Genomic DNA, 57,245 nt, shown 5'->3' on the forward strand with positions numbered 1-57,245 from the left:
AAGCCGTACTCCTCCCGGACCGCCGCCGCGTAGGCCGCGTACGCGTCCGGGGCCGCCGCCAGGATCGCCAGGTCCGCGTCGCACAGGACCTCGCCGTTGTGGTCGTCCTCGTCCGGGTCGTGCGTCACCGTGAGCAGGACCAGGCGGCTCACCTCGTCGATCTGCTGATCCGTCAGGCCCGCTTCCGACAGGGCCCGTTCGGCCAGGCGCGCGGAGCGCTCCTCGTTCGTCGAGCGCTCGGGGAGGTACACCGCGTCGTGGAACCAGGCCGCGAGGCGGACCAGGGCCGGGTCGTCGGCGTGGTCCTCCAGTACGTCGATGTGGTCCAGGACCGCCTTGAGGTGCGTCGTCGTGTGGTAGCGGCGCTGTGGCTCCGACCAGCGGGCCAGGAGGTCGTCCGCGTAGGCGTCCGGGGTGGTGGGTGTGGCTGTCGCGTGCTGCGCCGTGGCGAGTGTCTCAGCCCAGGCTTTCCTCAGGTCGTCCCGCATGCGGCGACCCTAGACCCTGCCGGTGAACCTCGTCGGCAGGCCCCGTCGGCACTCCCTAATCCGGGGGTGGCCCGTACGGTCCTGAATCCGGGGGTGGCCCGTACGGTCCTGATCGTTTCTGTACGCCGGCCTCCTCGTCGTACTCGCCCAGAAGGATCACGCCGAGCGCCGAGGTCACGATGACCTTGGCCGCTCGCAGGACGTTTCCGAGGCGGTGGGGGTGGTGGGTCTCCGTGACTGCGGTGGCACCGTGAGTGAACGTCATGGTCGTCATGTCCCCATGGTGGAATACGGGCATTCCGTGCACATCGGTCCGGAGGTGTAGGTTGCGGCGGCGGGCGTGCGTCCTGGGGGTGACTCCGTCCCCTAGGGCCCTCACGGCTCCCCGGAAAACGGGAAATAAATGTGTTGGTCGCGTGTTGAGGCGGGAGTAAGGTGGTCCGCCTTGCCCGCCTCCCTCCGTGGAGCGCCGCCGCCCGGACGGAAACCGGTCGGCTGCCGTGTGTAACCGACCCCCCCCGGAGCCCGGAGGCATCGCCCGTGTCCCTCGACGACCCGCTCTCCCGCGAGCGCGCCCACCTCACGTCGTCCCGTTCCGCCCTGCGCGCCATGCGCGAGGACGTGGAGTCCCTCAACATCGCCGACGTCACCGCGAACTGGGTGAACGCCGCCGTTCTGCAGCGCCAGATCGACGACCGGATCAAGGCCCTGGCCGACCTGTCGCACACCCCCTTGTTCTTCGGGCGGCTCGACTACCTGCACGCCCCCGGCGCCGACCAGGCCGAAGGGGCCGGCGGGGAGCGGTTCTACATCGGGCGGCGGCATGTTCATGACGCGGCCGGCGATCCGATGGTCATCGACTGGCGCGCCCCCGTCTCGCAGCCCTTCTACCGCGCCTCGAAGAAGGACCCGATGGACGTCGGGCTGCGCCGGCGGTTCGGGTACACGGGCGGGGACCTCACCGCGTACGAGGACGAGCGGCTGTCCGATCCCGCCGAGGCCGAGGTCGTGAGCGCGCTGCTCCAGGCCGAGATCGAGCGCCCCCGCGTCGGGCCCATGCGCGACATCGTTGCCACCATCCAGCCCGAGCAGGACGAGATCGTGCGGAGCGGGCTCTCGGGGTCCGTGTGCGTCCAGGGAGGGCCCGGTACCGGAAAGACCGCCGTCGGCCTCCACCGTGTCGCCTATCTGCTGTACGCCCACCGCGAGCGGCTCGCCCGCACAGGGACCCTGGTCATCGGGCCGAACCGGTCCTTCCTCCACTACATCGAGCAAGTGCTGCCCGCGCTGGGTGAGCTGGAGGTCAAGCAGGCCACCGTCGACGACCTCGTCGCCCATGTGGAGGTGCGGGGCGCCGACGGCGCGGACACCGCCGTGGTCAAGGGCGACGCGCGGATGGCCGAGGTCCTGCGGCGGGCCGTGCGGTCGCACATCACGCTGCCCGTGGAGCCCCTCGTGGTCGTGCGCGGGTCCCGGCGGTGGCGGGTGCCCGCGTACGAACTGGAGGAGATCGTGCGGGAGTTGATGGCGCGCGACATGCGCTACGGCGCCGCCCGAGACGCGCTTCCGCAGCGCATCGCCCACGCCGTCCTCGTACAGATGGAGCGGTCGGGAGAGGCGCCCGACGACCGTGTGCAGGACGCCGTGGCCAGGAACGCGGCCGTCAAGGCCGCCGTGAAGGTCCTCTGGCCCGCCGTCGATCCCGCGAAGCTCGTGCTGCGGCTGCTGTCCGACGCCGAGTTCCTCGCCGAGCACGCGGAGGGTGTCCTCAGCGAGGACGAGCAGAAGTGCGTGCTGTGGGAGCGGCCGGCGCGCAGTGTGCGGGCCGCCAAGTGGTCCTCCGCCGACGCCGTGCTGATCGACGAGGTCACCGATCTCGTCGCCCGTACGCACTCCCTCGGGCATGTGGTGCTCGACGAGGCGCAGGACCTCTCGCCGATGCAGTACCGGGCCGTCGGGCGGCGCTGCACCACCGGGTCCGCCACCGTCCTCGGCGACCTCGCGCAGGGCACGACGCCCTGGGCCACGCGCAGCTGGGCCGAGGCGCTGCGGCATCTGGGCAAGGAGGAGGCCGTGGTCGAGGAGCTGACCGTCGGATTCCGCGTGCCGCGCGACGTCATCGCGTACGCGTCCCGGCTGCTGCCCCACATCGCGCCCGGACTCGCGCCCGTCTCGTCCGTCCGTGAGAACCCCGGCGCCTTCGAGGTCCGGGAGGCTGCGCGCGGGACCGACGACGTGGTCGCCGCGTGTACCGAGGCGCTGGAGCGGGAGGGGTCCGTGGGTCTCATCGCCGCCGACGCCCGCCTCCCCGCACTGGCCGCAGCCCTCGCGGACGCCGGGATCACCTACCTGGGCCCCGGCGAGGAGACCACCGCCGAGACCCGCCTCACCCTCGTACCGGCCTCGCTCGCCAAGGGCCTCGAATACGACTACGTGGTCCTCGACGAGCCCGCCGCCGTCGTCGACGGCGAACCCGACGAGCGGACCGGACTGCGGCGTTTGTACGTGGCGCTGACCCGGGCCGTCTCCGGTCTGGTCGTGGTCCACGCCGCGGAGCTGCCGGAGCAGCTGGCGGTGTGACGGCCGCCTAGGGGGTGTCGACCGCCTCGCGCCACGTGCGGACCGCCTCCGTCGACACCGGGGCCGTCCAGCCCCGGGGGCGGGCCGCGCCGCCGATGTGGAAGGCGTCGATGCCCGCCGCCTTCAGGCGCGGCAGGTGGTCGAGGCGGAGGCCGCCGCCGACCAGGATCTGCTGCTCGTAACCAGGTTCGCCCGAGCGGGCCGCCTCCGCCGCCAGGACGTCGAGCCCGGCGTCCACGCCGTCCGGTGAACCGGCCGTCAGGTAAGTGTCGAGGCCCGGCGCGTGCGCGAGGTGCTTGCGCAGGCCGGCGCGGTCCGCGGTCCGGTCGATCGCGCGGTGGAACGTCCAGCGGCAGCCGTCCAGCTCGGCCGTGATCCGTTCGACCGCCGCGAGGTCGGGGCCGCCCGCCGGGTCGAGGAAGCCGAGCACGAACTCGTCGGCCCCCTCCGCGCGCAGCCCGCGCGCGGTCTCGGCCAGCGCGTCCAGATCGCCCGCGGCGAATCCGTCCGCGAGCCGGATCATGACCCGCAGCGAGATGCCGACGGCCGCGCGGATCCGGCCGAACGTCTCGCGCGACGGGGTGAGCCCGTCCGCCGCCATGTCGGTGACCAGCTCAAGGCGGTCGGCGCCGCCCGCCTGGGCCGCGACGGCGTCCTCGGCGCCGAGCGCGATCACCTCCAGGACTGCACGCTTGCTCATGGGACCCCTTTGTCGGTTGCGAAGGCGGGTGCGGATGCGGTGGCGCCGGGCTCCAGGGCCTGTCGTCACAACAGGTCCTAGAGGTCTAGTCCAATAGGCCAGACTACGCGCAGACGGCCCGCGCCGACAGACGATCAGTGGCCGTGCCCCTCCGAATGATCACCCGCGCTCCGCCCGGCGTGCACCGTGAATTCCGCCGTGCGCACGGTGCCGTTGTGCTTGAAGTCCAGGAAGAGGCGGTACGTCCCGTTGCTGGGCGCCGTCGCCGTGAACGAGACCTCCGGCCCCGGCCCGCCCTTGTTCGGGTGGACGTGGAGATACGCGAGGTCGCCGGAGCGCAGGGCGACCAGATGCCCGTACGAGCCGAGGTAGGGCTGGAGGTCGGTGACCGGCCTGCCGTTCTTCGCGACGCTCAGGGTCAGCTCGCTCGCCGAGCCCGCGGCGAGGTCCCCGCCCAGCCGCACCTCGTAGCCGTCGCCGGCGTCGGCGGTGCGCGAGGCTGCCGGGAGGTCTCGGGGTGCGTACTTTCCGGCGACCGACAGGTCCGCCCCGAGGGTGAGGCCCTCCTTCTCCGCCTGCGGGGCGAAGTCGGCGAAGACCCGGTATCCGCCCGCCTTCGGCAGCTCGACCGGCGTCTTCCAGGTGCCGTCCGCCGCGCGGGCCGGGTGCAGATGGCGGTAGACCGTGAGGTCCCGCGAGGCCACGATCAGGTGCAGCTGCTTGCCGTGCTCCGTCCGGTACGCGGTGACCTTGCGGCCCGTGTCGTCCTTCGTGATCGCGAAACTCAGCTCGGTGCGCTCTCCGGCGGCGGCGATGCGCCGGGTCCGCAGGTCGAGCGTGTAGCCGCGCTCGGAGATCTGCAGCCCGCCGGGGGCGGCGGCCGCGGTGTCCGATGCGCCGTGGCCGGCGTGCCCGTCCGGCGCCTCCTGCGTACGTCCTTTCTCCGCATGCCCTCCCTCCGCATGCCCTGCCGTCTTCTGTTCGCCTGCGGCTATGGGGTCGACGCCCCTGCCCACCCCGTACGCGGTGCCGAAGGTCGCGGCGACGGCGGCTGCGAAGGCGGTGATCTTCAGTCCGGTCTTCATGACGGCTCCTGGTGTGCGGACGGTGCGGACGGTGTCGGTGTCCGGTGGCTGATAGCCCGACCATACCCCTGGGGGGTATGAAGTCAAGCGGTGGGAGCGCTTGCGTCAGATACCCCCCATGGGTATAGATTGGATCTCGTAAGCGATACCCACCCCAGGTACCGGAGTCGGACCGCAACCGAGGAGGCCTCATGTCGGTGCACCCAGCCGCCACCGCGCCCTCCGCCGCCCCGGCGGCAGAGGTGGAACTCGCCATCGGCGGCATGACCTGCGCCTCGTGCGCCGCCCGGATCGAGAAGAAGCTGAACCGTATGGACGGCGTGGCGGCGACCGTCAACTACGCGACGGAGAAGGCGAAGGTCACCTTCGCCGACGGGGTGGCCGTGGCCGACCTGATCGCGACGGTCGAGGCCACCGGGTACACGGCCCAGGAACCGCCCGCGACCGACGAGGAGAAGGCCGAGGAGGCGGAATCGCAGGCGTCGGCCGACTCACTCGCGCCGCTCCGGCAGCGACTGATCACCGCCGTGGTGCTGGCCGTGCCCGTCGTGGCGATGGCGATGGTCCCCGCCTTCCAGTTCGAGTACTGGCAGTGGCTGTCGCTCACGCTGACGGCACCCGTCGTGACGTACGCGGCCTGGCCCTTCCACAAGGCCGCCTTCACGAACGCGCGGCACGGCGCCGCGACGATGGACACGCTCATCTCCGTCGGGACGTCGGCCGCGTTCCTCTGGTCGGTGTGGGCGCTCTTCTTCGGAACCGCCGGCATGCCCGGCATGACGCACGCCTTCGAGCTGACCATCGCCCGCAGCGACGGCGCCGGGAACATCTACCTGGAGGCCGCCGCCGGAGTCACCGCCTTCATCCTCGCCGGGCGCTACTTCGAGGCCAGGTCCAAGCGGAAGGCCGGCGCGGCGCTCAAGGCGTTGCTCGAACTCGGGGCCAAGAACGTCACGCTCGTGCGCGAGGAAGGACGTGAAGAGACCGTCCCCGTAGCCGAGTTGAAGGTCGGCGACCGGTTCCTCGTACGGCCCGGCGAGAAGATCGCCACCGACGGCGCAGTGGTCGAGGGCGCTTCCGCCGTCGACGCCTCGATGCTGACCGGCGAGTCCGTCCCCGTGGAGGTCGCAGTCGGGGACGCCGTCACCGGCGCGACGCTGAACGTCGGCGGACGCCTCGTCGTCGAGGCCACCCGAGTCGGCGCGGACACCCAACTCGCCCGTATGGCACGTCTCGTGGAGGACGCGCAGAACGGCAAGGCCGCCGCGCAGCGCCTCGCCGACCGGATCTCCGCCGTGTTCGTGCCGGTCGTCATCGGGCTCGCGCTGGCCACGCTCGGGTTCTGGCTCGGCAACGGCGCCGGGATCACGGCCGCCTTCACCGCGGCCGTCGCCGTCCTCATCATCGCCTGCCCCTGCGCCCTGGGCCTCGCCACACCGACGGCGCTGATGGTCGGCACGGGGCGCGGCGCGCAGCTCGGCATCCTCATCAAGGGCCCGGAGGTCCTGGAGACCACGCGGGCGGTCGACACGATCGTCCTGGACAAGACCGGAACGGTCACGACCGGCCGGATGACGCTGCTCGCCACACACGTGGCGGACGGCACGGACGCAGGTGAAGTCCTGCGTGTCGCGGGGGCGTTGGAGCACTCCTCGGAGCACCCGATCGCGCAGGCCATCGCGGACGGGGCCCGCGAGAAGGTGGGCGAGCTCGGCGCCGTCGAGGACTTCGCGAACCTTCCCGGGCTCGGCGTGCAGGGCATCGTGGACGGCCACGCCGTACTCGTCGGCCGCGAAAAGCTCCTCGCCGAGTGGGAGATCCGTCTGCCGGTGGAGCTGGAGCGCGCCAAGGCGGAGGCCGAGGCGGCGGGGCGCACGGCCGTCGCGGTGGCCTGGGACGGGGAGGCCAGGGCGGTCCTCGAAGTCGCGGACGCGGTGAAGGAGACCAGCGCGGAAGCGGTACGGCGACTGCGGGGCCTCGGCCTGACACCCATCCTCCTCACCGGCGACAACGAAGCCGTGGCGCGTTCGGTGGCCGCCGAGGTCGGCATCGACGAGGTGATCGCGGAGGTCATGCCGCAGGACAAGGTCGACGTGGTGAAGAGGCTTCAGGGCGAAGGGCGTTCCGTGGCCATGGTCGGTGACGGCGTCAACGACGCGGCGGCCCTGGCGCAGGCCGACCTCGGGCTCGCGATGGGCACGGGCACGGACGCGGCGATCGAGGCCGGCGACCTGACGCTGGTCCGGGGCGACCTGAGGGCGGCGGCCGACGCGATCCGCCTGTCCCGGCGGACGCTGGGGACGATCCGCACCAACCTGTTCTGGGCGTTCGCCTACAACGTCGGCGCGCTGCCGCTGGCCGCGGCGGGCCTGCTGAACCCGATGATCGCGGGCGCGGCGATGGCGTTCTCGTCGGTGTTCGTCGTGGGCAACAGCCTGCGCCTGAGGAACTTCAGGCCGCAGTCGTAGGAATGAGCAACAGGGCCCGTCCACACACCGTGGACGGGCCCTGCTTGCTGATGGTCAGCTGCCCTGCTCGCCCGCGAGGAGCTCGTCGGCGTCGACGATCCGGTACGCGTAGCCCTGCTCGGCGAGGAAGCGCTGGCGGTGGGCCGCGAAGTCCTGGTCGATGGTGTCGCGGGCGACGACGGAGTAGAAGCGGGCCTCGTGCCCGTCGGCCTTCGGGCGCAGGACCCGGCCGAGGCGCTGTGCCTCCTCCTGCCGGGACCCGAAGGTGCCGGACACCTGGATCGCGACCGTGGCCTCGGGCAGGTCGATCGAGAAGTTGGCGACCTTGGACACGACGAGGACGGAGATCTCGCCGTTGCGGAACGCGTCGAACAGCTTCTCGCGCTGGGCGTTGCTGGTCTCGCCCTTGATGACGGGGGCGTCCAGATGCTCGCCCAGCTCGTCGAGCTGGTCGATGTACTGCCCGATGACGAGGGTCTGCTCACCCTGGTGCTTGCGCACGAGGGCCTCCGTCACCTTCCGCTTGGTCGCGGTGGTGGCGCAGAAGCGGTACTTCTCCTCGGCCTCCGCGGTCGCGTAGGCGAGCCGCTCGCTGTCGGTCAGATTGACGCGTACCTCGACACAGTCGGCGGGCGCGATGTAACCCTGGGCCTCGATCTCCTTCCACGGAGCGTCGAAGCGCTTGGGGCCGATCAGCGAGAAGACGTCCGACTCGCGCCCGTCCTCACGCACCAGCGTCGCGGTGAGGCCGAGGCGCCGCCGGGCCTGGAGGTCGGCGGTGAACTTGAAGACGGGAGCGGGCAGCAGATGCACCTCGTCATAGATCACGAGCCCCCAGTCGCGGGAGTCGAAGAGCTCCAGATGCGGATAGATGCCCTTCCGCTTCGTGGTCAGCACCTGATACGTGGCGATGGTGACGGGCCGGATCTCCTTCTTCGTCCCGCTGTACTCGCCGATCTCGTCCTCGGTCAGGCTCGTCCGCTTGACCAGCTCGTGCTTCCACTGCCGGGCGGAGACCGTGTTGGTGACGAGGATGAGCGTCGTCGCCTTGGCCTCGGCCATCGCGCCGGCGCCCACCAGCGTCTTACCGGCGCCACAGGGCAGCACGACCACGCCGGACCCGCCGTGCCAGAAGCCCTCGACGGCCTGCTTCTGGTAGGGGCGCAGCGCCCAGCCGTCCTCCGCGAGTTCGATCTGGTGCGCCTCGCCGTCCACGTAACCGGCGAGGTCCTCGGCGGGCCACCCCAGCTTGAGGAGCGTCTGCTTGATCTGGCCGCGCTCCGAGGGGTGCACGGCGACGGTGTCCGCGTCGATGCGGGCGCCGACCAGCGGGGCCACGCGCTTGGAACGGAGGATCTCCTCGAGCACCGGCCGGTCCGTGGTGGTCAGGACGAGGCCGTGCGCCGGGTGCTTGGACAGCGTGAGACGCCCGTACCGGTCCATGGTCTCGGCGATGTCGACCAGGAGCGCGTGCGGGACGGGGTAGCGGCTGTACTCGACGAGGGCGTCCACGACCTGCTCGGCGTCGTGGCCGGCGGCCCGCGCGTTCCACAGCCCGAGCGGCGTCAGCCGGTAGGTGTGGATGTGCTCCGGGGCGCGCTCCAGCTCGGCGAAGGGCGCGATGGCGCGACGGCAGGCGTCGGCCTGGTCGTGGTCGACCTCCAGGAGCAGCGTCTTGTCACTCTGGACGATGAGCGGTCCGTTCACGTGTATCCCTTCCACCGCGCTCCGCGAGGCGCGGGGCCAAACGTCCAGTGTGCCGCATGACGCGTACGAACCGCGTACGGTCGGCGGCCGACGGGACGTGGGGGCACGGACCCCGGCGTCAGGCCTCGGCCTCCAGCTCGGCCACCCCGGTCACCCGGTGCAGCGGATACGTCCGCACCTCGTCCGCCGTGTGGTCGTACGCGGTGACGAACCCGCCCTCGACCCGGATCGGGGCGATCACGCGCTGGCTGGCGGAGCCCTCCGCGTTCACATAGCCGATCCACACGGCCTCACCCGTCAGGACGGCCGCCTGCATCGTGGCCAGCGTGTCCGCCGCGCTGGTACGGGGAAGCGCCCCGCTCTGCTCGCCCGGCGCGTGCTTGCGCGGTGTCGTGGAGGCGAGGTCACCCGCGCGGATCGCGCGCACGGCGGCGGTCAGGAGCGTGCCGTCCGGGACGGGCGGCCCCTCCGGGACGGGCTCGGGGGCGCTGCGCGGCGGAGTGCGGCGGGCGTGGGCGCGGGTGATCAGCACATCGCCCTCGGGACTCTCCGCGGCGGGCGCGAACCCCATCTGCCGCAGGCCCTCCAGGAGCGCCGCGGGGTCGGCCTGCGCGGCGAGGACGGTCGGCGCGAGCCGCCGCAGGCGCAGGGCGGCGGAGCGCTTGTCGGCGAGGATCTCGCCCAGGAGTACGTCGTCGTCGCAGCGCACGTACGCGGAGGCGGCGCCGATGCGCAGATGCCCGTGCTTACGGGCCACGTCGTCGATGAGGTACGCGAGGGGCTGCGGGACGGGCGTACGGGAGTGCGTGTTCAGGAAGTCGTGCAGGTCGGAGGCGGTGCGGCCGGAGTCGAGTGCGCGCCGTACGGACCCGGGCGTGAACCGGTAGACGGTCGCGCCGCCCTTGGACTCCACGTCGGCGAGGACGGAGAGCGCCTCGGCGAGGGGCCGTTCCAGGGGCCCGGGGGCGACCGCGGTCAGGTCGGCCTGAAGAAGGACATGGTCCAGCGGCTCGGGCAGCAGCGGAGCGAGCAGAGCGACGGCGGCCGCCTCCGCAGCAGTCGTCACACCGCCCTCAAGAAGTGCCCGCCCGTGCTCGGACAGGGCACCCCGACCCGTGAAGCCGAGCAGTTCCGCCTCCGTGAGGGTCCACCGGGCGATGCGGGCGCGCAGGTCGTCGGGGTCACCGGCCTCGTCGGAGGAGGCGGCGGCGCCGCGCAGGGGCCGCTCCCAGCGGAGCCGGGCGAGGAGGGTCTCGGGGTCGGGGGAGGCGCCTTCGGGCAGCTCGGAGAGGAGCGCGAGCACGCGGCGGCGGACCTCCGGAGCGGCGGAGCGGTCGAGGTGCGGCCCGAGCACGGAGAGGGTGCGCCCGGCCGCGGAGACGGCGACGGCGCCGTCGCGCCCGCCGACCAGGCCGGAGGTGCGGGTGGCGGGGAGCCAGGCGGCGACGAGCCGCGCCCAGCGGTCGGCGGCGGGCTGCTCCAGCCAGTCGTCGTAGGCGGGCGTCGCGGCGTACTGCTCGTCGGCCTCGCCGTCGGACGCGATGAGCCCGGCGGCGTAGGCGAGTTCGACCCAGAACGCGGCGAGGGGCTCGGTGGTGTCGAGGGCGGCGGCGGTGCGCTTGAGGTCGCGCACGCTGAGCCCCCCGGCGCGGAGAACGGCGGGCCCGCCCTCGTCCCAGTCCTTGAGCAACTCCTCGACGGTGGCGAGCGCGGTGTAGGCCTGCCCGGCGCCGGTCGCGTTCACGACGGTGGGGCGGTGGGTGGCGGCGGGTTCGACGGCGGGGGGTACGGGTTCCAGGGCGCGGTGGGCGCGTCCGCCGCGCAGGTGGAGGGCGGCCTCGCGGGGCAGCACGACGGTCCCGGGCGCCGTCGGCAGGAGGAGTCCGCGGTCGAGGAGCCAGCGCAGATGGGCGGCGGGCTCGGCGGTGACCTGGCCGTAGGGCGGGCCCCAGACGAGCCGGGAGAGGACCTCGACGGCGTCCGCGGGCGCCTCGTCGAGGAGGGCCGACATGCGCGGCCGGTCGGTGAAGAGCGCGGTCAGCGAGGCGACGGCGGAGACCGGGTCGTGCGTGGAGGCGAGGCCCGCGGCCGTCACGATCTCCTGGACACGGCCGGGGGACATGCCCGAGGTGGCCTCGGCGACGGTGGGGCCGAGGCCGGTGGGGGAGGGCCGCTGTGGCGCGGGGGCGAGCAGCTCACGGGCGGTGCGCACGAGGCGGAGCCGGTCGTCGGGCCCCCAGAGCAGGGCCTGTTCGCGCAGGGCGGCGACGGCGTGCGGCAGAGCGGCGGAGACCGTACGGGCGTCCACGCCCGCGTCGTCCCCCTCGTCCCCGGCGAGCAGAGCGAGGAGGGTGCCGTATGTGGTGGGGTCCGGGGCGACGGCCAGCGCCTCCGCGGTCTGGAGCGTGAAGCGGTCCAGGTGCTCGAGCGCACGGATCACGGACGCGCGGGTGCCCGCACGGGTGGCGAGCTGCGTGAGGTCGCCGGGAACAGGGTTGAGCAGATCGGGGCGGGCGCGCAGGAGTGCGCCGAGGGAGGCGTCGTCGCGGGCGCGCAACGCCTCGGCGAGGGACCGGGGGGCCGTACTCCCCGCCCCGCTCCCGTCCTCGGCGGCGCGGTCCGGCTCGTGAGTGCTCATCCGGGCCACGGTAGCGCCTGACCGGCCCGCCGGGCGGTGGCCCCGCTGGGCCCGGAAGAGGCCCCCGGTGCCGCGCCGGGCACGGTAACGTCGTAAAACGGGTGAACGAACCGTCAACACCACCACCCCGGAGGGCACTTCGTGGGGATCGAGAGCGATCAGCTCGTCTTCGACTATCTGAGCCGGGTCGGCGACCTGGCCCAGCAGCGTCAGCTGCCCTCCGGCACGCGGATGCGCCTGGTGTCGGAGCTGCGCAACGAGATCGAGACGCGGCGCGCGAAAACGACGGTGGACAGCCCGGCCGCGGTGCGCCGGATCCTGGAGCGCCTCGGCACGCCGGACGAGGTGGTGATGGGCGCGGGCAGGGGCCGCGGCCCGGCGGAGCCGGAGGCGCCGCGGGCGGCGGTGCCCGTGCAGAGGTCGAAGGAGCAGCGGCCCAAGGAGCCCCGTCCGAAGGGCCTTCGGCGGATCGTGCCGGGCCCGCGCACGGAGCCGCAGGAGGACGAAGAGGTGCGGGACGCGCCGTCGCCGCCGCATCTGGCGGGGACGGACGAGCTGGGGGAGCCGGGTTCGGAGCCGGACTGGTGGCGCGTGGACAGCAGCCCGTTCGGCGTTGCGGACACCGTGCCGGGGTTCGTGGGCGGCGTCGAGATCCCGGAGATACTCAAGCCGCCGGGCAAGGACGACCCGCGCCTGCCCAAGGCACGCAGGGCCGCGGCCGGGACGGAGGACGAACTCCCGGACGACGAGCCGGAGACGGGCACGGAGAAGACGCTCCGGGGGCGCCGCCTCCCGACCCTGCCCGGCCGGCCGAACCCACTCCTGCTGCTCGCCGCCGCGCTCCTCGTGGCCGGCGCGGTCATGGGCAACTGGTTCGCGCTGGGCCTCGGCTGGATCATCGCGTACGCGTCGCGGCGCCTCAGCGAGGGCGAGTCGAAGGTGGCCGTGCTGTGGCTGCCGGGGCTCGCGGTGACGGCCGGGCTCGTGTGGCTGTGGGGCCGCAACACCGGGCGGTGGGGCGAGCCGATCGCGGACGGGCGGATGAGCGACGCGATCGGCGCGACGTGGCCGTGGGTGGTGCGGGGGGCGGCCGTCGCCTCCGCGCTCTTCGTGGTGTGGAGATCGCAGCGGCAACGGCCTTGAAGAGAGAGGCTGTCAGGCGGTCAGGTCCTTCTGGAACTCGTCGAGGATCTGGTGCGCGGCGGTGTAGCCGATGCCCGCGATCCACAGGTTGTCGTCGACCTTGAAGACCTTGCCGTCCTCGGACGCCCTGAGGTTCTTCCACAGGCCGCTCTTCATCGTCTCTGTCGCCTTGGCCTTGCCCGGGTCGCCGTAGGTCGAGGTGAAGATGACGTCCGCGTCCGCGAGGTCGACCTTCTCGGGGCTCACGTCGTACGAGAACCCGTCCTTGGCCTTGTCGGTGATGGCGGGGCGGCCGACGCCGAGGTCGGCGAGGATCGAGCCGATGTAGTTCTGCTTGCCGTAAATGCGGATGTCGGCGCCCTCGACGAAGCGGACGAAGTTGATGTCCGTCGCGGCGGCCTTCTCCTTGCCGCCGATCGCGGCGGTCACCTTCGCGACGTGCGCGTCGTAGTCGGCGATGACCTTCTTCGCCTCGGCCTTCCTGCCGAGCGCGTCGGCGTGGACCTGGAAGTTCTCCTTCCAGGCGGTGCCGGTGGACTCCGTCATCACGGTCGGGGCGATGGCGCTGAGCTGCTTGTAGCGGGCGCCGTCGCGGACCTTGCTGGTGAGGATGAGGTCGGGCTTGAGGGCGGCGACGGCCTCCATGTCGGGGTTGGCGATCTCGCCGACCTCCTTGATGCCCTTCACCTCGTCTCCGGGCAGGTAGGACGGGAAGCCCGCCTCCGTCGCCGCGTGCGTCGCGCCGACGGGCTTCACGCCGAGGGTGAGCGCGGAGTCGAGCTCGCCGGTGTCCAGGACGACGACGCGCGTGGGGTGTTCGGGCACCTTCACGTCACCCATCGCCGTACTCACTGTGTGCGTCTTCCGGGATGTCGGGGCAGCCGCGTCGGAGCCGGAGTCCCCGTCGGACGAGCCGCAGGCGGTCAGGGCCAGGGCGCCGGTCAGGACGAGTGCTCCGGCGGTGAGGGCGCGATGATCGCTGCGGGTCATGAGGCTGCCTTCCGGGAGAGGGAGTCGGACGGGGCGTCGGGCCGGGCAACGGACCGTTCGCCGGGCCGGGCGTCGGCCTGCCAGGGCGCGCCCGGCACGATCAGCGGGGAGCCGGTCACCGGGTCGGGGACGACCACGCAGTCCAGGCCGAACACCTCCCGTACGAGGTCCGCCGTGACGATCTCGGCGGGCGGGCCCTCGGCGACGATGCGGCCGGACTTCATGGCGACGAGGTGGTCGGCGTAGCGCGCCGCCTGGTTGAGGTCGTGCAGGACGAGGACGACGGTGCGGTCCTTGTCGTGGTTCAACTGGCGTACGAGGTCGAGGACTTCGACCTGGTGGGCGATGTCGAGATATGTGGTCGGCTCGTCGAGGAGCAGCAGTTCGGTCTCCTGGGCGAGCGCCATGGCGATCCAGACGCGCTGGCGCTGGCCGCCGGAGAGCTCGTCGACGGAGCGGTCGGCGAGGGCCGCGACGTCGGTGCGTTCCATGGCCTCGGTGACGGCGCGCTCGTCGGCGTCGGACCACTGCTGCCACCAGTGCTGGTGGGGTTGGCGGCCGCGGGCCACGAGGTCGGCGACGGTGATCGCCTCGGGCGCCACGGGCGTCTGCGGCAGCAGCCCGATCTGCTGGGCGATCTTCTTGGTGGGCAGCTTGGTGAGCGCTTCACCGTCGAGGAGCACGGAGCCGCTCTTCGGCTTGAGGAGCCGGCCGAGGGCGCGCAGCGTGGTCGACTTGCCGCAGGCGTTGGGTCCGACGATGACGGTGACGCGGCCGTCGGGGACGGCGAGGTCGAGGTCGTGGACGACGGTGCGGTCCTCGTAGGCGAGGGTGAGCGCGCTGGTGCTGAGCCGGGTCACCGGTTTCCTCCCGTGCGGCTGCGGATGATGAGCCAGATCAGGTACGGCGCCCCGACGGCGGCCGTGAGGACACCCACCGGGAGTTCGGTGGGGGAGAACAGGCGCCGGGCCAGCAGGTCGGCCACGACGACGATGAACGCGCCCAGGAGCGCCGAGCACAGGAGCGGGATCTGGGCGGTGCGCGTCACGCGGCGGGCGATCTGCGGGGCCAGGAGCGCGACGAAGTCGACGGGCCCTGCGGCGCCGGTCGCCACGGACGCGAGGACGACGCCGAGCAGGACGAGGCCGAGGCGTACGCGGCCGAGGCGGACGCCGAGCGCGGTCGCCGTGTCGTCGTCCATGGCCACGGTGCGCTGGGCGCGTGCGGCCCACGCCACGAACGGGACGAGGACGAGGAGGGTCCAGCCGAGCGGGGCGGCCTCCGCCCAGCCGCGGCCGTTGAGCGAGCCCGTCATCCAGATCTGCGCCTGCTGGGCGACGAGGTAGTCGCCCTTCGTCATGAAGAGCGTCGTCACCGACCGCAGCGCGATGGCGAAGCCGATGCCGATGAGGACGAAGCGCGTCGCGTGGAGCCCTCCGCGCCAGGCGAAGGCGTACACGAGGAGCGCCGCGAGGAGGCCGCCGAGTACGGAGAGGTAGGGCAGGACCGCGTACGACGTGACGCCGAACGTCATCGCGCCGACGGTCAGCGCGCTCGCGCCCTGGCTGATGCCGATGATGTCGGGGGACGCGAGGGGGTTGCGGGCGACGGTCTGGATGAGGGCGCCCGCGGCGCCGAACGCGGCGCCGACGAGGAGGCCGACGACCATGCGGGGGGCGCGCAGCGTGCCGACGACGAGTTCGTCCGGCGACGGCCGGCCGGTGATGACCCTGAGGACTTCGCCGGGGGCGATGAACGACTCGCCGACGCAGAGGTAGGCGAGGCAGGCGGTCGCGAGGAGGACCACGAGGGACGCGGCGGCGACGGCGGCCCTGCGGTGCAGGAGGAACGCGGCGCTGCCCGCCCGGACGACGGAGTACCCGGCGGGGCGGACCCGGGGCGCGGTGGTCGTACTCATGCGGGGACCGCCTTGCGCCGGACCAGGGTGACGAGGAACGGGACGCCGATCAGCGCGGTCATCACACCCGCGGGGACCTCGCTCGGCGGGAAGACGACGCGGCCCACGGTGTCGGAGACGAGGAGCATGACGGGGCCGATGAGGGCCGCCATCGGCAGGACCCAGCGGTGGTCGCTGCCCACGACGGCCCGGGCTATGTGCGGGACGGCCAGGCCGATGAAGGCGATCGGTCCGGCGGCGGCGACGCCGACGCCGGTGAGGACGGTCGCGCCGAGGCCGCCGACGATCCGTACGGTAGCGACCCGCTGGCCGAGACCCTTGGCGACGTCCTCGCCGAGCGCGAGCGCGTCGAGGCCGCGCGCGACGGACAGCACGAGGAGCACGCCGACGACGAGGAACGGCCATATCTGGCCCACGATGTGCGCGTCCCTGCCGGACAGCGAGCCCACCTGCCAGAACCTGAACTCGTCCATGGCGGACGCCTTCGTGGTGAGGACGGCCGTGGTGACGGAGACCAGGAGCGCGTTGATCGCGGCGCCCCCGAGCGCGAGTTTCACCGGCGTCGCGCCGCCGCGCCCGCTGGAGGCGATGGCGTAGACGGCGACGGACGCGAGCGCGGCGCCCGCGAACGCGAACCAGACGTAGCCGGTGAGCGTGTGGATGCCGGCGAACGCGATCGCGAGGACGACGCCGACGGACGCGCCCTGGCTGATGCCGAGGATCCCGGGGTCGGCGATGGGGTTGCGGGTGATGCCCTGGAGGACGGTCCCGGCGAGGGCGAGCGCGGCGCCCACCATCAGGCCGACCAGCGTGCGCGGCAGCCGCAGGCCCCTGATGACCTCGGCGTCGTCGCTGTGGCCGCCGTGCACGAGCGCGTCGAGGACCGCTGACGGGGCGATCGCGCGGGCGCCCACGGCGAGGCTGAACAGGACCGCGAGAACGAGGGCCACGAGCGCGGCCGCCGTCCAGACGATGCGTCGCCGCGCGGCGGGGGCGGCTGAGATCTGACCCATGGACCAATCCGAGGTTGGTAAGGCTTAGCTAAGCGGCAATCGTACGCCCAGGCACAATGGCTCCTATGGGTGCATACGAGAGCGCGAACGGATCAGCTTCGGGACCGACGGTCGGCTTCGACCTCGACATGACGCTGATCGACTCACGGCCGGGAATCAGGGACACATGGCTGGAACTCGCCCAGCGCACCGGCGCGCAGCTCGACGCCGATCTCATCGTGACGCGGCTCGGCCCGCCGCTGGAGCAGGAGCTCGCGTACTGGTTCCCCGAGGAGGGGATCCCGGAGATGGCCGACCTGTACCGGGAGCTCTACCCGGCGCACGCCATCACCGGGACGTACGCGATGCCGGGCGTGCACGAGGCCGTCGCCGCGGTGCACGAGGCGGGCGGCAGGGTGATCGTCGTGACGGCGAAGTACGAGCCCAGCGCGAAGCTCCACCTGGAACACCTGGACATCGCCGCCGACGAGGTCATCGGCAATCTGTGGGCCGAGGGCAAGGCGACGGCGCTGCGCGAGCACGGCGCGTCCGTGTACGTCGGTGACCACACCGGCGACGTGCGCGGCGCCCGTGCCGCCGAGGCGCTGTCCGTCGCGGTGACGACCGGGCCGTGCGACGCGGCGGAGCTGCGCGAGGCCGGCGCGGACGTGGTGCTCGCGGATCTGACGGAGTTCCCCGCCTGGCTGGAGGCCTACGTCGCCGAGCGGGCCTGACGGCGCTGCACGGCGATCCCGCGCAGCACTCCGGCCGCGGAGATCAGGAAGCCGACGCCCATCAGCATGCACACCGCGTAGGCGACGGGCGGGAACGGGTCGGTTCCGAGGAACAGAGGGGCCATGGTGGCCAGGGTGGCCACGGCTCCGACGATGAAGACGATGCCGCCGGCCTTGACGAGGCGGTCGCCGGGTCCTGCGGAATTCGCTTGGGTTTTGTCACGCACCCGACCAGGGTAGTTCCCAGCGCGAAGGAACAATCCGGGTTCCTCGGGCCGTCTTGTCACCGCCTCCTGGACCATTAGCCTGGTGCCGGCGGGTCGGGCGGCCCGCTGCAGTGCTATCCAGAGCCGTTTTCAGCGCCGTTCTTCATCGCTCGGAACGGCATGACGAGTACGAGGACGAGGACTTCACGTGCCTACCGGCAAGGTCAAGTGGTTCAACAGCGAGAAGGGCTTCGGCTTCCTCTCCCGCGACGACGGCGGCGACGTCTTCGTGCATTCCTCCGTACTTCCCGACGGCGTGGACGCTCTCAAGCCGGGCCAGCGTGTCGAGTTCGGCGTCGTCGCGGGACAGCGCGGCGACCAGGCGCTCTCCGTGACGATCCTCGATCCGACCCCGTCCGTGGCCGCGGCACAGCGCCGCAAGCCGGACGAACTGGCCTCGATCGTCCAGGACTTGACGACGCTCCTCGAGAACATCACGCCGATGCTGGAAAAGGGCCGCTACCCGGACAAGGCCTCCGGCGCGAAAATCGCGGGCCTGCTGCGGGCGGTGGCCGACCAGTTGGACGTCTGACCGCGCTACGGGAACGCGAGCGCACCCGGGCCGAGGGCGGGCACGAGGCCCTCGGCCGCAGCGCGCGTCAGCAGGCCCCGGATCGCCGCGGCCCCTCTTTTCTGCTGCCCTCGCGCCGCTTCGCAGGCTTCGGGCGGCTGTGCCGGACTCCGTCCGGCCGCTGCGTTCAGGGGAATGACAGGGCGCCGGGGGCAAGTGCGGGGACCAGGCCCTCGGCCGCAGCGCGCGTCAGCAACCCCCGGATCGCCGCGTATCCGTTCTCGCCGAGGTCGGCTGTGAACTCGTTGACGTACAGGCCGATGTGCTGGTCCGCGACGGACGGGTTCATCTCCTGGGCGTGTTCGAGGACGTAGGGGCGGGAGGCCTCCGGGTCGTCCCAGGCCATGCGTACCGACGTGCGGATCGTGTCGGTGAGCCGGCGCAGGCGGTCCTCGCCCAGGCTCCGCTTCGCGATGATCGCGCCGAGCGGGATGGGCAGCCCGGTCGTGTTCTCCCAGTGCTCGCCCATGTCGGCGAGGGAGTGCAGACCGTAGTCCTGGTACGTGAAGCGGGCCTCGTGGATGACGAGTCCGGCGTCGACCTTGCCGTCCCGCACGGCGGGCATGATCTCGTCGAACGGCATCACGACGACCTCGCCGACCCCGCCGGGCACGACGTCCGCGGTCCACAGGCGGAACAGCAGGTACGCCGTCGACTTCTCGCTGGGGACGGCGACCGTCTTCCCGCTGAGGTCGACGCCCGGCTCGCGGGTGAGCACGAGGGGGCCGCAGCCCCGGCCGAGCGCGCCGCCGCAGGGCAGCAGCGCGTAGTCGTCGAGGACGTACGGCAGGACGGCGTACGACACCTTCAGCACGTCGAAGTCGGGGGAGCGGCGCTCGGCTACGCCGTTCGTGATGTCGATGTCGGCGAAGGTCACGTCGAGGGCGGGCGCCCCGGGGACGCGGCCGTGGGCCCACGCGTCGAAGACGAACGTGTCGTTCGGGCAGGGCGAGAAGGCGATCCGGAGTTCTTCGGGGTGCGTCATGTGCGGTTCCAACTCTCCAGTACGGGCGCGGACTTCCCGAACGCTTCGGTCAGCGCCGCGAGTGCGTCGCCGATGCGCCAGGCCGCGCGGTCGCGGGGGCCGACGGCGTTGGAGACCGCGCGGATCTCCAGGACGGGCACGCCGTGCGCGGCGGCCGCCTCGGCGACCCCGAAGCCCTCCATCGCCTCGGCGGCGGCGCCGGGGTGACGGCGTTGCAGCTCGGCGGCGCGGGCCGCGGTGCCCGTCACGGTGGAGACCGTCAGGACGGTGCCGGTGAGCGCACCGGTGGCCGCGGCGACGTCCCGTACGAGGGAGGGCGGCGGGCGGTGCGTGACCGTGCCGAAGCCGAGCTCGGTGACGGGCAGGAAGCCGTCGGGGGTCTCGGCGCCCAGGTCGGCGACGGTCAGCGCGTCGGCGACGACGACGGAGCCGAGCGGGGCGTCCGGCTGGAACCCGCCGCCGATGCCGGCGGAGACGACCAGGCCGTACGGCCGTCCCGACAGGGCGGCGGTGGTGAGGGCGGTGGCGGTACCGGCCGCCGCGGCGGCGGGCCCGACGCCCACCGCGACGACATCGACGGCAGGGTGCGCGGCGCCCGCCTCGGACAGGCCCCTGACCACCGCGTCCCGCTCCGCGGGGACGGCGGTGGCGATCAGGACCCGCCCGCTGTCCGTCAGGCGTCCTTCTTGAGCTTGAACGACCACAGGCCGGTCGCCTTCGAGCCGCTGCCCTCGACGATGGAGACCGTCGTGGAGCTGCCCGTGGCGCCGTACTGCTGGTTGAAGAACACGCTGCCCGGGACGGTGCGGTACGTCTTGTTGCTGGCGTCGGTCAGCGCCTGACCGTTCATCAGCAGGGTCCAGCCCTTGTCCGCGATCTTCGGGTCGACGCCGAAGCGGACCGTCGCGTCGGGGTCGACCTTGATGGACTTGATGTCCTTGTTCTTGAGGCAGTCCTTCAGCGCGGAGGCGTCCAGGGTCTTGCCGTCGTTGTAGCAGGCCGCTTCCGACGTCACCGTGGAGCGGCCGACCGTGATGGTCGCCAGCGGCGTCGGCTTGTCGCAGGCCGAGAGGACGAGCAGCCCGGCAGCGACGGCGCCGGCGGCTGCCACGGTGCGGCGGTTGCGCACGGTGAAACGCAGGGAGGTCATGCGGGCAGGCTATCTGGCGGCCCGCGCACACTCGCCATGCGGGTGCGGCGTGCCGCATGCTCACGCCATCCGGGGCGGATCTCCCGCTCCCCCGGCCGTCCCTCACGCCACGCGGCTGCGTGCCTGGCCGCCGTGGCGCGCGGCGGCCAGCAGGCCCCGTACGGTCGTCAGCCAGCCCGTTCCGACGATCGCCGCGGCGACACTGAGGCCCAGTGCTCCGTTCAGGGGCAGCGCGATGCCGATGGCGCCGCCGAGGACCCACGCCATCTGGAGGAGGGTCTCGGAGCGGGCGAACGCGGAGTTGCGGACCTCCTCGGGGACGTCGCGCTGGATCAGGGCGTCCAGGGACAGTTTCGAGAGGGCCTGCGCGAACCCGGCGACGGCCGCGAGGCACGCCGTGAGGAACGCGGTGAAGAACAGCGCGGCCGTGATCGCCACGCCGAGGACCACCGCCACCACCGTCACGATGATGATCTCGGGCGCCCGTGATTTGAGCCACGCCCCGACGGCCGTGCCCAGCGCGTTGCCCGCGCCCGCCGAGACGCCGACGATGCTGAGCGACACGGCGGCGCTCTGCCCCGACATGGGGTGCTCGCGCAGCAGGAACGCCAGGAAGAAGATCAGGAAGCCGGAGAGGCAGCGCTGCGAGGCGTTGACGAACAGCGCGTGCGTCACGGCCGGGCCGACCGTGCGCAGACCGGGGCGCTTCTGCTTGGTGGTCTCCTTGCGCGGGCCGTGCAGATGCTGCTCGTCGGCCGCCAGGAGCGCCTTCCCCTCGCCCTTCGCGGAGTCCACCTTGTGCGGCAGCTGGAAGGACAGCACCATCCCCGAAATGAAGATCACAAACGCGCCGTAGAGGGGCCAGCGCGGCCCGAGCACCTGGAGCCCGGCGCCGACCGGCGCGGCCACACCGGTGGCGAGGAGTCCGCCGAGCGTCACCCGCGAATTGGCCTTGACCAGGGAGAAGCGGGGCGGCAGCAGGCGCGGCACGACGGCGCTGCGGACCACTCCGTACGCCTTGGACGCCACCAGGACGCCCAGCGCCGCCGGGTACAGCTCCACGCTGCCGCTGACCACCGCCCCGGACAGGACGATCGCGAGGAGCGCCCGCGCCAGCATCGAAGCGGCCATCGCGGCGCGCCGCCCGTGCGGCAGCCGGTCCAGGAGCGGCCCGATGACGGGCGCGAGGAGGGTGAAGGGCGCCATCGTGATGCCGAGGTACAGGGCGACGCGCCCGCGCGCCTCGTCCGTCGGCACCGAGAAGAACACCGTGGACGCGAGCGCGATGGTGATCATGACGTCGCCGGCGCCGTTCACCGCGTGCAGTTCGATCAGTTTTCCCAGACCCGACTCGCCCGCGCCGTGCGCGTGGGTCGCTTTGCGAATCCCGCGCGCCGTACCGGTGAACGGCAGGTGCAGGGCGCGCCCGAACCCGCGGACCGCCCTGAGCACCGGGCCCGATCCGCCTGCTGCGCGCGCCGACGACCTCGCGGAAGTCACTCAGCCATAGTGCCCCCGGAAGGTGGTGACTAGTGCCGATATCGGCTGAGCGGGTCGCCGGTACGGCCCCCCGGAACCGCTCCGCCGCGTGGTGCAGGACACAGCTAGTTGTACGTCGGTGTGGGCGCACGGGCCGGGAGAAGGTAGCGTGCGTAACGCGCCTGCGGCAGCTGTCCTCGGCCGCGCGCCTCTCGGTTATCCCGCAGAATGGGTGACGTAGGTGCGCCCGAGGACGTTCGGGCGCGGACGTCGACGCGGCCCCCTGGTCCGCTCCGTCCGTACCCCCGCGCAAGGGTGGCGCACTCGTGAGACGGCGTAGGAGAGAAGCGATACCTGTGAGCGCAGCGACAACGCGAAGCCGCACCCCTGACCGTCTGTGCGCCGAGGCGGTAGGCCTCGCGCGGACCGCGGCCGAGGAGGCCGCCGCGCCAGGAGTCGTGGGCGAGCACGTCGACGTCGTCGTCGAGGGCGACCGGGTGGTCACGCATCTCTTCGAGTGCAAGGAGTTCGGCTACCGCGGCTGGCGGTGGGCCGTGACGGTCGCGCGGGCCTCCCGCGCCAAGGTCGTCACCCTCGACGAGACGGTTCTGCTGCCCGGCCCCGACGCGCTCCTCGCCCCCGAGTGGGTGCCGTGGAGCGAGCGGCTGCGGCCCGGCGACATGGGCCCCGGTGACCTGCTCCCGACCGACGCCGAGGATCTTCGGCTCGAGCCCGGCTATTCGGGTGAGGACGTCCCGCCGCCGAACTCCGCGGTGTCCGAGGAGATGGCCGAACTCGTCGAGGCGGAGGACGCCGAGCTGACGGTGGGACCGCCCGCGGAACTGCCCATCGCGCCCGAGCGCGGCTCCATCGCCTCGGTCGCCGAGGAGCTCGGCATGCGGCGCGCCCGGGTCCTGTCCCGGTACGGCCTCCACATCGCGGCAGACCGCTGGGACGAGGCGTACGGGGCGAAGACTCAGATGGCTCAGGCGGCGCCCGCCACCTGCGTGTCCTGCGGTTTCCTGGCCCGGATCGGCGGCTCGCTCGGCCAGGCCTTCGGTGTCTGCGCCAATGAGTTCTCTCCGGCGGACGGACGTGTCGTCTCGCTCGCGTACGGCTGCGGGGGGCACTCCGAGGCGGCCGTCATGCCGAAGCCTCCCCGGCCGGCTCCCCACGTGATCGACGAAACGCGCGTGGACCCGTTCCCCCTGCGCCCGTCGGCGGATTCGGGCTCGGTCCCGACGACCCCGGACGGCACGGAGGACCTCGGCCACTCGTAGCCCTCGCGGTTCTCTTTCCGCGAGCGCGGTAGCGTCTGCGTCGCCAGGGTTGGCCTGGTTGAACGGCAGAGGGAGACCACACCGTGAGCGTGAGCAAGATCGTGCGCCCGGCAGCCGAGGGGATGGACCCGTTCGGGACGGCCCGTCTGCGGCGTGGGCTGCTCGATGCCTGGGCAGGCAGCCCGGCCCGCTTCCGTGAGGACGCCAACGCCGAGGAGGACCTCGCCCTCGGCGGCTACCGCGACCGTCTCGTCATCGAGCTCGCCCAGAACGCCGCCGACGCCGCCGCCCGCGCCGGTGGCACCTCAGGCGGTCGCTTCTCCCTGACCCTGCGCGACGGTGTGCTCGTCGCCGCGAACACCGGCGCGCCGCTGGACGCCGCCGGTGTCGAGTCGCTGTCCACGCTGCGGGCCTCCGCCAAGCGTGAGCAGGGCGACGGCGCGGTGGGCCGGTTCGGCGTCGGGTTCGCCGCCGTCCTCGCGGTGACCGACGAGCCCGCGGTCGTCGGCCGCACGGGCGGGGTGCGCTGGTCGCTCACCGACGCGCGCGGACTCGCCGCCGACACCGCGCGGCACAGCCCCGGCCTCGGCGACGAACTGCGCCGCCGGGACGGCCATGTGCCGCTGCTCAGGCTCCCGTTCGCCGCGGAGGGCTCCGCCCCGGACCCGTACGAGACCGTCGTGATCCTGCCGCTGCGCGACGCCGCGGCACAGGCGCTCGCGGCGCGGCTCATCGACGCCATCGACGACACTCTGCTCCTCGCCCTGCCCGGCCTCGACGAGGTCGTCGTGGAGACCGAGTCCGGTACGCGCATCCTGCGCCGCAGGACCGACGGACCGTACGTGGCGGTCGACGACGAGCGCGAGGACGCCGTGTCCGGCAGGCGCGAGAGCGTCACGACCCGCTGGTGCGTCCTCACCCGCAACGGCCCGCTCGAAGCCGCACTCCTCGCCGACCGGCCCCTCGAAGAGCGCCTGCGCCCGCACTGGTCCGTGACCTGGGCCGTGGCGGTGGACGCGGACGGCGCCCCCGAGCCGCCCCGCAGCGCGCCCGTGCTGCACGCGCCGACCCCCAGCGACGAGCCGCTCGGCGTGCCCGCGCTTCTCATCGCGTCGTTCCCCCTCGACACGACCCGGCGGCACGCCGCCCCCGGGCCGCTCACCGACTTCCTGGTGGAGCGCGCCGCCGACGCCTACGCCGAACTCCTCGCCGGATGGCGTCCGGTGAGCCCCGCCATCCTCGGCCTCGTGCCGGGCCCGCTCGGCCGGGGCGAGCTGGACGGCAGCCTCCGCGGCGCGATCCTGGCCCGGCTGCCCCGCACCGCGTTCCTGCCGCCCGCGCTGCCGCGCACGAAGGACGACGCCGACGGGCTGCCCGAGACGCTGCGGCCGCGCGAGGCCGAGGTCGTCGAGGGCGCCGGCGCCGAGACCGTGAAGGTCCTGGCCGAGGTCCTGCCGAGCCTGCTGCCCGCGGGCCTGGAGCGTCGCGTCGAGCTGCGGACCCTGGAGGTCGCCCGGGTCCCGCTGACGGAGGCCGTCGACCGGCTCGCCGGTCTGGAGAAGGAACCGGGCTGGTGGCGGCGCCTGTACGACAGCCTCGCGGGCGTCGACCCGGACCGGCTCACCGGGCTTCCGGTGCCGCTGGCCGGGGGGCGTACGACGATCGGGCCGCGGCAGGTGCTGCTGCCCATGCCGGACGCGACACCGGGCGAGACGCTCGCCCGGCTCGGCCTCAAGGTCGCCCACGTGGAGGCCGCGCACCCCCTGCTCGAGAAGCTGGGCGCGCTGCCCGCGACGCCCCGTGCCGTCCTGACGACCCCTCAGGTGCGGGCGGCCGTCGCCGGTTCGCTCGACGACGACTCCTGGTCCCTCGACGACGACGGCCCGGTCGGCGTGGACGAACTGGCCGAGCTGGTCCTCACCCTCGTACGGGACGCGAATCTGGAGCCCGGGGACGAGCCGTGGCTGGGCGCGCTCGCACTGCCCGACGACGAGGGCGAACTCGCGCCCGCCGGTGAACTCGCGCTGCCCGGCAGCCCGTTCGCGCAGGTCGTCCGCGAGGGTGAGCTCGGCATGGTGGACGGCGACCTCGCCGAGCGGTGGGGCGAGCAGCCGCTCGCCGCATGCGGTGTCCTTGCCGGGTTCGCCCTGGTCCGCGCCACCGACGTGGTCCTCGACCCGGACGAACTCGACCCGCGCGAAGGTGACTTCGCGGAGCCGGACGACGCGGGTCTGCTCGACGCGGTCGACGTGTGGTGCGAGGACGTGCTCGACCGGCTGCCCGACACCCCCGTGCCGCCCGTCGTCACCGAACTCGTCGCCGTACGCGACCTGGACCTCGTCGACGACGACCGCTGGCCCCAGGCTCTCGCCCTCCTCTCCCGCCCGCCGCTGCGCGACGCCCTCACCCAGCCCGTACGGGTCCTGCTGCCCGACGGCACGCATGAGATCGTCCGCCCGTACACGGCCTGGTGGCTGCGCGACCACCCCGTCCTCGACGGCCGCCGGCCGGCCGGTCTGCGCGCGGCCGGTGGTGACCCGCTGCTCGCCGGGCTCTACGACCCGGCGGACGCGACCGGCTTCGAGGACGAGCAGGTGCTGCGCGCGCTCGGCGTCCGCACGTCGGTCGCCGCGCTCCTCGACGAACCGGGCGGCGCGGCCGAGCTTCTCGACCGTCTCGCCGACCCGGAGCGCGAGGTCGGTGCGTCCCAACTCCACGCCCTGTACGGGGCGCTGGCCGATCTCGACCCGGAGCAGGTGACCCTGCCCGACGAGCTGCGGGCCGTGGTGGACGGCGAGGTCAGGGTCGTGGACGCGGCCGACGCCGTCGTCGCGGACGCGCCCGATCTGCTGCCCCTGGCCGGCGGTCTTGCGCTGCTGCCGGTGAGTCCGGGGCGGGCCGCGGACCTGGCGGAGCTGTTCCAGGTGCGGCGGCTGAGCGCGACCGCGGACGCCGAGGTCACGCAGGAGGGCGCCGAACATCCGGTGCCGGAGTCCGTACGGACCCTGCTCGGGCCCGCGACCCCGCAGACGTACGTCGAGCACGAGGAGCTGTTCGTCGCCGGGGTGGAGGTCGACTGGCGGCGCACGTCCGACGGCACGGTCCACGCCTCGACCCTGGAGGGCGTGGCGGCGGGCCTGGCGTGGGCGGCGGGTCAGTGGCCGCGCCGCTTCGAGGTCGCGGCACTCCTCGAGGACCCGTCGCGCACGGCGGAGTTGGCCCGGGACCGTTGGTTCGACTGAGGGCGCTTCAGGGGCACGGGCGAGTGCGGGCCGGTAAAGGTAAAGGTGATCACAAGAGTTCACCGCCCGTACAACCGATCCCTCCAGTCGCATGTCTGATCTTGCGAGCCAACAGGCTCCTAGATCACTTGGGTCCCGCGTGACGGCATCAGCACCGCGGGATCCCTTCTCCAACTTGGGGAACACATGCGCATACGTGCCACCATGGCCGCCGCGACGGTGACCGGCTCTCTCGCCCTGGCCGCTTTCGCCGTGCCGGCCGCGCAGGCCACCGACCAGCCGAGCCTGGCGCAGGCTCACCAGGTCGCCCAGAAGGCTGCGGGGCACTCGGCTCCGCAGGCCCGTTCGCTGACCGCCACCGAGGCCGGCGACCCATACGTGATGGACGCCACCTTCTCGAACATCAAGGTGAACAGCGGTAAGTCCGCCATCGTTGTCGGCACCACCAACACGGTGCACGTCTCGTACAGCTTCACCTTCACCCACGGCTCGGACGTGGACCCGACGGCCGACGACTTCGTCCCGGGCGTCGACCTCTACCGCACCGACGAGGGGAACGCCCTGTTCGGCGACGCCCCGGCGACCTGCACGGCCGCCTCGTCGACTGTCGCGAACTGCAAGGGCAGCATCGACATCAACCCGCAGGAGGAGCTGACCAACGTCGACGCCGGAGCCAAATGGACCGGCGAGGCGTTCGCCGTCGCGTACAACGGCCAGGACCCGGACAGCCCCAGCGACCCGAGCAAGATCGGCACCGCGTACCAGGACGCCGTGTCGTCCAACGCCCTGCAGCGCTACTCCAAGCTCACCGTCAACGCGTCCCCCGAGCCCGTGAAGAAGGGCGGCACGCTCACCATCACGGGCGCCCTGACCCGCGCGAACTGGGACACTCACAAGTACGCTGGCTACACCAGCCAGTCGGTGAAGCTGCAGTTCCGCAAGACGAGCTCCTCGACGTACCCGACGACGTACCTGAAGTCGGTCACGTCGTCCTCGACCGGCTCGCTGAAGACCACGTCCACGGCCACGTACGACGGCTACTGGCGCTACAACTTCCTCGGCACCTCCACCACCCCGGCCGTCAAGGCCACGGGTGACTTCGTCGACGTGCGGTAGAAGTCCTAGACGGGAAAGCGGCGGTCGACCCATCTCCACGCGAATTCCAGGGCGACCGCCGCCACCGCCGCGATGCCGACCGCTGTCCACGGCATCGACGCGCCCACCAGCTTCAGCGCGAAGAAGTCCTGGAGCCACGGCACCACGAGGACGAGCAGGAACGCCGCGCCCATCGCGGCCACCAGGCACACCCGCCACCAGGTGTAGGGCCGCGCGATGATGGCGAGCACCCACATCGAGACGAGGAACAGCGTCAGCGTCGCCGAGCTCGTCTCGGCGTCGAGCGCGCCGGAGCCCGTGTAGTAGTGCCGGGCGATCACGTACGTCACGAAGGTGGCCGTTCCGGCGACGACGCCGCCCGGGATCGCGTACCGCATCACGCGCTTCACGAACTGCGGTTTGGCGCGCTCCTTGTTGGGCGCGAGAGCCAGGAAGAACGCGGGGATGCCGATCGTCAGCGTCGACAGCAGCGTCAGGTGCCGCGGCAGGAACGGGTACTCGATCTGGAAGCAGACCACGAGGACGGCGAGCAGCACCGAGTAGACCGTCTTGACGAGGAACAGGGACGCGACGCGCGTGATGTTCCCGATGACGCGGCGGCCCTCGGCGACGACCGAGGGCAGTGTGGAGAAGCTGTTGTTGAGGAGCACGATCTGCGCCACGGCCCGGGTCGCCTCCGAGCCCGAGCCCATCGAGACGCCGATGTCGGCGTCCTTGAGGGCGAGCACGTCGTTCACGCCGTCGCCCGTCATCGCGACCGTGTGCCCCTTGGACTGCAGCGCGCCGACCATGTCGCGCTTCTGCTGCGGGGTGACGCGGCCGAACACCGTGTTCTCGTCGAGGGCCTTGGCCATCCCGGCCTGGTCGGCGGGGAGCGTGCGGGCGTCGACCGTGTCCTGCGCGCCCGCGAGGCCCAGCTTCCCGGCGACGGCGCCCACCGACACCGCGTTGTCCCCGGAGATGACCTTCGCGTGGACGCCCTGGTCGGCGAAGTACCGCAGCGTGTCCGCCGCGTCGGGCCGCAGCCGCTGCTCCATGGCGACCAGCGCGACGGCCTTGGCGCCCTCCTTGACCGCCGGGTCGTCGAGGTCGCCGGCGGCGCGGGCGAGCAGCAGGACGCGCAGGCCCTGGTGGTTGAGTTCCTCGGTCTCGGCGAGCACCGGGTGCCCGGCCGGCAGGAGTACGTCGGGTGCGCCGAGCAGCCACGCGCTGGCGGTGCCGTCGCCCTCGCTGAACGCGGCGCCGCTGTACTTGCGGGCGGAGGAGAAGGGAAGTGACTCGGTGCAGCGCCACTCCTCGCTGTCGGGGTAGGCGTCGATGATCGCCTGGAGCGAGGCGTTGGGCCGCGGGTCGGACTCGCCGAGCGCGCCGAGGACCTTGCGTACGTAGCTCTCCTCGGCCTCGCCGAGCGGGCGCAGCTCGGTGATGTCCATGCCGCCCTCGGTGAGGGTGCCGGTCTTGTCGAGACAGACGGTGTCGACGCGGGCGAGGCCCTCGATGGCGGGGAGTTCCTGGACGAGGCACTGCTTGCGGCCGAGGCGGATCACGCCGATCGCGAAGGCGACGGAGGTGAGCAGGACGAGCCCCTCGGGGACCATCGGCACGATGCCGCCGACGGTCCGCGCGACGGAGTCCTTGAAGTCGTTCTCCTTGACCACGAGCTGGCTGATGACGAGGCCGATCGCGGTCGGGACCATCATCCAGGTGACGTACTTGAGGATGGTCGAGATGCCGGTGCGCAGCTCGGACTGGACGAGGGTGAAGCGGCTGGCCTCCTCGGCGAGCTGCGCCGCGTATGCCTCGCGGCCGACCTTCGTCGCGGTGAACGCGCCGCCGCCGGCGACGACGAAGCTGCCGGACATGACCGGGTCGCGGTGTTTTTTGACGACGGGGTCGGCCTCGCCGGTGAGCAGGGACTCGTCGATCTCCAGGCTGTCGGCCTCGGCACACACACCGTCCACGACGATCTTGTCTCCAGGGCCGATCTCGATGAGGTCGCCGAGGACGATTTCGGAGGTGGAGATCTCGGTGGCCTGCCCGTCGCGCCGGACCGTCGGTTTCGCCTCGCCGATGACGGCGAGTGAGTCGAGGGTCTTCTTGGCGCGCAGCTCCTGGATGATGCCGATGCCGGTGTTCGCGAGGATGACGTAGCCGAAGAGGCTGTCCTGGAACGGCGCGACGAACAGCATGATCAGCCACAGGGCGCCGATGATCGCGTTGAACCGTGTGAAGACGTTCGCGCGGATGATCTCGGTGGTCGAGCGGGAGCTGCGGACCGGTATGTCATTGACCTCGCCGCGCGCGACGCGCTCGGCCACCTCGGCGGTGGTGAGCCCCCTCGCCCGCTCGGGGACCGGCACCGGGTGGACCGGGTCCAGCTCGGCGCCCGCGTCGATGTGCGTCATGCAAACGACAGTACGGGCGGATTTGCGGCTTCACCCCTCGGGTGCGCCAAAGATCCGACTCGGGGAGGACGTGGCGGCGAGGGGGCCGGTCCCGTGGTCGTACGCGGGCTGCGCGCCGGCCGCTACTCGGCTGCCGGGCCCGCCTCGGCGGCCGCGCGCTTGAGCGCCGCGTCGCGCCCCCGTACGTACCAGATACCGATGAGTCCGAGCCCGGCTCCGGCCAGGCAGGTCCAGATCCACCACGTGTGGCCGTGGTCGTCGAACCAGCCGTAGAACGGCAGCTGCGCCAGGAAGAGGACGAACCACAGGATCGTGCCGCCCGTGATGGTGGCGACCACGGGCCCTTCAAGGGGCTCGGGTGCCTCGTGCTTGGGGGTCCACTTCTCCATGGGCATAGCTTACGAGGAGCAGGAAACGACGTCTTCAGTCGCCCCGGAACCCTGATGGGTCAAGGGTCTACGCGCGGAGATAGCCATTTCTTGCTCATATGTTCATACTGAAACGGCCTGAGTCTGGCCACTTCTGTTCGTAGAAAACGCCAAACAGCGCCCCCACCAGCACACCGATTCAGAGGTCATCCATGTCCAGCTCGGCCCCCGCACCGGTCGATCTCACCGAGCCGCCGTCGGCCCCCCAGAACGGCCTCGACCGCTTCTTCAGGATCTCCGAGCGGGGTTCGACGGTCAGCCGCGAGATCCGTGGCGGCTTCGCCACCTTCTTCGCGATGGCCTACATCATCGTGCTGAACCCGATCATTCTCGGCAGCGCGAAGGACATGTACGGGCACCAGCTCGACAACGGCCAGCTGGTCACCGCGACCGCGCTCACCGCCGCCTTCACGACCCTGCTCATGGGCGTCATCGGCAACGTCCCGATCGCGCTCGCCGCCGGACTCGGCGTGAACACGGTCGTCGCCCTCCAGCTCGCGCCCCGCATGTCGTGGCCCGACGCGATGGGCATGGTCGTCCTCGCGGGCTTCGTCGTGATGCTCCTGGTGGCGACCGGCCTGCGCGAGCGCGTCATGAACGCCGTGCCGCTCGGCCTGCGCAAGGGCATCGCGATCGGTATCGGCCTGTTCATCATGCTGATCGGCCTGGTCGACTCGGGCTTCGTCTCCCGCATCCCGGACGCCGCGCACACCACGGTGCCGCTCCAGCTCGGCGCCGACGGTCACCTCAACGGCTGGCCCGTCCTCGTCTTCGTGCTCGGCGTGCTGCTCACCCTCGCCCTGATCGTGCGCAAGGTGCCGGGCGCCATCCTGATCTCCATCGTCGTCATGACGCTCGTCGCGATGGTCATCGACGCCGTCGCCAACGTCCCGAGCTGGGGTCTGACGACGCCCAAGTGGCCCGGCAACCCGGTCGAGATGCCGGACTTCGGGCTGGTGGGCCAGGTCAGCCCGTTCGGCGGCTTCGACAAGGTCGGCATGCTGACCGGCATCCTCTTCGTCTTCACCGTGCTGCTGTCGTGCTTCTTCGACGCGATGGGCACGATCATGGGCGTCAGTGACGAGGCCAAGCTGACCGACGAGAGCGGTCAGATGCCCGGCATGAACAAGGTCCTCTTCATCGACGGCATCGCCGTCGCCGCGGGCGGCGCCTCGTCCTCGTCGGCCACCACCTGCTTCGTGGAGTCCACCGCCGGCGTCGGCGAGGGCGCACGCACCGGCTTCGCCAACGTGATCACCGGCGGCCTGTTCGCCGTCGCGCTGTTCCTCACGCCGATCGCCACGATGGTCCCGTCCCAGGCGGCCACGCCCGCGCTGCTCGCGGTCGGCTTCCTGATCCTGTCGGGCTCGATCGGTGCCATCGACTGGAGCGACTACACGATCGCCATCCCGGCCTTCTTGACGATGGTGATGATGCCGTTCACGTACTCGATCACCAACGGCATCGGGATCGGCTTCATCAGCTTCACCCTGCTGCGGGTCGCGGCGGGCCGCGCCCGTACGGTGCCGGTCGCGATGTACATCGTCGCGGCGGTCTTCGCCTTCTACTACCTGATGCCGGCGCTGGGTCTGACCTGAGCGCCCTGAAGGGGAGCCAGGGGCGCGGGGAACTGCGCGACCAGCCACAGACGGCCCGCAGGCGGAGGAGTCACGCCGCCCCGTAGAACTTCTCTGTCTCCTCGACGGACGTCGCAAAGCGTTCGTCGAAGTCGTCTCGAATGAGCGTCCGGACCACATAGTCCTGGACGCTCATTCCTCTTTTGGCGGCGTGGGACTTGAGCCGGTCGAGCAGCTCACCGTCTATCCGCAGGCTGAGCACTGTCGATCCCATGCGCAACAGAGTCGCGGGCCCCTGTCCGCCCGCGTGTCACTTTTCGTGGCCACATCACTCATACGGGTGACGAAGGGGGCCCCGAAGGATTCAGTGGGGGGAGTCACGGGAACCCGGTTGGTCTTTAGAGAGAGTAATGAGTTAAGCTAACGACATGCCGGACCTCTCCCATGGTGACGACGCAGCCGCAGTGAACGCACTGCGCTCAGCGGTGATGCGCCTGTCGCGCCGACTCAAGCACCAGCGGGTCGACGAGTCGCTGAGCCCCACAGAAATGTCGGTGCTCGGCACCCTCGCCCGCTGCGGCAGCGCGACTCCGGGCGAACTCGCCCGCAAGGAGCACGTGCAGCCGCCGTCGATGACCCGCATCGTCGCGCTGCTCGAAGCCAAGGGGCTCGTCCGGTTGGAGCCGCATCCCGAGGACCGGCGACAGAAGGTCGTCACCTCCACCGAGCAGGCCGAGGCCATGCTCGAAGAGAGCCGCCGCAAGCGCAACGCGTGGCTGGCCTCGCTCGTGGAGAACCTGGACGAGGACGAGTGGGCCAAGATCCGCGCCGCCGCCCCCGTCCTGGAGAAGCTCGCCCACCTGTAAGGCCCTTCGGGGCGTACGTTGACCTGCCGTTCACGGCCGCCAAGGAGGCGAACCCGCATTGAGTACGGGATCCGGAGCAGACTCCGCCCCCGCACCAGCCGCCCTCGACAAGACCGACCGCCCCGGCAAGAGCTCGATGTTCAGCTCGCTGAAGATCCGTAACTACCGGCTCTTCGCGACCGGCGCAGTCGTTTCCAACACCGGCACCTGGATGGCCCGCATCACCCAGGACTGGCTGGTGCTCAGCATCACCGGCTCCTCGGCCGCCGTCGGTATCACCACGGCCATGCAGTTCCTGCCGATGCTCCTGTTCGGCCTCTACGGCGGCGTCATTGCCGACCGTTTCGCCAAGCGGAACCTGCTGTTCGTCACCCAGGGCGCGATGAGCCTGTCCGGGCTCTTCCTCGCGACCCTCACCCTCACCGGGAACGTCCAGGTCTGGCACGTCTACCTCGCGGCCTTCTTCACCGGCCTCGTCACCGTCGTCGACAACCCGACCCGCCAGTCCTTCGTCTCCGAGATGGTCGGCCCCGACCAGGTCCGCAACGCGGTCAGCCTGAACTCGGCGAACTTCCAGTCGGCACGCCTGATCGGTCCCGCGGTCGCGAGTGGACTCACCGCTGCCGTCGGTCCGGGCTGGGCGTTCCTCGCCAACGGCCTGTCCTTCCTCGCCCCGCTCACCAGCCTCTGCCTGATGCGCACCCGCGAGCTGCACCACACCCCGCGCGCCCCGCGCGGCAAGGGCCAGCTCCGTGAGGGCCTCAACTACGTCTCCAAGCACCCCGAGCTGATCTGGCCGATCGTCCTCGTCGGCTTCGTCGGCACGTTCGGGTTCAACTTCCCGATCTGGCTGAGCGCCTACGCTGACGACGTCTTCCACGGCGGGGTCGGCATGTACGGCGTCTTCAACACGCTCATGGCCCTCGGCTCGCTGGCCGGCGCGCTGCTCGCCGCGCGGCGCCGCTCCACCCGGCTGCGCGTCCTCGCCGGAGCCGCGGTCGGCTTCGGTGTCCTGGAGGTCGTGGCCGCGTTCGCGCCCGACGTCTGGGTCTTCGCGCCGCTGATCGTGCTGCTCGGCATCCTCGGCCTCACGGTCAACGTGACCGCGAACTCGTCCGTCCAGATGGCGACCGACCCAGAGATGCGGGGCCGCGTCATGTCCCTGTTCATGATGGTGTTCACGGGCGGCACGCCGTTCGGCGGGCCCCTGTTCGGCTGGCTCGCCGACCAGTACGGGGTCCGGCTCAGCTTCGCCATCGGCGGCCTTGTGTGCGCCACGGCCGCGCTCGGCGTCGGACTGATGCTGGCCCGCGCCGCGAACCTGCGGCTCAAGCTAGACCTGCGCCGGGGACGGCAGCACGTGCAGTTCGTACCGCGCGAGAACCTGGCCACGGCGGCGTGAGCCGAGGGGCCTGACCGTCAGACGTGCCGGGCCAGGACCTGGCCCGGCCACACGCCGTCGGGTCCGGTGAACGACTCGGTGCGGACGAAGCCGTTCGCCTCGTAGAACGCGACGAGCTTGCCGTCGTCGCCCGCGTAGCAGTCGACGCGCAGGAGCGGGATGCCCGCCCTGCGGGTCTCCTGCACGGCGTGGGCGAGCAGCGCGGCGCCCGCCCCGCTGCCGTGCCGGGCCGCGAGCAGATGGACGTAGCGCTCGGGCTCTCCGGCCGGCTCCACGTACGAGCCGGGCCCCTCGGAGAGTGTGAGCGTGCCGACCGGGATGCCGTCGGTCTCCGCGATCCACGGCACGCCCCTGGCCACGTACTCCTCGACCATCGCCACGGCCCGCGGACGCTCCGACCAAGGCCTCTCGCCCCACTGCCCCGTGCGCCCCTGTGACACCAGCCACTCCATGGCCCCGTCGAACAGGCCGACTATCGCGGGGATATCCGCCGCGCTGCCCTTTCTGATCTCCATACGGGGAGACTAGCCCGGTGAGACTTTTCGCAGCAGTGCTGCCGCCGGACGAGGCGGTGGCCGAACTGGGGCGCGCCGTCAGCCAGTTGAAGGGGTCCCACGGCCTCGAAGGGGCCGAGGGCCTGAGGTGGACCGGTCTCCCCGGCTGGCACTTCACGCTCGCCTTCTACGGGGAGGTGCCCGAGGAGACCGTGCCCGAACTGTCGCGCCGCCTGGAACGGGCGGCGGCCCGCACCGCGCCCTTCCCGCTCGCCCTGCGCGGCGGCGGGCACTTCGGGGACCGGGCCCTGTGGGTGGGCGCGTCCGGTGACGTGGCGGCGCTGCGGCGCCTCGCCGAGCGGGCCGGGGCCGCGGCCCGTAAGGCCGGCCTCGACACGGAGGACCACCGCCACTACCGGCCGCACCTCACGCTGGCACGTGGCTCCGGCACCGTCCACCTCAAGCCGTACGCGGCCGCCCTCGACTCCTTCACCGGCGAGCAGTGGACGGTGGGTGAGCTGGCACTCGTCCGGAGCAGGCTGCCGAGGTCCGGGGTGCGCGGCGAGCAGCCCCGCTACGAGAAGGTCGGCGGCTGGCCGCTTTCGGCCACGGGTTAATCTCGAAGCGTGGACCCGAAGAGCCGTAACCGGATCATGGCCGTTGTGCTGGTACTGATGTTCGCCGTCGTCGCAGTGGCGGCCGCGGTCGGAAAGTGACCGCGGCCGCACCCCGCCGTACCCGCACCCGCACGGCTACCGGGCCGCGCGAGACCCCCGCTCTACCAGGCAAAAGCCTTGGGTGACGGCCTCGGGCCAGGGCTGTGCCGTCCCGGGGGACGACGCCCGGACCCCCGGCCGTTCACGGCGCGAGGCCCCGGCTCTACCAGGCGAACGCCTCCGGTGACGGCCCCGGGCCCGGGCTGTGCCGTCCCGGGGGGCGACCCCCGGACCCCTGGCCGTTCACGGCGCGAGGCCCCGGCTCTACCAGGCGAACGCCTCCGGTGACGGCCCCGGGCCCGGGCTGTGCCGTCCCGGGGGGCGACCCCCGGACCCCCGGCCGTTCACAGCGCGAGGCGCCGGCTCTACCAGGCGAACGCCTCCGGTGACGGCCCCGGGCCCGGGAAGATCTCGTCCAGGCCCGTGAGGACCTCCTCGCTCAGTTCGAGCTCGACCGCGCGCAGCGCCGAGTCGAGCTGCTCCGAGGTGCGCGGGCCGACGATGGGACCGGTGACGCCGGGACGGGTCAGCAGCCAGGCCAGCGCCGCCTCGCCGGGCGCGAGGCCGTGCTTGTCGAGCAGGTCCTCGTAGGCCTGGAGCTGGGCGCGCGTCTCCGGGTTCGCTAGCGCGTCCGCGGCCCGGCCGCTCGCGCGACGCCCGCCCTCGACCTCCTTCCTGATGACCCCGCCGAGCAGACCGCCGTGCAGCGGCGACCAGGGGATGACCCCGAGGCCGTACTCCTGCGCGGCCGGGATGACCTCCATCTCGGCGCGGCGCTCCGCGAGGTTGTAGAGGCACTGCTCGCTGACGAGGCCGAGGGTGCCGCGGGCGGCCGCCTTCTCGTTGGCCTGGGCGATCTTGTAGCCGGGGAAGTTCGACGATCCGGCGTAAAGGATCTTGCCCTGCTGGATCAGGACGTCGACGGCCTGCCAGATCTCCTCGAAGGGGGTCTCGCGGTCGACGTGGTGGAACTGGTAGATGTCGATGTAGTCCGTGCCCAGCCGCTTGAGGCTGGCCTCGACGGCGCGGCGGATGTTGACCGCGGAGAGCTTGTCGTGGTTGGGCCAGGGCGAATCGGTGCCCGCGCCGGCCATGTTGCCGTAGACCTTCGTGGCCAGGACCGTCTTGTCCCGCCGGTCGCCGCCCTGGGCGAACCAGCTGCCGATGATCTCCTCGGTGCGGCCCTTGTTCTCGCCCCAGCCGTAGACGTTGGCGGTGTCGAAGTAGTTGATTCCCGAGGCCAGCGCCGTGTCCATGATCGCGTGGCTGTCGGCCTCGTCGGTCTGCGGGCCGAAGTTCATCGTGCCGAGAACGAGCCGGCTGACCTTGAGTCCTGTGCGTCCGAGCTGCGTGTACTTCATGAGTCCCCAGCCAACGGCGTGGAGTGGACTCTAGGCAAGGCCCCCGGGCGAGGCGCCCACCGGACCCCACGCCTGACGCATCGCCAGGGCGAACGTGTCCGCGAGCTTGCGCTCACCGCTCGCGTTCGGGTGCGTGCCGTCGTACGTGTCCTGGTGGATGTCGTACGACTCCGGCACCGACGCGAGGAGCAGGGGGGAGGGGCCCGAGTCGAGGTCGGCGACCGCCTTCGCGAGGAGCATGTTGAAGTGCGCGACCTCCGCGGCGAACGGCGCGTCCGTCTCGGCGCGCACGTTCGGGATGACCGGCAGCAGGACCATCCGCACGCGCGGGTTCGCGGCGCGGGCCCCGGCGACGAAGCGGCGCATGTTCTGCGCGGTCTGCTCCGCGTTCGTGTAGAAGCCGAGATCGATCAGGCCGAGCGAGATGAGCAGGACATCGGTGCGGGCGAGCGCGACCGCCTCCTCGATGACGGGCGCCATGTGCAGCCAGCCCTCGCCCCAGCCCGCGAGATGGTTGCGCGGGAAGGCGGGGTCCGCGTCCGCGTAGTCGTGCGACACCGGGGCGTTCGCCGTCTTGTCGTGGAGCGTCTCGCGCGGCCCGGCGATCTCGAACGCGCCGTCGCCGTACGCGGCCCGCAGATGCTGCCACATCCGGTAGCGCCAGGTGAGTTCGCCCGCGCTGCCTATCGTCATCGAGTCGCCGACGAATGTGAACCTGAGCATCCGCTCATCATCGCGGATCAGGGCCGGGTGGAGTGTGTGACGCTGAGCACGCCCTGGCAAGCTGGGGGGCATGCGTTCGTTTCTGGGTGCGGCCGGAGCCGCCGTCGTTCTCGCGTTCGGTGCCACCGCTCCCGCCGTGGCGGACGACCCCGGCAGCGACGGGTTCACCATCAAGGACCCGCGGATCACCGAGTCCAGCGGCCTGGCCGCGTCCCGGCTCCACCCGGGCATCTACTGGACCCACAACGACAGCAGCGACGGCGCGTATCTGTACGCGGTCGACGGCAGGACCGGCGAAACCGTCGCCACCCTCACCCTGACCGGCGTCGGTGCCCCGCGCGACGTCGAGGCCATCTCCATCGGCCCCGACAACAACCTCTACGTCGGCGACATCGGCGACAACCTCGGCGGCAAGTGGTCCCACGTGTGGATCTACAAGCTGCCGGAGCCGAAGGAACTGCGCGACCAGACGGTGCGGGCGACGCAGTTCACCGTCCAGTACGCGGACGGGCCCCGCAACGCCGAGGCGCTGATGGTCCATCCGAAGACCGGCCGCGTCTACATCGCCGAGAAGAACGAGGACGGCGGCGGCCTCTACGAAGGGCCCGAGAACCTGTCCGCGTCCGGCACGAACGTCTTCCGCCGCGTCTCCGGGATCGACCTGTGGGTGACGGACGGCGCGTTCTCACCCGACGGTAAGCACCTCGCCCTGCGCGGCTACTTCGGCGGGATCTCGTACGCCTGGAAGGACGGAAAGCCCGAGCGCGACGGGCAGTTGAACGTGCCGATGCAGCCGCAGGGCGAGTCCGTCACCTACACCGCCGACGGCAAGACGCTGCTCTACGGGAGCGAGGGCAGGGGCAGCTCGGTGGAGCCCGTACAGGCCGAGGACGGGTCGGGCGGAGACTCGAAGTCGCCCTCGGCGGACGGCGATTCGGGCGACGGGCGCATCCACACGGGCCTCAGTGCGAGCGCGGTCGGAATCATCGCCGTGGTGATCGCCGTGTTCGGGATCGGCCGGCTGCTGCGCCGGCCCAAGAAGTAGTCACTCCTCGACGACCCGTACTTCGTAGTGCAGCGTCCTGTCCCGCTGCACCTTGTGCGCCAGCGGGACCGCGACGCCGTGCATCACCGGGTGCTTGTGACGGAGCAGTCTCGCCGCGTGCTTCGCCTCCTCGCCGCCCTCGTCGAGAAGCCGGACCCGGGCCTTGAACTCGGGGCCCGTGGGGGCGCCGCGCAGGGTGGAGGGGGCGATCTCCACCTCGGGGTTGCGGCGCAGACGCTTGACCTTCCACGCCTTGCCGTACGTGCGGAAGTACGCGTGGTCACCCTCGACGACGAGGTTCACGGGGGTGCCGACGCCCGTGCCGTCCTTCTTGTGGGACGTGAGCAGGACCGTGTACTGCTTGACCAGGGGTGCGAGCACCGGGCTCGTCGGTTCAGTCGTCATCCCTCCATAGAGGCACTCCGCGGCCCTCCTGTCACCCTTTACGCCTAACGCCGATGGGGCGCCCGGCGTAGTGCCGGGCGCCCCATCGGCGTAGAACTGGTGTGACTAGAGCTTCTCGATCACGTAGTCGATGCACTTCGTCAGCGCCTCGACGTCCGCCGGGTCGATCGCCGGGAACATCGCGACGCGCAGCTGGTTGCGGCCCAGCTTGCGGTACGGCTCCGTGTCGACGATGCCGTTGGCGCGCAGCACCTTGGCGACCGCCGCCGCGTCGATCTCGTCCGAGAAGTCGATGGTGCCGATGACCTGCGAACGCTTCGCGGCGTCCGTGACGAACGGCGTCGCGTACTTCGAGTCCTCGGCCCAGCTGTACAGGCGCGTCGAGGAGTCCTTCGTACGGGCCGTCGTCCAGGCCAGACCGCCCTGGCTGTTCATCCACTCCAGCTGCTCACCGAGCAGGAACAGCGTCGCGAGCGCCGGGGTGTTGTACGTCTGGTTCTTGCGGGAGTTGTCGATCGCCGTCGGCAGCGAGAAGAACTCCGGGATGTGACGGCCCGACGCGTGGATGCGCTCGGCGCGCTCCAGGGCGGCCGGCGAGAACGCCGCCAGCCACAGGCCGCCGTCCGACGCGAACGACTTCTGCGGGGCGAAGTAGTAGACGTCCGTCTCGGCGATGTCGACGGGCAGGCCGCCGGCGCCGGAGGTCGCGTCCACCAGGACGAGGGCGCCCTCGTCGGCACCGGCCACGCGCTTGATCGGGGCGGCGACACCGGTGGAGGTCTCGTTGTGCGTGAGGCCGTACACGTCGACGCCCGCCTCGGCCTGCGGCTCGGGGTGCGTGCCGGGCTCGGAGGCGATGACGGTCGGCTCGGCCAGCCACGGGGCCAGCTTCGAGGCCTTCGCGAACTTGGACGAGAACTCGCCGAAGTTCAGGTGCTGCGACTTGTTCTCGATCAGGCCGTGCGTCGCCACGTCCCAGAAGGCGGTGGAGCCGCCGTTGCCCAGGATCACCTCGTAGCCCTCGGGAAGCTGGAAGAGGTCCTTGACCCCTTCGCGCACTCGGCCGACCAGGTTCTTGACCGGGGCCTGGCGATGGGAGGTGCCGAGCAGGGACGTGCCGGTGGCGGCCAGGGCGTCCAGCGCCTCCGTGCGCACCTTGGAGGGGCCCGCGCCGAAACGTCCGTCGGCGGGCTTGATGTCAGCGGGAATCTGGATCTCAGCCACGACGTGAGCCTAGCGGCTCAGGGCACGTCGTCTTACCGGTGTCCGTCGGCTGAGACCGATGCCCCACCCGGGGTGGACGTTGCGGGGCTCCGCCGCGGACCCCGTTCCTCAAACGCCGGAAGGGCTGGATATGCCGGCCTTGGATGGGTCGGCCCTCAGCGCAGAAGCCGTACCGGCAGCTCGAACAGGTCGTTCTGCGTCACCACCGGCTTGTGGCGCAGGGACGTGGGCGGGACGGCGAGGGTGAGGTCGGGGAAGCGGGCGTACAGCGCGGGCAGTGCCACCGCCGCCTCCAGGCGGGAGAGCGCCGCGCCCGGGCACACATGGGGGCCGTGGCCGAACGAGATGTGGCGGTTCGGGGACGTGCGTGTCACGTCGAACGCGCCCGCCGTCGGGCCGTGCGCCTGCTCGTCCCGGCCGATGGCCCCGTACGACACGATCAGCGCGTCGCCCTTCGCGATCACCTTGCCGCCGACCGGTACGTCCTCGGCGGCGAAGCGGATCAGGACGTGTGACGTCGGCGTGGAGTGGCGCAGCGTCTCCTCGACCACGGCCTCCCACGGGACGTCGCCGGAGAGGACCTGCGCGAGCTGTTCGGGGTGGGCGGACAGGTTCACCACGGCGTTGACGATCAGCGAGATCGTCGTCTCGTGGCCCGCTGCGACCATCAGCTGGAGCGTGGAGACGATCTCCTCGTCCGTGAGCCGGTCGCCGTCGTCGCCCGACGCCAGGATCAGGGCGCTCGTCAGGTCTTCGCCGGGCTCCGCGCGCCGGGAGGCGACCGTGGCGGCCATGATCCCGGCCAGCTCCGTCAGCGTCGCGACGACCTCCGCCGGCGGGGTCTGCGTGGAGAAGAACTTCTCGAACAGGACCTTGAGGCGGGGCAGCGCCGAGTCGTCGATGCCCATGAGGTCGGCGATCACGTACATGGGGAGGGGGTAGGCGAACGCCGCCTTGAGGTCGACGGTGGTGCCGTCCTCGGGCAGGGCGTCCAGGAGCTCCTCGGTGCGCAGCGCGATCCGGTCGCGCATCAGCTCCACCCGGCGGGGCGTGAGGGCCTGCGCCACGAGCGTGCGCAGCCTGCGGTGGTCCTCGCCGTCGACCGTCAGCATGGAACGGCCCGGGTTGGCGAGCCCGATCAGCGGCCAGTCGGCCGGGATCTCGCCGCGCCGCCACGCGCCCCACACCTCGATGTCCTTCACCAGCCGCCGGTCGTTGAGGAGTTGACGCGCCTCCGCATGGTGCGTGACCGCCCATACCGGTACGCCGCCCGGCAGCTCGGCCTCGGCGAGGGGGCCCGCGGCGCGCAGCGCGGCGCTCTCGGCGTCCAGGTCGGTGACGAACGGGTCGAGGGCTATGCGGGGCATGGGAGTTGCTCCTGTTCGTGGCGAACTGTTGTCGTTCCCGGGGGAGATGCATGCTGGGAGGCATGGCTGCCACCGTGGGAAACCAGGACCCGGAAGGTATCGCGAGGGCGTTGCGCGGCGTCGTGCGCGGGGAGGTCGACTTCTCCGCGGCCGCGCGGGCGCTGATGACCATGGACGCGTCCAACTACCGGAGAGTCCCCGTCGGGGTCGTGGCGCCGCGCGACGCCGACGACGTGGCGGCCGTGCTCACGGTCTGCCGGGAGCACGGGGTGCCGGTCGTGGCGCGCGGGGGCGGTACGTCGATCGCGGGGCAGGCGACCGGGACGGGCGTCGTCATGGACTTCACGCGGCACATGAACCGGATCGTGTCGGTCGACCCGGAAGCACGAACTGCCGTGGTGCAGCCGGGAGTCGTCCTCGACCGGTTGCAGGAGGCGGGCGCGCGGCACGGACTTCGGTTCGGGCCCGATCCGTCTACGCACAGCCGGTGCACTGTGGGCGGGATGATCGGGAACAACTCGTGCGGGTCGCATTCGGTGGCCTATGGAACGACGGCTGACAATATCTGTTATCTGTCATCTGTTGTCCGTCAGTCCAACGGTGATTTTCGTCAGCGCACCCTGGGCCGTGGCTGGCAAGGCGCCCCCGATTCCCTCCGCCCGCTGATCGAGGGTGAGTTGGCGCTCCTGCGCACCGGCTTCCCCGACCTGCCGCGTCGTATCTCCGGGTACGCCGCCGACGCCCTGCTCCCCGAGAACGGCGTCGACCTCGCCCGTTTCCTCTGTGGCACCGAAGGCACCCTCGGCATCGTCACCGAGGCGACCGTCCGGCTCGTCGAAGCGCCACGCGCGCGTGCCCTCGCGGTGCTCGCCTACGCCGACGAGAGCGCCGCCGCCGAGGCCGCAGCGGGGCTCCTGCCGCACCGGCCGCTCACCGTCGAGGGCATGGCCGCCGACCTCGTACGGGAACAGGCCGGCCTGCCGAAGGGCGGCGCCTGGCTGTTCGTCGAGACCGGCGGCGACACTGCGGCCCAGGCACGCGCGCACGCCCAGGAGATCGTGCGGGCCGCAGCCGACGGCACGACGGACTCCCTCATCGTCGACGACCCCGCGGGCCAGCGCGCCCTGTGGCGCATCCGCGAGGACGCCTCCGGCACCGCTACCCGTATGCCCGACGGCACCGAGGCGTGGCCCGGCTGGGAGGACTGCGCGGTGCCGCCCGCCCGCCTCGGCCCGTATCTGCGGGACTTCAGGGGGCTCCTGGCGCAGCACGGCCTGCGCGGCACCCCGTACGGGCACTTCGGGGACGGCTGCATCCACGTACGCATCGACTTCGACCTGCTCAGCGAGACCGGCGTGCGGCGCTTTCGGCACTTCTCGGAGGACCTCGCCGAACTCGTCGTCGCGCACGGCGGATCGCTGTCCGGGGAGCACGGCGACGGGCAGGCCCGCGCCGAACTCCTGCCGAAGATGTACGGGCCCGAGCTGGTGGACCTCTTCGGGCGGATCAAGGACGCGTGGGATCCGGACGGTCTCCTCAACCCCGGCATTCTCGTGCGCCCCGCCCGCCTCGACGAGAACCTGCGCTTCGCCGTCCTGCCGCGCGGCCCCGTCGACGTCGAGTTCGCCTACCCGCACGACGGCGGCGACTTCTCCGCCGCGGTACGCCGTTGCGTGGGCGTCGCCAAGTGCCGTACGGAATCCGCCCCTTCGGGCGGTGTCATGTGCCCGTCCTTCCGGGTGACCGGCGAGGAGACGCACTCCACGCGCGGGCGCGCGCGCCTGCTGCACGAGATGCTCGCCGGCGAGGTGGTCACGGACGGCTGGCAGTCCACGGAGGTACGGGACGCACTCGACCTGTGCCTGTCGTGCAAGGGGTGCCGCACGGACTGCCCGGTCGGCGTCGACATGGCCACGTACAAGGCGGAGTTCCTGCATCACCACTACGAAGGGCGCAGGCGGCCCGCGGCGCACTACTCCATGGGGTGGCTGCCGCGCTGGCTGCGGGCCGTGCACCACGCGCGCGTGGCGGGCGTCGTCAACACCCTCGCGCGCGTGGGGCCGTTGGCCGCCCTCGGCAAGCGGCTCGGCGGGATCGCCTCGGAGCGGAAGATTCCGCGGGTCGCCCCCGAGACGTTCAGCGCGTGGTGGCGGCGGGATCTGCGCCGGCGGGTGCAGGCGGCCCGGCGGGGCGGCGCGGCGCGGTCCGGGGGCGACGGGCCCGAGGTGGTCCTGTGGCCGGACACGTTCACGGAGCATCTCGCGCCGCAGGTCGGGCGGGCCGCCGTGCGGGTACTCGAAGAGGCGGGGCTCTCCGTGCTGCTGCCCCCGACGCGGGTCTTCGACTACAGGCCGGACGGGCCGGCGGCGGTCGCCGGGCTCCTTCCGTCGCGGCGCGGCGGCGTCTGCTGTGGCCTCACGTATGTCTCCACGGGCCAGCTCGACCGCGCCCGCGCCGTCCTGCGCCGCACCCTCGACCTGATGCGGCCGGTCATCGACTCCGGGCTGCCCGTCGTTGTCCTGGAGCCGAGCTGCGCCGCCGCGCTCCGCACCGATCTGCCGGAGCTGCTGCCGGACGAGCCGCGCGCCCGGCTCCTCGCCGACTCGGTCCTCACGTTCGCCGAGGCCCTGGAGCGGTTCGCTCCGCACTGGGACCCACCCCGGGTAGACCGCCCCGCCGTCGGCCAGACCCACTGCCACCAGCACGCGGTCCTGGGTGACGCCGCCGAGCGGAGGCTGCGGGAAAGGGCCGGTCTGGAGGGCGAGCTGAGCGGGGGATGTTGTGGCCTCGCGGGCAACTTCGGCTTCGAGAAAGGGCATTACGACGTGTCGGCGGCCTGCGCGGAGGAACAGCTCCTGCCCGCCGTCCGTGCCGCCGACGACGGCGCCGTGGTCCTCGCGGACGGCTTCTCGTGCCGCACGCAGCTGGAGCAACTGGAGCGGGAAGGCGGCCGGCCGGGGCGGCATCTGGCTGAGGTGCTCGCGGAGGCGCTGGGGTTCAGTTCGTAGGGCGCGTGCCGGCGGACGGCATGACCTGCGGGGTCACGTCGTAGGGCGCGTTCCGCCGGACGGTATGGCCTCTGGGGTCACGTCGTAGGACGCGTTCCGCCGGACGGCACGACCTCCAGGGTCACTCCGTAGATCGCGTTCCGCCGGACGGTACGACCTCGTGGGCGAGTTCCACCAGGTCCCGTACGGCGGGGTGACGCGGGCCGGCGTCGCGCCAGGCGAGGACGACGGGCAGGTCGGGGGCGTCGGTCAGCGGGACGTAGACGACGCCCGGGTGCGGGTGCATGCCGGGCGTGGCCGTCGTCGTGACGCCCACCGCGCGGTCGGCCGCGATGCCCGCGAGCCAGTCGTCCGTGTTCGCCACGGTGATCGTCGCGGTGGGCCGGGCGGCGGCCGGCCAGAGGTCGAGGGCGGTGGTGCCGGAGACGGTGTTCACGGCGATGGTGTGGCCGGAGAGGTCGGCGAGGGTGAGCGCGCCGCGCGCGGCGAGAGGGCTGTCGGACGGTACGGCCGCGACCCGGCTCTCCGTGTGCAGGAGCTCGGTGACCAGGCCCGGCGCGTCCACAGGCCCGCGCAGCAGTGCCACGTCGACGGCGCCGCGGGTCAGTCCGGCCGTGCGGTCGTCGATGCGCAGGAGTTCGAGCGGCACGTCGGGGTGCCGCTCCCGCCAGCGCCGCAGCAGGGGCGTGGTGTACGGGCCCGCCGCCGACCAGGCGTGCCCGAGCCGCAGCGGGCGCCGCACGGCGCGGACGGAGTCCAGGGCGTCCTCGAACGCGGCGACGGCGGCCGCCGCGCTCTCCTGGAACGCGCGCCCTTCGGCGGTCAGGGCGAGGTGGTGGGTGGAGCGGTCGACGAGCCGTACGCCGAGCGCGTCCTCGAGGGTCGCGAGGGTGCGCGAGACGGCGGGCTGGGTGAGGCGGAGCCGGGCGGCGGCGCGTGTGACGTTGCCCTCCTCGGCGATGGCGAGGAAGCAGCGCAGATGGCGCAGCTCCAGGGAGTGGAGGGCATACGGACCGCTCATGCCTGCGGAGCATAACGGGAGCGCAGTCGGCATTTCACGGACCGCGCGCGGCGGTCTTAGCGTGACAGGTGGGCTTGCGTCGCGCGGAGCGTGCAGGCGGTGGAACGTCAGCCGTAAAAGGGGTCCACGATCATGACGTGGTGTACTACCTTGGACGGTGAAGTCCACCCTATTGAACTGTGGGGGGTGGCGGTGAAAGGGAAGGCTCAGACGTGAACGTCTCACGGACCGACCGGGCGGCGACCGGCGCCGACGCGGCGGCCGCCGCACTGGTGCCGCCGGAGGCCGCGGTGGCGCAGCCGGAGGTGGCGGGTGCTCCCGCCGCGCCCGAGGGGGCCACGCCGAACGGCTCCCGCTGGGGCGCGCTCGGGCCGGTCGGACTCGTGCTCGGCGGCTGTGTGTCGGTGCAGTTCGGCGCGGCCGTCGCGGTGTCGCTGATGCCGCGCGCCGGTGCGGTCGGCGTGGTCACCCTGCGCCTGGTGTTCGCCGCGATCGTGCTGCTCATCGTGTGCCGGCCGAAGCTGCGCGGTCACTCGCGCGCCGACTGGGGCACCGTCGTCGCCTTCGGCGTCGCCATGGGCAGCATGAACATGCTCTTCTACCAGGCGGCGGAGCGGATCCCCCTGGGCCCGGCCGTCACCCTCGAGGTGCTCGGCCCGCTCGCCCTGTCGGTCTTCGCCTCCCGCCGCCTGGTCAACGCGATCTGGGCCGGCCTCGCGCTCTGCGGCGTCTTCCTCCTCGGCGGGGGCGGCTTCGGCGGACTCGACCTGGTCGGCGCGGCCTTCGCCGTCTCGGCGGGCGGCATGTGGGCGGCGTACATCATCTTCAGCGCCCGTACGGGGCGCAGGTTCCCGCAAGCGGACGGGCTCGCCCTCGCGATGGCGGTCGCGGCCGTCCTCTCCCTGCCGCTCGGCATCGCGGCGTCCGGCTCGAAGCTCGTCGTGCCGACGACGATGGCCCTCGGCGCGGCCGTCGCCGTCATGTCCTCGGTGCTCCCCTACACCCTCGAACTCCTCGCCCTGCGCCGCCTGCCCGCGTCCACCTTCGCGGTCATGATGAGCCTCGAACCGGCCATCGCCGCGCTCGCCGGATTCCTCATCCTCGACCAGGCCATGTCCGCCCTCGGCGCCCTGGCGATCGCCCTGGTCATCGCGGCCAGCATCGGCGCTGTGCGCACACAGGTGGGCCGGGGGCGGGCGAAAATGCCCGAGCCGGAGGCCAAGAAGGTGCCCGCGTCAGAGGGCAAGAGGATGCCCGCGTCGGAGACCAAGTAGGCCGAGGCAGGCCCGAGCGGGCCGAAGTGGGCCGAGCGTCAGGTTGGTTGACGCGCGGGTGCGGCGGACGTCGGTGGAGGGCTGAGCAGAGCCCCCCGACGTCCGCCGCACCCGTTTTGCATCGCCCCCATGGCCAATTTTCATACAAGCACGCTTGATTGTTTCTCCGGGCGCTGCCATGCTCCGGGGCACGCCGTCGTGCCCCGGAGGGGAGCGCATCGTGTCCGACCCGTTGGCCGTGCTCGAGGATCTGCGCAGTGAGAGCGCCGAACTCGACCGGATCGTCAGTGAGCTGAGCGAGGACCGATGGGCCCTCGCCACGCCCGCGCCCGGCTGGAGCGTGGCCCACCAGATCGCGCACCTGGCCTGGACCGACCACTCCGCCCTGCTCGCGGTGACGGACGCCGACGCGTTCGCCGCCCTCGTGCGGGACGCCGTCGCCGCGCCCGACGCCTTCGTCGACGCGGGGGCGGAGGAGGGCGCCGCGCTGCCGCCCGCCGAACTGCTCGCCCGCTGGCGCGCGGGCCGCGAGGAACTGCTCCGGGCCCTGGTCGCCGCCCCCGCAGGGACACGTTTCCCTTGGTACGGGCCACCCATGTCGGCCGCCTCCATGGCGACGGGCCGCCTCATGGAGACCTGGGCCCACGGTCAGGACGTGGCCGATGCGCTGGGTGTCGAGCGCAAGCCCAGCGACCGGCTGCGGCATGTGGCCCGCATCGGGATCCGGGCCCGCGACTTCGCCTTCACCGTACGTGGGCTGACCTCGCCCGCCGAGGAGTTCCGCGTCGAACTGACTGCCCCCTCCGGCGACCTGTGGACGTACGGGCCCGAGGACGCGGCGCAGCGCGTGACGGGATCCGGGCTCGACTTCTGCCTGCTGGTGACGCAGCGGGCGCACCGCGACGACGTCGACGTACGGGCCGAAGGCGCCGACGCCGACCGGTGGCTGGACATCGCCCAGGCCTTCGCGGGACCGCCGGGACCGGGGCGTGAGGCGAAGGAGGCCGGGCGGTGACCGAGGACGTACTGCGCATAGGCAACGCCTCCGGCTTCTACGGCGACCGCTTCGACGCCCTGCGCGAGATGCTCGAAGACGGCCCCCTCGACGTCCTGACCGGCGACTACCTCGCCGAACTGACCATGCTCATCCTGGGCCGCGATCGCCTGAAGGACCCCGCGCGCGGCTACGCCCGCACGTTCCTGCGCCAGCTGGAGGAGACCCTCGGCCCGGCGCTCGACCGGGGCGTGCGGATCGTCGCGAACGCGGGCGGGCTCAATCCGGCCGGACTCGCCGACGCTGTACGGGAGTTGGCGGGACGGCTCGGCCTCCACGCGCGCGTGGCGCACGTCGAGGGCGACGACCTCTCCCCGGGTGGGCGCTTCCCGGGCGCCCTCACCGCCAACGCCTACCTCGGCGGCGCCGGGATCACCGCCTGTCTCGCCGCCGGCGCCGACATCGTGGTCACCGGCCGCGTCACCGACGCCGCCCTGGTCACCGGGCCCGCGGCCTGGCGCTTCGGGTGGGAGCAGGACGCGTACGACCGGCTCGCGGGGGCCGTCGTCGCCGGGCACATCCTGGAGTGCGGGACCCAGGCGACGGGCGGCAACTACTCCCGCTTCGCCGGGCGGGCCCGCGATCTGCGGCGCCCCGGCTTCCCCCTCGCCGAACTCCACGCGGACGGCTCCTGCGTCATCACCAAGCACCCCGGCACGGGCGGGCTCGTGACCGTGGGGACGGTGACGGAACAGCTCCTCTACGAGACCGGCGGCGCCCGGTACGCCGGACCCGACGTGACGGCGAGGCTGGACACCGTACGGCTCACGCAGGAGGCCCCGGACCGCGTCCGCGTCGACGGCGTACGAGGCGAGGCCCCGCCCCCCACCCTCAAGGTCGGCCTCAACCGGCTCGGCGGCTTCCGCAACGAGGTCGTGTTCGTGCTGACCGGTCTCGACATCGAGGCCAAGGCGTCGCTCGTACGGGAGCAGATGGACGAGGCGTTCGACCGTGCCAAGTCCCGGCCCGCACAGGTGACGTGGGAGCTGGCGCGCACGGATCGGGCGGACGCGGACACGGAGGAGACCGCGAGCGCGCTGTTGCGGCTCGTCGTCCGGGACGGCGACGCGGACGCGGTGGGCCGCACTCTCAGCAGCGCGGCGATCGAGCTGGCACTCGGCAGCTACCCCGGCTTCCACGTGACGGCACCGCCGGGGAAGGGCGCGCCGTACGGGGTGTTCGAGGCGGCGTACGTGGACCGGGGCGAGGTCGAGCAGGTCGCCGTACTGCCGGACGGCGTGCGGAAGTTGATCACGTACGACGGTCCGGCACGCGCGCTGACGGACGTGGAGGAACCACCCCTGCCCGCGCCCCTGCCGCCCGGCCCCACCCGGCGCGCCCCCCTCGGCCTCGTCGCGGGCGCCCGCAGCGGCGACAAGGGCGGGGACGCGAATGTGGGGGTGTGGGTGGACGGAGACGAGGCCTGGCGGTGGCTCGTGCATGAGATGACAGCTGACAGATTTCAGAATCTGATATCTGAAAGCCGTCATCTGACAGTTGTCCGGCACGTGCTGCCCAACCTCCGCGCCCTCAACTTCACCGTCACCGGCCTCCTCGGTCAGGGCGTCGCCTCCCAGCACCGTTTCGACCCTCAGGCCAAGGGGCTCGGCGAGTGGCTGCGTTCCCGTCATCTGGACATACCGGAGGTGCTCCTGTGACCGTTCTCGCCTCGGCTCTGGACGTCGGCGGTGCCGACTTCGCCGCTCACCGCGAGGCCATGATCGGCAAGCTCGACGCGCTCGACGCCGAGCACGCCAAGGCGCTTGCGGGTGGCGGCGAGAAGTACGTCCAACGGCACCGTGAACGCGGCAAGTTGCTCGCCCGTGAACGTATCGAGCTGCTCCTCGACCCCGATACGCCCTTCCTCGAACTCTCCCCTCTCGCGGCCTGGGGCAGCGACTACGCCGTCGGCGCCTCCCTCGTCACCGGCATCGGCGTCGTCGAAGGCGTCGAGTGCCTGGTCACCGCGAATGATCCGACGGTGCGCGGCGGAGCCAGTAACCCCTGGTCACTGAAGAAGGCCCTGCGCGCCAACGAGATCGCGTTCGCCAACCGGCTGCCCTGCATCAGCCTCGTCGAGTCCGGCGGCGCCGATCTGCCCTCCCAGAAGGAGATCTTCATCCCGGGCGGCGGCATCTTCCGCGACATCACGCGCCTCTCGGCCGCCGGGATCCCCACCGTCGCCGTCGTCTTCGGCAACTCCACCGCCGGCGGCGCGTACATCCCCGGCATGTCCGACCACGTGATCATGGTCAAGGAGCGGGCGAAGGTCTTCCTGGGCGGGCCGCCTCTGGTGAAGATGGCGACCGGCGAGGAGAGCGACGACGAGTCGCTCGGCGGCGCCGAGATGCACGCCCGTGCCTCCGGGCTCGCCGACTACTTCGCGCTCGACGAGCGGGACGCGATCCGGCAGGCGCGCCGCGTCGTCGCCCGTCTCAACCACCGCAAGGCGTACGCGGATCCACAGCTCGTGGAGCCGCCCAAGTACGACAGCGACGAACTCCTCGGCATCGTGCCCGGCGACCTCAAGGTCCCCTTCGACCCGCGCGAGGTCATCGCCCGGATCGTGGACGGCTCCGACTTCGACGAGTTCAAGCCGCTGTACGGGTCGAGCCTGACAACCGGCTGGGCGTCCCTGCACGGCTATCCGGTCGGCATCCTCGCCAATGCGCAAGGGGTTCTCTTCAGCGAGGAGTCGCAGAAGGCCGCCCAGTTCATCCAGCTCGCCAACCAGCGCGACATCCCGCTCCTGTTCCTGCACAACACCACCGGCTACATGGTCGGCAAGGAGTACGAGCAGGGCGGCATCATCAAGCACGGCTCGATGATGATCAACGCCGTCAGCAACAGCCGCGTGCCGCACCTCTCGGTCCTCATGGGCGCCTCGTACGGGGCGGGTCACTACGGGATGTGCGGGCGGGCCTTCGACCCCCGCTTCCTCTTCGCCTGGCCGAGCGCCAAGTCGGCCGTGATGGGGCCGCAGCAGCTCGCCGGTGTCCTGTCGATCGTGGCCCGCCAGTCCGCCGCCGCGAAGGGGCAGCCATACGACGACAAGGCTGCCGAGGCGGACGCGGCACTGCGCGCGATGGTGGAGCAGCAGATCGAGTCCGAGTCCCTGCCGATGTTCCTTTCCGGGCGGCTGTACGACGACGGGGTCATCGACCCGCGCGACACCCGGACCGTGCTCGGCCTGTGCCTGTCCGCGATCCACACGGCGCCCGTGGAGGGCGCGCGCGGTGGATTCGGCGTGTTCCGGATGTGAGGCCCATGACCACGCGAATGATCACCTCTGTACTCGTCGCCAACCGCGGCGAGATCGCCTGCCGCGTCTTCCGTACCTGCGCCGAGCTGGGCATCCGGACCGTCGCCGTGTACTCGGACGCCGACGAGAACGCCCTCCACGCGCGCGTGGCCGATGCCGCCGTGCGGCTTCCGGGGGCGTCGCCCGCCGAGACGTATCTGCGCGGCGACCTGATCGTGAAGGCCGCCCTGGCCGCGGGCGCGGACGCCGTGCACCCCGGCTACGGGTTCCTGTCCGAGAACGCCGGCTTCGCGCGGGCCGTCGCCGACGCGGGCCTGACCTGGATCGGTCCGCCGCCCGAGGCGATCGAGGCGATGGCGTCGAAGACGCGCGCCAAGGAGCTCATGGGCATCGAGCCCCTCAAGGCCGTCACGGACGAGGACCTGCCCGTCCTTGTGAAGGCCGCCGCCGGCGGCGGCGGGCGCGGCATGCGGGTCGTACGGGAACTTGCCGAGCTGGACGCGCAGTTGGCTGCCGCCGGGGCCGAGGCGCTGAGCGCCTTCGGGGACGGTGAGGTGTTCGTCGAGCCGTACATCGAGGGCGGCCGGCACGTCGAGGTGCAGGTCATGGCCGACGCGCACGGCACCGTGTGGGCGCTGGGCACCCGCGACTGCTCGCTCCAGCGGCGCCATCAGAAGGTCATCGAGGAGGCGCCCGCACCCGGTCTCACGCCTGAACTCGAAGCGTCTCTACGGGAGATGGCCGTGCGCGCCGCACGCGCCACCGACTACCGGGGCGCCGGAACCGTCGAGTTCCTCGTCGCCGACGGCAAGGCGCACTTCCTGGAGATGAACACCCGCCTCCAGGTCGAACACCCCGTCACCGAGGCCGTGTTCGGCGTCGATCTCGTGGCGCTGCAACTGCGCGTCGCCGAGGGCGAGCCCCTGGGTGAAGAGGCGCCCGTCGCGCGCGGACACTCGGTAGAGGCCCGTCTGTACGCGGAGGATCCGGCCGCCGGCTGGGCCCCGCAGACCGGCACGCTGCACCGGCTGTCCGTCCCGGAGGCCGTGCGCCTGGACACCGGGTTCACGGACGGCGACCCGATCGGGGTGCACTACGACGCGATGCTCGCCAAGGTCGTCGCGCACGCGCCGACCCGCGCCGAGGCCCTGCGCAAGCTGGCGGGCGCCCTGGACCGGGCCGTCGTGCACGGCCCGGTCACCAACAGGGAGCTGCTCGTACGGTCGCTGCGGCACCCGGAATTCACCGCGGGCGGCACGGACACCGGGTTCTACGACCGGCACCTGGCCGCGCTCACGGCGCCGGACCCGGACCCGTACGCCCCGCTCGCCGCGGCCCTCGCCGACGCGCACGGCCGCTCGCGGTTCGGCGGCTGGCGCAATGTGGCGTCGCAGCCGCAGGTCAAGCACTACCGCACCGAACCCGACGGGACCGAGCACGAGGTGCGCTACCGGCACACCCGCGACGGTCTGGCCGCGGACGGAGTGCGCGTCGTGCGCGCGACCCCGGCGCTCGTCGTGATCGAAGTGGATCGCGTAGTGAGGAAGTTCGACGTATCGGTCCACGGGGAGCGCGTGTACGTGAACGGCGCCGCGCTCGCCGCCCTGCCCCGCCTCCCCGAGCCCGTCGCGCGCCAGGAGCCGGGATCCCTGCTCGCGCCGATGCCCGGCACCGTCGTGCGGCTCGCCGAAGGGCTCGCCGAGGGCGTCACGGTCGCCGCGGGGCAGCCCCTCATCTGGCTGGAGGCGATGAAGATGGAGCACCGCATCACCGCTCCCGCCTCCGGCACGCTCACCGCCCTGCACGCCGCGCCCGGCCGCCAGGTCGAGGTCGGCGCCCTGCTCGCCGTCGTACAGGAGGATCAGTCGTGAACGCTCCCGTCCTCGAATCCGAGGAGCACCAGGCCCTGCGCTCCGCCGTCGCCGCTCTCGGCAGCCGCTTCGGACGCGACTACATGACCCGCGTCGTCCGCGAGGAGGGCCACCCCGAGGAGCTGTGGGCGGAGGCCGCGAAGCTCGGCTACCTGGGCGTGAACCTGCCCGAGGAGCACGGCGGCGGAGGCGGCGGCATGTATGAACTGTCGCTGGTCCTCGAGGAGCTGGGCGCATCCGGTGCGCCGCTGCTGATGATGGTCGTGTCGCCCGCGATCTGCGGCACCGTCATCTCCCGCTTCGGGACGCCGGAGCAGAAGGCTGCCTGGCTGCCGGGTCTCGCCGACGGCAGCCGCACGATGGCGTTCGGGATCACCGAGCCCGACGCGGGCTCCAACTCGCACCGCATCACGACCACCGCCCGCCGCGACGGGGACAGCGGCGACTGGATCCTGTCCGGGCGCAAGGTGTTCGTGTCCGGCGTCGACATAGCCGATGCCACCCTCATCGTGGGCCGCACCGAGGACGCGCGTACGGGGAGCCTCAAGCCGTGTCTGTTCATCGTGCCGCGTGACGCCGAGGGCTTCGGGCGGCGGCAGATCGACATGGAACTCCAGGCGCCGGAGAAGCAGTTCGAGCTCGTCCTCGACGACGTACGGCTCCCGGCCGACGCGCTCGTCGGTGACGAGGACGCCGGCCTGCTCCAGCTGTTCGCGGGCCTCAACCCCGAGCGCATCATGACGGCCGCGTTCGCGATCGGCATGGGCCGTTTCGCGCTGGCCAGGGCCGTCGGGTACGCGAAGGAGCGCACCGTCTGGAAGTCGCCCATCGGCGCGCACCAGGCCATCGCGCACCCGCTCGCGCAGGCCCACATCGAGCTGGAGACGGCCCGGCTGATGATGCAGAAGGCGGCCCATCTGTACGACGCGGGCGACGACATCGGGGCGGGGGAGGCCGCGAACATGGCCAAGTACGCGGCCGCGGAGGCCTGTGTGCGGGCCGTCGACCAGGCGGTGCACACACTCGGCGGCAACGGCCTCACCCGCGAGTTCGGCCTCGCCTCGCTCATCACGGCGTCCCGCGTGGCCCGTATCGCTCCCGTGAGCCGGGAAATGATCCTCAACTACGTGTCCCACCAGACCCTGGGGCTGCCGAAGTCGTACTAGCGACCTGAGCCGGAGATTGGGGCCCCTGGGGGTTGTCCGGCGGATCATGGCCGGGCTCGCCCCGTGGGGCGGCGTGAAGTACGTCATAGTTCCGTCGGCGGATCGTGCCGGTCTCTTCGGGGCTGTCATCGGCAACGGCCCACCCCCGTAGGCGAATCCGAGGCCGCCCCGTCGACCGTCCGCGCGGTATGTCACCCTCGGCCACGACATGGCAACTTAGGTAACCCTTTCCTGTAGTCGGGGGTGCCTGGTACTGATGGTCGGGTTCTGCTCGGCTCGTCGGAAGTCTCGCCATGAATCAAGACAATTCACCCGGCCTCATACCCTTCACGATCGACCTGACCTTCGAGGAGACCCGGCGCCGTGCCGAGGTCGTGGCCGCGCTCGGCCCCGACTGGGATCCGGCGGCCGTCCTGCGGGGCGAGGACGAGGCGCACGCCCTCCTCTACTCGGGCCTGGACGCCGAGCAGCAGCGCACCTACGACCTTCTGGTGGCAGCCGGTGTCCTGCCGGGGGAGGAGTCCGGCCGTGCGTCTTCCCATTGATCCGCACGCCGACATCGCCCGGCGCGCCTGGGTGGCCTGCCCCGTCTGTGACGACGCCCGCCACTGCGTGCCCTGCGCCGACCGCCGCAACTGCCGCGAGCACTGGCGCTACCTGATCTCCAACCAGGGGCCGGTCCTCCACCTCCAGTGCCCGCAGTGCACCCATATGTGGTCCCTGAACACCCGGCCGGGCGTGACCGGGCCCGACGGCAGAACGCTCTGACCCGCGACCGGACGGCCGGATCCTGATTCATGCAGGCGTGCTTGATTGTTTCTGTGGCCGCTGCCACTCTCTGAACGTCGCACCCACGTGACCGGAGAGGGGCCGTGCCGCGCGCCGCCTCCGGGAAGATCCTCCGCCGACAGCTCCGGGAGACGTCGTGAGCATTGAAGAGCCCCTGGTCCACGCCTCGCACGAGCGCGGGATCACCACCCTCACCCTCGACTCCCCGTCCAACCGCAACGCCCTGTCCGCCGGGCTCGTCGCCGAGCTGGCGGACGCGTTCACGGCGTGCGGCAAGGACGATGCCGTACGGGCCGTCGTCCTCACCCACACCGGCAACACGTTCAGCGCCGGCGCCGACCTGAAGTCCCCGCCCCCGCCGGCGGCCCTGGTCGCCCTCCTGCGGCAGATCGTCGCGCTCGACCGGCCCGTCGTCGCGCGGATCGCCGGGCATGTGCGCGCGGGCGGGCTCGGCCTGCTCGGGGCGTGCGACATCTCGGCCGCCTCGCACGCCGCCTCGTTCGCGTTCACCGAGGTCCGCATAGGGGTCGCGCCCGCCGTCATCTCGCTGCCCCTGCTCCCGCGCACCGACCCGCGGGCCGTCGCCCGCTACTACCTGACGGGAGAGCGCTTCGACACGGAGGAAGCGGTCCGCATCGGGCTCCTGACGGCGGCGGGCGACGACGTCGACGCGGCCCTCGCCCCCGTCCTCGACGGGCTGCGCAGGTCGTCCCCGCAGGGCCTGGCCGAGACGAAACGGCTGCTCACGGCTAAGGTGCTGGAGGCCTTCGACCGGGACGCGGCCGACCTGAGCGCGCTCTCGGCCCGGCTGTTCTCCTCCGCACAGGCAGGCGAAGGGATGACGGCCTTCCTCGAACGACGGGATCCCGCATGGGTGCTGTGACCTCATCCGGTACGGCGGTGGAGCGCGCCCCCAAACAGGACCGCAGCCGCGCCACCCGCCTACGTCTCCTCGAAGCGGCCGTGTCCTGCCTCGCCGAGCGCGGCTGGTCGGGCTCCACGGTCTCCGTCGTCGCCGAACGGGCCGGGGTCTCGCGCGGCGCCGCCCAGCACCACTTCCCGACCCGCGAGGACCTGTTCACCGCCGCCGTCGAGTACGTCGCCGAGGAGCGCTCGACCGCCCTGCGCGGCCTGCGTCCCCGGGGCCGCACCGAGGTCGTCGCCGCCCTCGTCGACCTGTACACGGGCCCGTTGTTCCGGGCCGCCCTGCACCTGTGGGTGGCGGCGTCGAACGAGCCGCAGCTGGGCGGCCGCGTCACCGAACTCGAGGCCCGCGTCGGACGCGAGACCCACCGCATCGCCGTGGAACTCCTGGCCGCCGACGAGGCGCGCCCCGGCGTCCGCGAGACGGTGCAGGGGCTCCTCGACATGGCGCGCGGCCTCGGCCTCGCGAACCTCCTCACCGACGACGGGCCCCGCCGCGAGAGGGTCGTCGCGCAGTGGGCGGCGATCCTGGACGGGGCGCTGGGGTGACGCGGGGCAGATGACGTACGCGATCGGCGCCGCACGGAAGACCGCGCGGCGCCGCTCGCTGTGCCGAGGGCAGTACTCAGCCCGAGATGTCCCCGTACCCCTCGATGTCGCGCGGGTCGCGGGTGCCCGGGCCGATGTAGCGGGCCGAGGGGCGGACGAGGCGGCCCGTGCGCTTCTGCTCCAGGATGTGCGCCGACCAGCCGGCCGTGCGGGCGCACGTGAACATCGACGTGAACATGTGCGCCGGGACCTCCGCGAAGTCCAGCATGATCGCCGCCCAGAACTCCACGTTCGTCGCCAGGACCCGGTCGGGCCTGCGGGCGTGCAGCTCCGCGAGGGCCGCCTTCTCCAGCGCCTCGGCGACCTCGAAGCGCGGGGCGCCCAGCTCGCGGGCCGTGCGCCGCAGCACGCGCGCGCGGGGGTCCTCGGCGCGGTAGACGCGGTGCCCGAAGCCCATGAGGCGCTCGCCCTTGTCGAGGGCACGGCGGACGTACGCGTCCGCGTCGCCGGTGCGCTCGATCTCCTCGATCATGCCGAGGACGCGGGAGGGCGCGCCGCCGTGCAGGGGGCCCGACATGGCGCCGACGGCGCCCGAGAGCGCGGCCGCGACATCGGCGCCCGTGGAGGCGATGACGCGCGCGGTGAACGTGGAGGCGTTCATGCCGTGCTCGGCGGCGCTCGTCCAGTACGCGTCGACGGCGGCGACATGCTTCGGGTCGGGCTCGCCGCGCCAGCGCTTCATGAACCGCTCGACGACGGTGTCCGCCTTGTCGATCTCGCGC

The 57,245-nt window shown here is 72.1% G+C and carries 50 protein-coding genes and 1 pseudogene (2 of these 51 running past the window's edge); 24 read left to right on the forward strand and 27 right to left on the reverse strand.

What is annotated here, in order from left to right:
* Positions 1-488: the 5' portion of an HD domain-containing protein gene (locus OG574_RS26245; protein WP_326775191.1), read on the reverse strand. It extends 163 nt beyond the left edge of the window; the window shows 488 of its 651 coding nt (coding positions 1-488); the start codon lies at positions 486-488; the stop codon falls past the left edge of the window.
* A 55-nt stretch (positions 489-543) separates the two neighbouring features.
* Positions 544-762, reverse strand: a complete 219-nt coding sequence (locus tag OG574_RS26250; RefSeq protein ID WP_326778853.1) for a hypothetical protein — start codon at positions 760-762, stop codon at positions 544-546.
* A 266-nt stretch (positions 763-1,028) separates the two neighbouring features.
* Here OG574_RS26250 and OG574_RS26255 point away from each other — a divergent pair, with 266 nt between their 5' ends.
* Positions 1,029-3,068 carry a HelD family protein gene (locus tag OG574_RS26255; protein WP_326775192.1) on the forward strand — a complete coding sequence of 680 codons (2,040 nt, stop codon included), beginning with the start codon at positions 1,029-1,031 and terminating at the stop codon, positions 3,066-3,068.
* A 7-nt stretch (positions 3,069-3,075) separates the two neighbouring features.
* Here the strand turns inward: OG574_RS26255 and OG574_RS26260 are convergent, their stop codons facing one another.
* Both OG574_RS26260 and OG574_RS26265 read right to left on the reverse strand, forming a co-directional pair.
* On the reverse strand, positions 3,076-3,768 hold the full coding sequence (locus tag OG574_RS26260) for a copper homeostasis protein CutC (protein ID WP_326775193.1): 693 nt from the start codon (positions 3,766-3,768) through the stop codon (positions 3,076-3,078).
* Between the two features lie 134 nt (positions 3,769-3,902).
* Positions 3,903-4,853, reverse strand: coding sequence for a hypothetical protein (locus OG574_RS26265; protein ID WP_326775194.1), 951 nt, complete (start codon positions 4,851-4,853; stop codon positions 3,903-3,905).
* Positions 4,854-5,044: 191 nt separating this feature from the next.
* Between OG574_RS26265 and OG574_RS26270 the strand changes: the two genes are divergently transcribed.
* The gene (locus OG574_RS26270; protein ID WP_326775195.1) at positions 5,045-7,321 is read left to right on the forward strand and encodes a heavy metal translocating P-type ATPase; all 2,277 of its coding nucleotides are present in this window, start codon (positions 5,045-5,047) and stop codon (positions 7,319-7,321) included.
* A 54-nt stretch (positions 7,322-7,375) separates the two neighbouring features.
* On the opposite strand, the gene OG574_RS26275 is transcribed toward OG574_RS26270, so the two are convergent.
* Both OG574_RS26275 and OG574_RS26280 read right to left on the reverse strand, forming a co-directional pair.
* Positions 7,376-9,028 carry a DNA repair helicase XPB gene (locus OG574_RS26275; RefSeq protein ID WP_326775196.1) on the reverse strand — a complete coding sequence of 551 codons (1,653 nt, stop codon included), beginning with the start codon at positions 9,026-9,028 and terminating at the stop codon, positions 7,376-7,378.
* Positions 9,029-9,146: 118 nt separating this feature from the next.
* Complete coding sequence (locus OG574_RS26280) at positions 9,147-11,666, reverse strand: helicase-associated domain-containing protein (RefSeq protein ID WP_326775197.1); 2,520 nt, start codon at positions 11,664-11,666, stop codon at positions 9,147-9,149.
* A 141-nt stretch (positions 11,667-11,807) separates the two neighbouring features.
* Between OG574_RS26280 and OG574_RS26285 the strand changes: the two genes are divergently transcribed.
* On the forward strand, positions 11,808-12,809 hold the full coding sequence (locus OG574_RS26285) for a hypothetical protein (RefSeq protein ID WP_326775198.1): 1,002 nt from the start codon (positions 11,808-11,810) through the stop codon (positions 12,807-12,809).
* 12 nt (positions 12,810-12,821) lie between these two features.
* Here OG574_RS26285 and OG574_RS26290 read toward each other — a convergent pair whose 3' ends face one another.
* Genes OG574_RS26290 through OG574_RS26305 form a run of 4 tightly spaced genes read right to left on the reverse strand, consistent with a single transcriptional unit; the run spans position 12,822 to position 16,730 of the window.
* Positions 12,822-13,799 (reverse strand): ABC transporter substrate-binding protein, encoded by a 978-nt coding sequence (locus OG574_RS26290; RefSeq protein WP_326775199.1) that lies wholly within the window; start codon positions 13,797-13,799, stop codon positions 12,822-12,824.
* Positions 13,796-14,659, reverse strand: a complete 864-nt coding sequence (locus OG574_RS26295; RefSeq protein WP_326775200.1) for an ABC transporter ATP-binding protein — start codon at positions 14,657-14,659, stop codon at positions 13,796-13,798. The genes OG574_RS26290 and OG574_RS26295 overlap by 4 nt, the downstream gene beginning before the upstream one ends.
* A complete protein-coding gene (locus OG574_RS26300; RefSeq protein ID WP_326775201.1) occupies positions 14,656-15,717 on the reverse strand; it encodes a FecCD family ABC transporter permease in 1,062 nt (353 codons plus the stop codon). Before OG574_RS26300 ends, OG574_RS26295 begins: the two co-directional genes overlap by 4 nt.
* Positions 15,714-16,730, reverse strand: a complete 1,017-nt coding sequence (locus tag OG574_RS26305) for a FecCD family ABC transporter permease (protein ID WP_326775202.1) — start codon at positions 16,728-16,730, stop codon at positions 15,714-15,716. The genes OG574_RS26300 and OG574_RS26305 overlap by 4 nt, the downstream gene beginning before the upstream one ends.
* 65 nt (positions 16,731-16,795) lie before the next feature.
* Here OG574_RS26305 and OG574_RS26310 point away from each other — a divergent pair, with 65 nt between their 5' ends.
* Entirely contained in the window at positions 16,796-17,443 is a 648-nt protein-coding gene (locus OG574_RS26310) for an HAD family hydrolase (RefSeq protein ID WP_326775203.1), read from the forward strand.
* Here OG574_RS26310 and OG574_RS26315 read toward each other — a convergent pair.
* Positions 17,422-17,670, reverse strand: a complete 249-nt coding sequence (locus OG574_RS26315; protein WP_100595741.1) for a hypothetical protein — start codon at positions 17,668-17,670, stop codon at positions 17,422-17,424. The genes OG574_RS26310 and OG574_RS26315 overlap by 22 nt on opposite strands.
* A gap of 187 nt (positions 17,671-17,857) precedes the next feature.
* Between OG574_RS26315 and OG574_RS26320 the strand changes: the two genes are divergently transcribed.
* Positions 17,858-18,241, forward strand: coding sequence for a cold-shock protein (locus tag OG574_RS26320; protein WP_100595742.1), 384 nt, complete (start codon positions 17,858-17,860; stop codon positions 18,239-18,241).
* A gap of 5 nt (positions 18,242-18,246) precedes the next feature.
* On the opposite strand, the pseudogene OG574_RS26325 reads toward OG574_RS26320, so the two are convergent.
* From OG574_RS26325 to OG574_RS26345, 5 genes and pseudogenes are all read right to left on the reverse strand, one after another.
* A pseudogene (locus tag OG574_RS26325) lies at positions 18,247-18,336 on the reverse strand (1,4-dihydroxy-6-naphthoate synthase); the annotation flags it as partial.
* A gap of 71 nt (positions 18,337-18,407) precedes the next feature.
* A complete protein-coding gene (locus OG574_RS26330; RefSeq protein ID WP_326775204.1) occupies positions 18,408-19,265 on the reverse strand; it encodes a 1,4-dihydroxy-6-naphthoate synthase in 858 nt (285 codons plus the stop codon).
* The gene (locus tag OG574_RS26335) at positions 19,262-19,969 is read right to left on the reverse strand and encodes a futalosine hydrolase (RefSeq protein ID WP_326775205.1); all 708 of its coding nucleotides are present in this window, start codon (positions 19,967-19,969) and stop codon (positions 19,262-19,264) included. The genes OG574_RS26330 and OG574_RS26335 overlap by 4 nt, the downstream gene beginning before the upstream one ends.
* A complete protein-coding gene (locus tag OG574_RS26340; RefSeq protein ID WP_326775206.1) occupies positions 19,939-20,415 on the reverse strand; it encodes a DUF2771 domain-containing protein in 477 nt (158 codons plus the stop codon). The genes OG574_RS26335 and OG574_RS26340 overlap by 31 nt, the downstream gene beginning before the upstream one ends.
* Positions 20,416-20,517: 102 nt before the next feature.
* Positions 20,518-21,867, reverse strand: coding sequence for an MFS transporter (locus OG574_RS26345; protein ID WP_326778622.1), 1,350 nt, complete (start codon positions 21,865-21,867; stop codon positions 20,518-20,520).
* Between the two features lie 383 nt (positions 21,868-22,250).
* Here OG574_RS26345 and OG574_RS26350 point away from each other — a divergent pair, with 383 nt between their 5' ends.
* The 3 genes from OG574_RS26350 (at position 22,251) to OG574_RS26360 (ending at position 27,532) form a co-directional block, all read left to right on the forward strand.
* Positions 22,251-23,174 (forward strand): DUF3027 domain-containing protein, encoded by a 924-nt coding sequence (locus OG574_RS26350; RefSeq protein WP_100595747.1) that lies wholly within the window; start codon positions 22,251-22,253, stop codon positions 23,172-23,174.
* Positions 23,175-23,263: 89 nt separating this feature from the next.
* The gene (locus tag OG574_RS26355; RefSeq protein ID WP_326778623.1) at positions 23,264-26,416 is read left to right on the forward strand and encodes a sacsin N-terminal ATP-binding-like domain-containing protein; all 3,153 of its coding nucleotides are present in this window, start codon (positions 23,264-23,266) and stop codon (positions 26,414-26,416) included.
* A gap of 186 nt (positions 26,417-26,602) precedes the next feature.
* Positions 26,603-27,532, forward strand: a complete 930-nt coding sequence (locus OG574_RS26360) for a hypothetical protein (RefSeq protein ID WP_326775207.1) — start codon at positions 26,603-26,605, stop codon at positions 27,530-27,532.
* A 5-nt stretch (positions 27,533-27,537) separates the two neighbouring features.
* Here OG574_RS26360 and OG574_RS26365 read toward each other — a convergent pair whose 3' ends face one another.
* Positions 27,538-29,937, reverse strand: a complete 2,400-nt coding sequence (locus OG574_RS26365) for an HAD-IC family P-type ATPase (protein WP_326775208.1) — start codon at positions 29,935-29,937, stop codon at positions 27,538-27,540.
* 122 nt (positions 29,938-30,059) lie between these two features.
* Positions 30,060-30,326 (reverse strand): DUF2530 domain-containing protein, encoded by a 267-nt coding sequence (locus OG574_RS26370; protein ID WP_100595750.1) that lies wholly within the window; start codon positions 30,324-30,326, stop codon positions 30,060-30,062.
* Positions 30,327-30,517: 191 nt separating this feature from the next.
* Between OG574_RS26370 and OG574_RS26375 the strand changes: the two genes are divergently transcribed.
* The gene (locus OG574_RS26375; RefSeq protein WP_326775209.1) at positions 30,518-31,963 is read left to right on the forward strand and encodes an NCS2 family permease; all 1,446 of its coding nucleotides are present in this window, start codon (positions 30,518-30,520) and stop codon (positions 31,961-31,963) included.
* Positions 31,964-32,033: 70 nt separating this feature from the next.
* Here OG574_RS26375 and OG574_RS26380 read toward each other — a convergent pair whose 3' ends face one another.
* Positions 32,034-32,216: a ribbon-helix-helix protein, CopG family gene (locus tag OG574_RS26380; RefSeq protein WP_100595752.1), complete on the reverse strand. Its 183-nt coding sequence runs from the start codon at positions 32,214-32,216 to the stop codon at positions 32,034-32,036.
* Positions 32,217-32,370: 154 nt separating this feature from the next.
* On the opposite strand from OG574_RS26380, the gene OG574_RS26385 reads away from it, so the two are divergent.
* The gene (locus tag OG574_RS26385; RefSeq protein WP_100595753.1) at positions 32,371-32,808 is read left to right on the forward strand and encodes a MarR family winged helix-turn-helix transcriptional regulator; all 438 of its coding nucleotides are present in this window, start codon (positions 32,371-32,373) and stop codon (positions 32,806-32,808) included.
* A 58-nt stretch (positions 32,809-32,866) separates the two neighbouring features.
* Positions 32,867-34,210, forward strand: coding sequence for an MFS transporter (locus OG574_RS26390; RefSeq protein WP_326775210.1), 1,344 nt, complete (start codon positions 32,867-32,869; stop codon positions 34,208-34,210).
* Positions 34,211-34,227: 17 nt separating this feature from the next.
* Here the strand turns inward: OG574_RS26390 and OG574_RS26395 are convergent, their stop codons facing one another.
* Positions 34,228-34,725 carry a GNAT family N-acetyltransferase gene (locus OG574_RS26395; protein WP_326775211.1) on the reverse strand — a complete coding sequence of 166 codons (498 nt, stop codon included), beginning with the start codon at positions 34,723-34,725 and terminating at the stop codon, positions 34,228-34,230.
* 17 nt (positions 34,726-34,742) lie between these two features.
* Here OG574_RS26395 and thpR point away from each other — a divergent pair, with 17 nt between their 5' ends.
* Positions 34,743-35,321, forward strand: a complete 579-nt coding sequence (thpR, locus tag OG574_RS26400) for an RNA 2',3'-cyclic phosphodiesterase (RefSeq protein WP_326775212.1) — start codon at positions 34,743-34,745, stop codon at positions 35,319-35,321.
* Between the two features lie 464 nt (positions 35,322-35,785).
* Here thpR and OG574_RS26405 read toward each other — a convergent pair whose 3' ends face one another.
* Together OG574_RS26405 and OG574_RS26410 are read right to left on the reverse strand one after the other, a co-directional pair.
* Complete coding sequence (locus OG574_RS26405; RefSeq protein ID WP_326775213.1) at positions 35,786-36,781, reverse strand: aldo/keto reductase; 996 nt, start codon at positions 36,779-36,781, stop codon at positions 35,786-35,788.
* Positions 36,782-36,811: 30 nt separating this feature from the next.
* Entirely contained in the window at positions 36,812-37,504 is a 693-nt protein-coding gene (locus tag OG574_RS26410; RefSeq protein WP_326775214.1) for a GDSL-type esterase/lipase family protein, read from the reverse strand.
* A 70-nt stretch (positions 37,505-37,574) separates the two neighbouring features.
* On the opposite strand from OG574_RS26410, the gene OG574_RS26415 reads away from it, so the two are divergent.
* A complete protein-coding gene (locus OG574_RS26415; RefSeq protein ID WP_326775215.1) occupies positions 37,575-38,549 on the forward strand; it encodes a WD40 repeat domain-containing protein in 975 nt (324 codons plus the stop codon).
* Here OG574_RS26415 and OG574_RS26420 read toward each other — a convergent pair whose 3' ends face one another.
* From OG574_RS26420 to OG574_RS26430, 3 genes are all read right to left on the reverse strand, one after another.
* On the reverse strand, positions 38,550-38,954 hold the full coding sequence (locus tag OG574_RS26420; protein ID WP_326775216.1) for a PPOX class F420-dependent oxidoreductase: 405 nt from the start codon (positions 38,952-38,954) through the stop codon (positions 38,550-38,552). It lies immediately after the preceding gene.
* 105 nt (positions 38,955-39,059) lie between these two features.
* Complete coding sequence (serC, locus tag OG574_RS26425) at positions 39,060-40,178, reverse strand: phosphoserine transaminase (RefSeq protein WP_100595761.1); 1,119 nt, start codon at positions 40,176-40,178, stop codon at positions 39,060-39,062.
* 155 nt (positions 40,179-40,333) lie between these two features.
* Positions 40,334-41,545: a cytochrome P450 family protein gene (locus OG574_RS26430; RefSeq protein ID WP_326775217.1), complete on the reverse strand. Its 1,212-nt coding sequence runs from the start codon at positions 41,543-41,545 to the stop codon at positions 40,334-40,336.
* 62 nt (positions 41,546-41,607) lie between these two features.
* Between OG574_RS26430 and OG574_RS26435 the strand changes: the two genes are divergently transcribed.
* Positions 41,608-44,553, forward strand: a complete 2,946-nt coding sequence (locus tag OG574_RS26435) for an FAD-binding and (Fe-S)-binding domain-containing protein (protein ID WP_326775218.1) — start codon at positions 41,608-41,610, stop codon at positions 44,551-44,553.
* 121 nt (positions 44,554-44,674) lie between these two features.
* Here the strand turns inward: OG574_RS26435 and OG574_RS26440 are convergent, their stop codons facing one another.
* On the reverse strand, positions 44,675-45,607 hold the full coding sequence (locus tag OG574_RS26440) for a LysR family transcriptional regulator (RefSeq protein WP_326775219.1): 933 nt from the start codon (positions 45,605-45,607) through the stop codon (positions 44,675-44,677).
* Between the two features lie 179 nt (positions 45,608-45,786).
* Between OG574_RS26440 and OG574_RS26445 the strand changes: the two genes are divergently transcribed.
* The 10 genes from OG574_RS26445 to OG574_RS26490 all read left to right on the forward strand — a co-directional run bounded on the left by OG574_RS26445 (position 45,787) and on the right by OG574_RS26490 (position 56,463).
* A complete protein-coding gene (locus OG574_RS26445; RefSeq protein WP_398376710.1) occupies positions 45,787-46,848 on the forward strand; it encodes an EamA family transporter in 1,062 nt (353 codons plus the stop codon).
* Positions 46,849-47,068: 220 nt separating this feature from the next.
* Positions 47,069-47,863 carry a TIGR03084 family metal-binding protein gene (locus OG574_RS26450; protein WP_326775220.1) on the forward strand — a complete coding sequence of 265 codons (795 nt, stop codon included), beginning with the start codon at positions 47,069-47,071 and terminating at the stop codon, positions 47,861-47,863.
* Complete coding sequence (locus OG574_RS26455; RefSeq protein WP_326775221.1) at positions 47,860-49,560, forward strand: acyclic terpene utilization AtuA family protein; 1,701 nt, start codon at positions 47,860-47,862, stop codon at positions 49,558-49,560. Before OG574_RS26450 ends, OG574_RS26455 begins: the two co-directional genes overlap by 4 nt.
* On the forward strand, positions 49,557-51,164 hold the full coding sequence (locus OG574_RS26460) for an acyl-CoA carboxylase subunit beta (protein WP_326775222.1): 1,608 nt from the start codon (positions 49,557-49,559) through the stop codon (positions 51,162-51,164). The genes OG574_RS26455 and OG574_RS26460 overlap by 4 nt, the downstream gene beginning before the upstream one ends.
* A 17-nt stretch (positions 51,165-51,181) precedes the next feature.
* Positions 51,182-53,035 (forward strand): acetyl/propionyl/methylcrotonyl-CoA carboxylase subunit alpha, encoded by a 1,854-nt coding sequence (locus OG574_RS26465; RefSeq protein ID WP_326778625.1) that lies wholly within the window; start codon positions 51,182-51,184, stop codon positions 53,033-53,035.
* Positions 53,032-54,201 (forward strand): acyl-CoA dehydrogenase family protein, encoded by a 1,170-nt coding sequence (locus OG574_RS26470; protein ID WP_100595768.1) that lies wholly within the window; start codon positions 53,032-53,034, stop codon positions 54,199-54,201. The genes OG574_RS26465 and OG574_RS26470 overlap by 4 nt, the downstream gene beginning before the upstream one ends.
* 293 nt (positions 54,202-54,494) lie before the next feature.
* Positions 54,495-54,746 (forward strand): DUF6400 family protein, encoded by a 252-nt coding sequence (locus OG574_RS26475; RefSeq protein WP_326775223.1) that lies wholly within the window; start codon positions 54,495-54,497, stop codon positions 54,744-54,746.
* Positions 54,730-54,969 carry a hypothetical protein gene (locus tag OG574_RS26480; protein WP_326775224.1) on the forward strand — a complete coding sequence of 80 codons (240 nt, stop codon included), beginning with the start codon at positions 54,730-54,732 and terminating at the stop codon, positions 54,967-54,969. Before OG574_RS26475 ends, OG574_RS26480 begins: the two co-directional genes overlap by 17 nt.
* A 157-nt stretch (positions 54,970-55,126) precedes the next feature.
* Complete coding sequence (locus tag OG574_RS26485) at positions 55,127-55,873, forward strand: enoyl-CoA hydratase family protein (protein WP_326775225.1); 747 nt, start codon at positions 55,127-55,129, stop codon at positions 55,871-55,873.
* Positions 55,861-56,463, forward strand: a complete 603-nt coding sequence (locus OG574_RS26490; RefSeq protein ID WP_326775226.1) for a TetR/AcrR family transcriptional regulator — start codon at positions 55,861-55,863, stop codon at positions 56,461-56,463. The genes OG574_RS26485 and OG574_RS26490 overlap by 13 nt, the downstream gene beginning before the upstream one ends.
* Before the next feature lie 76 nt (positions 56,464-56,539).
* On the opposite strand, the gene OG574_RS26495 is transcribed toward OG574_RS26490, so the two are convergent.
* Positions 56,540-57,245: the 3' portion of a citrate synthase 2 gene (locus OG574_RS26495; RefSeq protein ID WP_100596006.1), read on the reverse strand. The gene runs 425 nt beyond the window's last position; the window shows 706 of its 1,131 coding nt (coding positions 426-1,131); the start codon falls outside the window, past its right edge — the gene reads right to left on this strand; its stop codon occupies positions 56,540-56,542.

The organism is Streptomyces sp. NBC_01445, from assembly GCF_035918235.1.
Lineage (GTDB): Bacteria > Actinomycetota > Actinomycetes > Streptomycetales > Streptomycetaceae > Streptomyces.

Bases quoted from the DNA above. Each gene is read 5' to 3' on its own strand.
- OG574_RS26440 (WP_326775219.1), bottom strand. From the start codon at position 45,607: ATGCCGACTGCGCTCCCGTTATGCTCCGCAGGCATGAGCGGTCCGTAT.
- OG574_RS26475 (WP_326775223.1), top strand. From the start codon at position 54,495: ATGAATCAAGACAATTCACCCGGCCTCATACCCTTCACGATCGACCTG.
- OG574_RS26270 (WP_326775195.1), top strand. From the start codon at position 5,045: ATGTCGGTGCACCCAGCCGCCACCGCGCCCTCCGCCGCCCCGGCGGCA.
- OG574_RS26340 (WP_326775206.1), bottom strand. From the start codon at position 20,415: ATGACCTCCCTGCGTTTCACCGTGCGCAACCGCCGCACCGTGGCAGCC.
- OG574_RS26490 (WP_326775226.1), top strand. From the start codon at position 55,861: ATGGGTGCTGTGACCTCATCCGGTACGGCGGTGGAGCGCGCCCCCAAA.
- OG574_RS26330 (WP_326775204.1), bottom strand. From the start codon at position 19,265: ATGACGCACCCCGAAGAACTCCGGATCGCCTTCTCGCCCTGCCCGAAC.
- OG574_RS26290 (WP_326775199.1), bottom strand. From the start codon at position 13,799: ATGACCCGCAGCGATCATCGCGCCCTCACCGCCGGAGCACTCGTCCTG.
- OG574_RS26420 (WP_326775216.1), bottom strand. From the start codon at position 38,954: ATGACGACTGAACCGACGAGCCCGGTGCTCGCACCCCTGGTCAAGCAG.
- OG574_RS26415 (WP_326775215.1), top strand. From the start codon at position 37,575: ATGCGTTCGTTTCTGGGTGCGGCCGGAGCCGCCGTCGTTCTCGCGTTC.
- OG574_RS26465 (WP_326778625.1), top strand. From the start codon at position 51,182: ATGATCACCTCTGTACTCGTCGCCAACCGCGGCGAGATCGCCTGCCGC.
- OG574_RS26380 (WP_100595752.1), bottom strand. From the start codon at position 32,216: ATGGGATCGACAGTGCTCAGCCTGCGGATAGACGGTGAGCTGCTCGAC.
- OG574_RS26260 (WP_326775193.1), bottom strand. From the start codon at position 3,768: ATGAGCAAGCGTGCAGTCCTGGAGGTGATCGCGCTCGGCGCCGAGGAC.
- OG574_RS26365 (WP_326775208.1), bottom strand. From the start codon at position 29,937: ATGACGCACATCGACGCGGGCGCCGAGCTGGACCCGGTCCACCCGGTG.
- OG574_RS26305 (WP_326775202.1), bottom strand. From the start codon at position 16,730: ATGGGTCAGATCTCAGCCGCCCCCGCCGCGCGGCGACGCATCGTCTGG.
- OG574_RS26310 (WP_326775203.1), top strand. From the start codon at position 16,796: ATGGGTGCATACGAGAGCGCGAACGGATCAGCTTCGGGACCGACGGTC.
- OG574_RS26250 (WP_326778853.1), bottom strand. From the start codon at position 762: ATGACGACCATGACGTTCACTCACGGTGCCACCGCAGTCACGGAGACC.
- OG574_RS26265 (WP_326775194.1), bottom strand. From the start codon at position 4,853: ATGAAGACCGGACTGAAGATCACCGCCTTCGCAGCCGCCGTCGCCGCG.
- OG574_RS26280 (WP_326775197.1), bottom strand. From the start codon at position 11,666: ATGAGCACTCACGAGCCGGACCGCGCCGCCGAGGACGGGAGCGGGGCG.
- OG574_RS26360 (WP_326775207.1), top strand. From the start codon at position 26,603: ATGCGCATACGTGCCACCATGGCCGCCGCGACGGTGACCGGCTCTCTC.
- OG574_RS26410 (WP_326775214.1), bottom strand. From the start codon at position 37,504: ATGCTCAGGTTCACATTCGTCGGCGACTCGATGACGATAGGCAGCGCG.
- OG574_RS26370 (WP_100595750.1), bottom strand. From the start codon at position 30,326: ATGGAGAAGTGGACCCCCAAGCACGAGGCACCCGAGCCCCTTGAAGGG.
- OG574_RS26300 (WP_326775201.1), bottom strand. From the start codon at position 15,717: ATGAGTACGACCACCGCGCCCCGGGTCCGCCCCGCCGGGTACTCCGTC.
- OG574_RS26395 (WP_326775211.1), bottom strand. From the start codon at position 34,725: ATGGAGATCAGAAAGGGCAGCGCGGCGGATATCCCCGCGATAGTCGGC.
- OG574_RS26385 (WP_100595753.1), top strand. From the start codon at position 32,371: ATGCCGGACCTCTCCCATGGTGACGACGCAGCCGCAGTGAACGCACTG.
- OG574_RS26405 (WP_326775213.1), bottom strand. From the start codon at position 36,781: ATGAAGTACACGCAGCTCGGACGCACAGGACTCAAGGTCAGCCGGCTC.
- OG574_RS26435 (WP_326775218.1), top strand. From the start codon at position 41,608: ATGGCTGCCACCGTGGGAAACCAGGACCCGGAAGGTATCGCGAGGGCG.
- OG574_RS26375 (WP_326775209.1), top strand. From the start codon at position 30,518: ATGTCCAGCTCGGCCCCCGCACCGGTCGATCTCACCGAGCCGCCGTCG.
- OG574_RS26430 (WP_326775217.1), bottom strand. From the start codon at position 41,545: ATGCCCCGCATAGCCCTCGACCCGTTCGTCACCGACCTGGACGCCGAG.